The following is a 57238-nucleotide window of genomic DNA, read 5'->3' on the forward strand; positions in this document are numbered from 1 at the left end:
AACATCGCCCTGATAGTGGGAGCGCTCCCAGCTCCCGTGCTCTCCTCCACCACCCCCGAGCACGGAAGGAACCCTCCGTGACCCGATCCCGTCGTCGGCTGGTCGCGCTCGCCGCGGCCACCACCCTGGCGCTCGCCGCCACCGCCGGCCCGGCCTCCGCCGAGGTGCCGCCGGACGCCCCCGAACAACTGCGCAACGGCGACTTCAGCGCCGGCGTGTCCCCCTGGTTCTCCTACGGCACCGGCGACCTGGCGGTCACCGACGGCCGGCTCTGCACCACCGTCGCCGCCGGCACGGCCAACCCCTGGGACGCCGGCATCGGCCAGGACGCGGTGCCGCTGATCTCCGGCGCCGAGTACGAGCTGTCCTTCGACGTCTCCGCGACCCCCGGCGCGGCCGTCAAGGCGGTGCTCCAGCTGGGCAGCGCCCCCTACACCACGTACGCCAGCGTCGACGCCACCGCCACCGGCACCGCGCGGCACGTCACCACCACCTTCACCTCCCCCGCCGACAACGTCGGCGCCCAGCTCATCTTCCAGATCGGCGGCAGCGCGCAGGCGCAGACGTTCTGCCTCGACAACGTGTCGCTGCGCGGCGGCGAGGCGGCCCCGCCGTACGAGCCGGACACCGGGCCGCGGGTCCGGGTGAACCAGGTCGGCTACCTGCCCGGCGGGCCGAAGCACGCCACCGTGGTCACCGAGGCCGCCGGGGCGCTGCCCTGGCAGCTGAAGTCGGCCGCCGGTGCGGTGGTCGCCAGCGGCGAGACCACGCCGCGTGGCACCGACGCCGCCTCGGCGCAGAACGTGCAGACCGTCGACTTCTCGGCGTACCGCACGCCGGGCACCGGCTACACGCTCACCGTCGACGGCGAGACCAGCCACCCGTTCGACATCTCCGGCACGCTCTACGACCGGCTGCGCGCCGACTCGCTCCAGTTCTTCTACGCCCAGCGCAGCGGCATCGCGATCGACGGCGACCTGATCGGCGCCGAGTACGCCCGCCCCGCCGGCCACCTCGACGTCGCGCCCAACCAGGGCGACACCGACGTGCCCTGCCAGCCCGGCGTCTGCGACTACACGCTGGACGTGCGCGGCGGCTGGTACGACGCCGGCGACCACGGCAAGTACGTGGTCAACGGCGGCATCGCCACCTACCAGCTGCTCAACGCGTTCGAGCGGACCAAGACCGCGGAGACCGCCGACGGCGGCGCGGCCCTCGGTGACGCCACGCTGCGGGTGCCCGAGCGCGGCAACGCCGTGCCCGACGTGCTCGACGAGGCCCGCTGGGAGCTGGACTTCCTGCTGCGCATGCAGGTGCCGACGGGTGAGCCGCTGGCCGGGATGGTGCACCACAAGATCCACGACAAGAACTGGACCGGCCTGCCGCTGGCCCCGCAGGACGACCCGCAGCCGCGCGAGCTGCACCCGCCGTCCACCGCCGCCACGCTCAACCTGGCCGCCGTGGCCGCGCAGTGCGCGCGGCTGTTCGCCCCGTACGACGCCGCCTACGCGGCCCGCTGCGCCACGGCCGCGAAGACCGCGTACGCGGCGGCGAAGGCGCACCCGGCGATCTACGCGTCGGCCAGCGACGGCACCGGCGGCGGCGCGTACGACGACACGAACGTCACCGACGAGTTCTACTGGGCTGCGGTCGAGCTGTGGCTGAGCACCGGCGACAAGGCGTACCTGGCCGACGTCACCGCCTCGCCGCTGCACACCGCCGACGTCTTCACCCCGAACGGCGCGTTCGGCTGGCAGAGCGTGGCCGCCCTGGGCCGGCTCGACCTGGCCACCGTGCCGAACACGCTGCCGGCCGCCGAGAAGACCCGGATCCGCGCCTCGGTGACCGCCGCCGCGGACCGCTACCTGGCCGCGCTCGACGACCAGGCGTACGGGCTGCCGATGCCCGGCACCGCCGACGCGTACGTCTGGGGCAGCAACAGCAACGTGGTGAACAACGCGATCGTGCTGGCCACCGCGTTCGACCTGAGCCGGGACGCGAAGTACCGGGACGGCGCGGTGCAGAGCGCCGACTACCTGTTCGGCCGCAACGCGCTGAACATGTCCTACGTGACCGGTTGGGGTGAGCAGAACGCGCACAACCAGCACAGCCGGATCTTCGCCCACCAGCTGAACCCGGACCTGCCGAACCCGCCGGCCGGCTCGCTCGCCGGCGGCCCGAACGCCGCCCTCCAGGACCCGTACGCGGCGAACCTGCTCGCCGGGTGCGCGCCCATGTTCTGCTACGTCGACGACATCAACTCGTACGCGACCAACGAGGTGGCGATCAACTGGAACTCGGCGCTGGCCTGGCTCGCGTCGTTCCTGGCGGACCAGGGTGACGCCTCGGCCGTGCCGGCGCCCACCTGCGCGGTCACCTACACCACCCACGGCAGTTGGCCGTCCGGCTTCACCACCCAGGTGACGGTGCGCAACACCGGCACGACGGCGGTGAACGGGTGGACGCTGCGGTGGGCCTTCACCGGCGGCCAGAAGGTCAACCACGCCTGGTCGGCGGAGGTCGCCCAGACCGGCGCCACGGTCACCGCGAAGAACCTGTCGTGGAACAGGAAGCTCGCGCCCGGGGCGTCCACCACGTTCGGCCTGAACGGCACGGGTTCCGCGACCCCCAACCCCGACCCCACGCTGGTCACCCTGAACGGGAAGGCCTGCACCGTCTCCTGACCGACGCTCGTGCGGTGGTGGGGCCGGCCCGGCGTCACCACCGCACGGTCGGCGAACCGCCGGGTACGGTCCCGACATGGCGTATCTGCTCCTGGCGCTGGCGATCACGGCCGAGGTGGTCGGCACCAGCCTGCTGAAGGCGAGCGACGGGTTCACCCGACTCTGGCCCACGGTCGGCCTGGTGGCCTGCTACCTGGCCGCGTTCGGGCTGCTCGCCCTCGTGGTCCGGGACGTCCCGGTCGGCGTGGCGTACGCGATCTGGTCCGGACTGGGCACCGCCGCGATCATGGCGGTCGGGGCGGCGTTCCTGGGCGAGCCGCTCAGCGTGACGAAGGTGGTGGGGGCCGGTCTGGTCATCGCCGGCGTGGTGGTGCTCAACCTCGGCGGCGCGCACTAGGTGCGGGCCGGGTTCAACCTCCGGCCGCGCGCAGCAGCCGGAGCTGGCCGATCTCGGCGGCGTTCTTCATCAGCTCGACGTTGACCCAGGCCACCAGGTGCGCCACCGTGAGTCCGGCGTCGCCCGGCCAGGGGTACGCGGACGGGCGGGCCAGGTCGACCTCGGTGAGGCCGTCGAGGATGTCCGCCCACTCCGCCCGCAGCCCGCCCAGCCAGGAGACCGTCTCCGCGCCGGGCCCCGGCCACCGCACGTCCGCGCGCTCCCGCGGCGGTCGCTGCCGCAGGTGATCGGCCGCCACCGACCACCACCAGCCGATGTGCCAGGTGAGCCAGGCGATGGTCGGGACGGGCACCGGATCCGGCTCGGTGTCGGCCCAGTCCGGACGCCAGCCACCGGCCGGGTCGGCCCGCATCGTCCAGCACAGCGGACCCGGCTCCCAGAGGAAGTCCGCCGGGTCGAGCCGGTCGAGGTGGTATTCGACAAGCGCCCAGGTCAGGTCGAACTGCCAGCGCGGCAGGGCCGGATCGGTGGGGACGGACACCGGGCGATGGTGGCGCGGCCGGGGGCACCGGTCGACCGGTTAACCGGCCGGGAACTCGGGGTGGGCGGCGGCCCGCCGGACCATGTCGTCCCACTGGCGGGCGACCGCCGCCAGGTCGGTCCGTCGGCTCCGCTCGAACTCCGCCAGCTCGGGCGCGACGGCGCGCAGCGCGGCCTGCCAGGCCGGCCGGCGACACTCGGCGTCCGGCCCGCTCCTGCGCCACCGGCGCCGACCGGTAAGCGCGCCGGCGAGCAGTCGTCGTCCCACCCGATCAGGAAACCGTGTCGCGCGTGGGTCCCGCCACCCCGCTCCGGACGGTGGCGGCCACCGGGTCAGCCGACCGTTCGGCGCATCGCGACGCGGTCGACCGGATCGAGCCCGAGCGCCGCCTCGGCGAGCAGCAGCGCGACCAGCCCCGGCGTCAGTGCGGAGGCGTCCAGCTCGCGGAATCCGCAGCGCGCGTAGTACGGCCCGTTCCACGGCACCGACCGGAACGTGGTCAGCGTCAACGCTGGCAGCCGCTCCGCCGCCGCCCGCCGCGCCACGTCGTCGAGCAGGCCGCGGCCGATCCCGCGCCGGGCGTAGGCCGGGTCGACGCTGAGCTGCTGCACGTGCGCCGCGCCGTCGACGAGGTCGACCAGCGCGAACGCGACCGGGCGGTCCGCTGCGTCGACCGCGACCCGCAGCCGGCCGGCGCGTTGCCCCGCGGCGAGCGCGTCCAGCGGCAGCGGCGGCATGTCGGCCACCCGGGTCATGCCGATCTCCCGGAACGGTGCGCCCGAGGCCACCTCGATCCGTTGCACCTCGGCCAGCTCGTCGGCCCGGGCGGTCCTGCTCACGTCCACGGGCCGACCCTGGCAGAGCGGGCCGGCCGAGGCGACCAGATTTCTCCGGACATGCCATCGTGCCGCGCTACGGCCCGAGCGCGACCTGCGCACCGGCACACCACGGACCTCTCCGGAGCCGGCCGGGCAGCGGGCAGCGGGCAGCGGGCAGCGGGCAGCGGGCAGCGGGCAGCGATGATTGTCGTGCGATATACCGCCTGGTCATATTTATGACTCAGCGGTATATCGCACTCCGGGGCATCGTCGTCCTGCCGCGACGCGGCGTCCACCCACTGCCCGCCAACGCCGTCGGTGAACGCCATAGGTGCTACCACGGCCCGGCACACACCCACCGCGCTCCACCCACCGCCCGCCAACGCCGTCGGTGGAACGCCATGGGTGCACCACCGCCCGGGACACACCCATGGCGTTCCACCCACCGCCCCGCAACGCCGTGGGTGGAACGCCATGGGTGCGTCGCGGCTTGGAGACACCGGGCGTTCCGACGGCGGCCGACGACCACGCGCACGGTGTGACCGACCTCGCCTCGGGCGGGACTCCGACGCCGCGTCTTCGTGTCTAGCGTCGGGCCCATGACCCGCAGTCGACGCCATCCGGCCACCGAATCCTGCGCGGCAGCGCCCCTCGGGCACTGATGGGACGCGTCTCGCCACTCCCCCCGCCCGGGCCGTTGCGCACTCTCGCGCTCGCCACGCTGGCCAACACGGTCGGCACCGGGCTGTGGCTGGCCGGCGGGGCGCTCTACCTGACCCGGGACGTGGGGCTCTCCCCGACGTCGGTGGGTGCGGGGCTGACCGTCGCCGGGCTGGTCGGCCTGACCGCCAGCGTGCCGCTGGGCGGCCTGGCGGACCGCTGGGACCCGCGTACGCTGCGGGCCGCGCTCCAGGTCTGCCAGGCGTTCGCCGCGGCCGCGTACCTGCTGGTCGACTCGCTTGCGATGTTCCTGGTGGTGGCGGTGCCGGAGGCGCTGCTGTCCGCCGGGAACCTGGCGGTGCGGGCGGCGCTCGTCGCCGCCGTCGGCGGCCCGACCGGACGGGTGCACGCCTTCGCCACGCTGCGCGCGGTGGCCAACCTGGGCACCACCGCCGGCACCGCGCTGGCCGGGATCGCGCTGGCCGTGGACACGCACCGGGCGTACCAGGTCCTGGTGGTCGGCAACGTCGCCACCTATCTGCTCTCGGCGGCGCTGCTGCTGCGGGTGCCACGGCAGGCGGCACGTGCCGGCGGCGCGCGGCGGGCGGCCGGGTCGATCCGGCGCGGCGGGCCGTTGCGGGACGGCCGCTTCCTCGCGGTGAGCGGCACGTCGGCGGTGCTCGGTACACACCTGACCGTGCTCACGCTGGTCGTGCCGCTGTGGACGGTCGGCCAGGCCGGCGCGCCGCCCCCGGTGGTGTCGGCGGTGCTGCTCGTCAACACGGTGCTAACCGTGCTGCTGGCGGTGCGGCTCAGCGGCGGCGCGGAGACCGCCGCGCCGGCCGCGCGCAAGCTGCGCCGGGCCGGGCTGGTGCTGGCCTCGGCCACCCCGCTCTACGCGGCGACCGCCGGCCTGCCGGTGCTGCCGGCGGTCGGGGTGCTGCTGGTGGCCACCGCCGTGTGGACGGTGGGCGACCTGTGGCACGCCTCGGCCGGCGCCGGGCTCGCCTACGACCTGGCCCCGCCGCACGCGATCGGCGCCTACCAGGGCGCGGACGGGCTGGTCGCCGGGCTGGCCCAGGCACTCGGCCGGGGCCTGCTCACGCTGCTCGTGCTGGGCGGCGGGGCGGTGGGCTGGCTGGTGCTCGGCGCGCTGTTCGCGGCCGTCGGGCTGACCGCCCCGGCGCTGGCCCGGCGCGCGGTGGCGAGCCGGCCGGCGCCCACCGGGGAGCCGGCCGCCGCCGGGCAGCCGGTCGCACCCGTGCAGCAGCATGGCGGGATGACCGACCAGCGGAACATCACCATCCGTCCCGGCGGGCCGGACGACGCCCCCACCGTGCTGCGCCTGCTCGACAGCGCCACCGCATGGCTGGTGGAGCGGGGCCGCACCGACCAGTGGGGCACCACGCCGGCCTCGGCCGACCCCCGCCGGATCGACCAGGCCGCCGCGTGGGCCGGTGCGGGCGGCCTGCACCTCGCCGAGATCGACGGGACGGTCGTGGGCGCGCTGGTGGTCGGCGCGGCGACGGAGTACGTGCCGCCGCCCACCGAGCCGGAGCTGTACGTGAACCTGCTGGTCACCGACCGGGCGTACGCCGGTCGCGGGGTCGGGGCGCGGCTGCTGGCGCACGCGGCGGAGCTGGCCCGCGACCGCGGCGTCGGCCTGCTGCGGGTGGACTGCTTCCGGAGCCCGGACCGGGCACTGGTGCGCTTCTACGAGGGATGCGGCTTCACCGCCACCGACCCGTTCACCGTCGAGCGGCCGGGGCGGGCGCCGTGGCCCGGGCAGGTGCTGGCCCGCCGGGTCGGCTGAGTCAGCCGATCTCCTCGTCGACGAAGCACCAGCGCCACGACTCGCCCGGCTGCACCGACCGCATCACCGGGTGCCCGCTGCTCTCGAAGTGCTTCGTGGCGTGCTGGTAGGGCGACGAGTCGCAGCAACCCACGTGCCCGCAACTCAGGCAGGCCCGCAGGTGCACCCAGTCGTCGTTGCCGATGGCGACGCAGTCGGGGCACTCGCTGGTGGTGCTCGGCTCGGCCCCGCCCGGCTCGGCCAGGTGCTGGCAGCTCATTCGTCGACCTCCTGTCGCAGCAGGGACTCTTCCAGATCCAGATCACGATAGGCGCGGGTGAGCACCTCCTCCGGGATCCGGCCGGAGTCGCGGGCGGCGCGGAACACCTCCCGCTCGGCGTCGATCATCTCCTGTCGCAGCCGCGCGTACGCCTGGGAGGGGGTCTCCCGCTCGGTGCCGCCGAGCCGTTCCCAGGCCACGTTGGCGCGGGACGTGGTCAGCCCGCGCAGGCGTTCCACCACGGCCTCCGGCGCGCCCCCGGCCAGCGCGTCCAGCCGTTCCCGGGCCGCCCGGCTGGCCTGCTGCTGCACCCCGGCGGCGGACAGCGCGTCCTGCACCGGATCGTCCGGCGGCAGCCGCAGCCGCCGGGCCAGCCACGGCAGCGTGGCACCCTGGCCGACCAGGGTGACCACGATCACCGCGAACGCCAGCCAGATCAACAGCGCCCGCGGATAGGGCCGGTCGTCGGCGAGGGTGAGCGGCAGGCCCAGCGCGGCGGCCAGCGTCACCACGCCGCGCATGCCGGCCCAGCCGATGACGATCGGGAACTGCACCGGGGGCGCCGGGTCGCGCCGCCGTACCCGGGGCACCAGCCGGGCCAGGTAGGTGGCCGGGAAGACCCAGACGAACCGGGCCAGGAACACGGCCGCCAGCACCGCGACGGTGATCGCCGCCAGCGAGCCGACCGGCTCGTCGAGGTCGCGCAGCACCTCGGGCAGTTGCAGGCCGACCAGCAGGAACACCAGCCCCTCCAGCAGGAACTGGATCAGCCGCCAGAACGCGGTCACCTGGAGCCGCGAGGCGGCCGACATGAGCAGCGGCAGCTTGTGCCCGATGCCCAGGCCGGTGACCACCACCGCGACCACGCCGGAGGCGTGGATCTCCTCGGCGGCGAACACCACCGCGAACGGGATGATCAGCGACAACGCGTTGTCCAGGACCGGGTCGGTGATGCGCTTGTGCAGGTAGCCGAAGACGACCACGCCGAGCAGCCCGACGAGGACGCCGCCGCCGGTGGCGACCACCACCTCCCGGGCCACGTAGCCGAAGCTGACCCCGCCGGCACTCACGGTGGCGGCGACGATCGCCACCCGCAGCAGCACCAGCGCGGTGGCGTCGTTGACCAGGCTCTCGCCCTCCAGGATGGTGACGACCCGCCGGGGCAGGCCGACCCGCCGGGCCACCGCGGTGGCGGCGACCGCGTCGGGCGGCGCCACCACCGCGCCGAGCGCCAGGCAGATCGCGTACGGCAGGTCGGGCAGGAACAGGTGCACCACGGTGCCCACCACGAACGCGGTGAAGATCACCAGCCCGACGGCGAGCAGCAGGATCGGCCGCAGGTTGAGCCGGAACGCCGGCACCGACGTGTTCACCGCCGCCACGTAGAGCAGCGGCGGCAGGATGCCGACCAGCACCAGGTCGGGGTCCAGCCGCACGTGCGGGACGAACGGCAGGAAGGACAGCGCGAGGCCGAGCACGACCAGCAGGATCGGTGCGAGCAGCCCGAGTCGCCGGGCCAGCGCCGCGCCGAAGGTCGCGATCGCCAGGAAGACCACGACCTCGAACAGAGCTTCCATGGGGTCAGAGCCTAGGCGTCCGGCGGCCGGACCGTGATCACGCGCCCCCGCGCACCTTCGGCAGCACCTCCGCGCCGAACGCGTCGACGAACGCCCGCTGCTCCTGCCCGACGTGGTGCAGCGCGATCTGGTCGAAGCCCAGCGCCACGTACTCCTCCAGCCAGCCGACGTGCCGGCCCAGGTCGGCGGAGACGTTGACGGTCTCGGTGACCTTCGCCATCGGCACGTCGGCGCTGACGGTGTCGAAGTGCTCGGCGGTCTCCAGGTCCCAGCAGACCGGCGGGGCGAAGACGTTGCTGCGCCACTGCTCGTACGCGATCGCCTCGGCCTCGGCCTGCTCGGGCGCCCAGCTGACGTGCACCTGCAGGTGCAGCGGTCCGCGCCCGCCGGCGTCCCGGTAGGCGTCGATCATCTGGCGCAGGTGGTCCACCGGCGCGTTGACGGTGATCAGGCCGTCGGCCCACTCGGCGCACCAGCGGGCGGTGGCGACGCTGACCGCGGCGCCGACCAGCGCGGGCGGCTCCTCGGGCCGGGTCCACAGCTTCGCCCGGTCCACCGTGACCAGCCCGTCGTGGCTGACCTCCTCGCCGGCCAGCAACGCCCGGATCACGTCGACGCACTCGCGCAGCCGCGCGCTGCGCAGCTCCTTGCGCGGCCACACGTCGCCGGTGATGTGCTCGTTGCTGGCCTCACCGGTGCCCAGCGCGGCCCAGAAGCGGCCCGGGTACATGGCGCCGAGCGTGCCGATGGCCTGCGCGATGATGGCCGGGTGGTAGCGCTGGCCCGGCGCGTTGACCACGCCGAACGACAGGTTCGTGGCCTGCAGCGCGGCGCCGAGCCAGGACCAGGCGAAGCCGGACTGGCCCTGCCGCTCGCTCCAGGGCGAGAAGTGGTCGGAGCACATCGCGGCGTCGAAGCCGGCGCGCTCGGCGTGGATCACCGCCTCCAGCAGCTTCGCCGGGTGGATCTGCTCGTGGGATGCGTGAAAGCCGAACGCCGTCATGGGCAGCACTCCTACCCATGACGGCGTCCGGCCAACCGTGGCTACTCGGCGTGCGCGCCGGCGCCCGCACCGGCCTCCCCCTCGCCGATCCAGACCGTCTTGGTGTTGCAGAACTCCCGCATGCCCAGGGCGGACAGCTCGCGGCCGTAGCCGGAGTTCTTCACGCCGCCGAACGGCAGCTCCGGATAGGACGTGGTCATGCCGTTGATGAAGACGTTGCCCGCGTCCAGGTCCTCGGCGAAACGTTCCTGTTCGGCCGGGTCGGTGGTCCAGGCGTTGGAGCCGAGGCCGAAGCTGGTGCCGTTGGCCACCTCGATCGCCTCGTCGTACGAGCCGACCCGGTAGAGGCCGGCCACCGGCCCGAACACCTCCTCGCCCCACATCCGCATCTCCGGGCGCAGGTCGGTGACCACGGTCGGCGGGTAGAACCAGCCGTCCCCGGCGGGCTTCTCGCCGCCGCACAGCACGGTGGCGCCCTGGTCGACGGCGTCGGTCACCTGCGCGTGCACCTCGTCCCGGCCGCGCTCGCTGGCCAGCGGGCCGACGTCGGTGTCGTCGTCCATCGGGTCGCCGACCCGTAGCGCCGCCATCCGGGCGGCGAACTTCTCGGCGAACGCGTCGAAGACGTCGGTGTGCACGATGAACCGCTTGGCGGCGATGCAGGACTGGCCGTTGTTCTGGCAGCGGGCGGTGGTGGCGACCTCGGCCGCCTTGTCCAGGTCGGCCGAGGGCATCACCACGAACGGGTCGCTGCCGCCCAGCTCCAGCACGGTCTTCTTGATCTCCCGGCCGGCGATCTGGGCGATGGACCGGCCGGCCGGCTCGCTGCCGGTCAGCGTGGCGGCGCGCACCCGCGGGTCGCTGAGGATCCGGTCCACCGCGTCGGAGCCGACCAGCAGGGTGGTGAAGGCGCCCTCGGGGAACCCGGCCCGCCGGAACACGTCCTCCAGGTAGAGCGCGGTCTGCGGCACGTTGGAGGCGTGCTTGAGCAGGCCGGTGTTGCCGGCCATCAGGGCCGGCGCGGCGAAGCGCATCACCTGCCAGAGCGGGAAGTTCCACGGCATCACCGCGAGCACCGGGCCGATCGGCTGGTAGCGGACGTACGCCCGCTTCGCCTTGACCGCGGCGGCGTCGGCCGGCTCGTCGGCGAGCATCTTCGGCGCGTTCTCGGCGTAGAAGCGGCAGGCGGTGGCGCACTTGGTCACCTCCGCCTTCGCGGCGGCGTACGTCTTGCCCATCTCGGTGGTCATCAGCCGGGCGGTCTCGTCCCGCTCGGCGTCGAGCAGGTCGGCGGCGGCCAGCAGCCACCGGGCGCGCTGCGCGATCGTGGTGTCCCGCAACTGCCGGTACGCGAGGTGGGCGCGCTCGATGGCGGCGTCGATCTGTTCGTCCGACATCGCGTCGTACGTCTTGAGCACCTGTCCGGTGGCGGGATTGGTGGTGGCGATGGGCATCTCGTACTCCTGTCACTCGAACAGTGAGTGCCGCACGCCCGGCTCCTCCCGGCGGCGGGCGGCGCGGCGGCGCTGGATCACGACCAGGTCGACCACGGCCACCACGGCGAGGAGCGCGCAGACGACGCCCAGCCAGGCCACGTCGGCGGCGAACGCGAGCACCGCGAAGACGGCCATCACCACCAGACCGAACAGGGCCAGCACCAGGCGCAGGTTGAGCGCGCTGTTCGCGTGGCCGACCGTGCCACGGGCGCGGCGGGGCTGTGATCGGGTCATTCCTCCCGGCTACCCCGGCACGGCCGGGGTTAACCGGTGGGGCGCGTGGTGGCGCTTCCGGGCCGGTGATCCGGGACACGCGGCGGGTACGCGGTGGATGGCGCCACCGGGCGGGTGCGTTACATCGGTCTGCCGGTACCGACGGAGATCCCGCGGCGGTGGAGAGGATGGGCATGACCACGACGCAGGCCGTACCCGTGACCGTCGCGGTCTCCCGGCGCGCCGACCCGGCGCGGACCGGTGAGATGGTGGCGTGGATGCGGGCCGGCACGGCGCTCGCGGAGAGTTTCCCCGGTTTCCTCGGCGCCGGCTTCGTCCGCAGCGCGCCCGGTTCCGCCGAGTGGCACGTGATGTACCGCTTCGCCGACGCCGACACGCTGCGCGGCTGGGAGGACTCGCCGCAGCGGCACTGGTGGCTGAGTTCGGCCCAGGGCATCGTCGAGCACACCCGGGTGGAACGCCGTACCGGCATCGAGGGCTGGTTCGACCCGCCGGTGGACCACGTGGTGGAGACGTTCGGCGAGGCCGAGCCCGTCGTGCCGGCCGCGCCGCCGCGCTGGAAGCAGGCGGTCACCATCTGGCTGGCGTTCTTCCCGCTCAGTCTCACCGCCACGCTGCTGACCGCGCGGTTCCTCGCCGACGTGCCGCTGGCCGGGCGGACGCTGCTGATGACGCTGGTGCTGACCCCGTTGATGACGTACCTGGTGCTGCCGCGCATCACCCGGGCGCTGCACTGGTGGCTGCACGGCCTGCCCACGCCGTGGCGCCGGTGACTTCACGATCGGGTCGCACCACACCGATGTGAACGACGGTCGTCGATGGCAGAAAGGCGACAGAGCTCCCGGACGGACGGTCGAGGCGCATAGGGTCGACGGGCCCGTTGCTGCCGCCGGACGGGGGACCTGAATGCCTCGACGTTGGATCGCCGCGCTGGCCTGCCTCGCGGCGCTGGTCGCGCTGGCCTGCGACGGCTCCGGCTCGGCCTCGCCCCGCCCGACCGACACGCCCCGCCCCGGCGACCCCCGGGTGCTGACCGCGCTCGGCGACTCGATCAGCACCGGCTTCGGTTCCTGCCTGGTGCTGGTGAGCTGCGAACGCAACTCCTGGTCGACCGGGGACAGCCTGCGGGTGGAGAGCGTCTACCGGCGGCTGCGGGCGGACGCGCCGGCGCTGCGGGCGTACAACCGGGCGGTGCCCGGCGCCCGCGCGGCCGGGCTGGCCGACCAGGCCCGGGCCGCGGTACGCGACAAGGCCGACCTGGTCACCGTGCTGATCGGGGCGAACGACGCCTGCCGGGACGACGTCGACGCGATGACGCCGACCGCCACCTTCCGGAACCAGGTCGACACCGCGCTGGCCGTGCTGCGCAAGGGCCGGCCGAAGGCGCGGGTGCTGGTGGTCAGCATCCCGGACCTGCACCGGCTCTGGCAGCTCGGGCACACCGAGCCCCGCGCGGTGCGGGCCTGGTCCCGGGGCGTCTGCCCGGCGCTGCTGGCCGACGCCACGTCGACCGCGCCCGCCGCGGTCGCCCGCCGGGCCCGGGTCCGGGAGCGCCTCGAAGCGTACGACGCGCAGCTGCGCGCCGCCTGCCGGGCCTACGGTTCGCGCTGCCGCTGGGACGGCGGCGCGGTCCACCGGCACCGGTTCGACCTGGACCAGGTCAACGCGCTGGACTGGTTCCACCCCAACGCCGCCGGGCAGGGCCGGCTGGCGGAGGTGGCCTGGAACGCCTCCCGCTGGAACGACTGAGCGGCCCGCCGGGCGGGCCGACCGTCGGTCAGGGTTGGCGTGGGCCGGGCAGGTGGCGGGGCCCGGCGTCGCGGTAGAGCGACCGGGCCCGGTCGGCGAGTTCCCTGGTGGCCGAGGAGTTGGCCCAGGTGCCGAGCACGATGGCGGCGCCCGGGACGACCTTGGCGAACATCCGCTTGGCGGCGCGCACCCCGGCCATCCGGGCCAGCCGCACCCCGAGCTGGAGCATCACCCGGCCCAGCGCCCGGTCGCCGGCCGAGCCGAACAACGCGCCGGCGCGCTCCCGGCCGGCGGCCACGCCGAGCGCCAGCCGGGCGGTCTCGGCGACCTTGTGCACCCGCTGGAGCACCAGCAGGTCCGTCGCCCGGTCGGTGTGCGTCGGGTCGGCGCCGTAGGCGGCGGCCACGTGCAGCACCAGCCGGGCCTGGGTCCAGGCCAGCACGCCGACGTCGATGACGGCGCCGGGCAGCCCGGCGGCGCCGGAGACCGCGCCGGAGAGCCGGGCGTGGTTGACGAACCGGCGGACCGCCTGGTCGGCCAGGTGCTCGGCCGGCACGTCCGGCCGCAGCGCCCGCTCCCGGGCGGCCCACTGCGCGGCCTCCGGGCCGAGCCGGCGCACCGCCTCCAGGGCCAGGTGCTCCGGCGCGTACTGCGGGTCCTCGCGCATCCGGTCCCAGAGCGGGGCCGGGGGCGCCTCGGGCGCGTCCACCGGTGGGACCGGGGCGGGGTCGTGCTGCCCGTCGACGGGGGCGGGGTCGGTCACGGGGGGCTCCGAGGCTCGTCGGGCGGGGGCGGGCGGGTCAGCGCCGGCGGTTCGACGACAGCCGGGTGGCGATCTGCCGCAGCCGGGCCTGGTTCTCCGGCTTGGCCATCTCACGCCGGCCGCGGTCGACCAGCTGCTGGCCGCGCGGCGACCGCAGGAAGGCGGTGATCCGTTGCATCAGCGACATGACGTCCTCCTGTCCGCGGTCCCCATCATGTGTACCTGGAACCGGCAAGTCCCTGATACCCGGACCGGCCGTCCGGCAACCGTCCACACCGGTCAGCCCAGGATCTCCGCCACCACCTCGCCGGCCCGCCACTCGTGCTGCGCGTACGCGTCGGGGAACGCGGAGATCTGGACCGCCTGGGCGGCGACCGAGAGCGGCATGTCCTGCCAGCCCGGGATCTCCTCCAGGGCGGAGAGGAACGCCTTGGTCGCGTACTCGGGGTCCATCAGCTCGGCGACGGTGCCCCAGCCGCTGCTCGGCCGCTGCTGGAACAGCCCGACCGAGTCGTGGTCCCAGCCGATGGCCTGGTGCGGGTACTCCTGCGACTCGGGCAGCACACCGCTGGCGTAGTTCAGCAGGGTGCTCTCCTGCATGGCGGTGGCCACCGCGATGACCAGCGCCCGGCGCGGCACGCCCATCTCCCGGCCGGCCCGCACGATCTGCGTGGCGTTGTCCATCTGGGCGCGGGTCAGGCCGGCGACCGGGACGATCCGCCGCGGCTTCGGCTTCGGCTTGGCCTTCGGCTTCGCCTTGGCCGTGACGGTCGGGGAGGGGGTGGCGCTCGGGGTGGTCGGCACGGTGCTCGGGCGGGCCATGCCGCGCGAGGCGGCGTCCACCGCCGCCCGCTCGGCGGCCTCGGCGGTGGGGGCCGGGGACGCGGCGCGCTCGGGGGCGCCGAAGCCCACCTGGCTGACGCCGACCAGGCCGAGGCAGCAGACCGCGCCGGTGGCGACCGCGAGCCTGGTCCGGCCGGGCCGGGGGCCATGGGGGTGCGCAGGGCCCGGAAACGGGTACGCCAGCTGCCGGTGGCCTCCGGCGGACAAGCGGTTGTCGAATCGGTCGAGGGGGTATCGTCCGAACGGTCAGCCGGGCGGCCGGGGCCGTTCGGGTCGTCGAGGGTGCCGTCGTCACGCATCCGACGAGGCTAGGCAGGGCAAACCGGGATCACCCAGGCCCAACGGGTGGCCCTCGCCACACTTTGGTCCGGACCTGCCCGACATTGCCCCACACCACCCCCCGGGCAGGGTCAGAACCGGCGAACCGGACCAACCTCCGGTCCGCCGAGCGCCCGGGCGGCGCGGGCAGGAACTTCGCAGCCGCCCACCTCCCGGCCGATGATCCACTAACTCGTCCGTTCGGACGATACGGCGGTGGCCCGGCCGATCCGGGGCGTGGCCGAATTGTGATCACCAACCGGGCAGCGGACCGGTCCGTAACGGAATGGACCACACCCCCCGGTACGTTGGCCGAACCGGGGGCGCCGTGCGCGCGGCGCTTCCGTACGCGTCGACAGGGAGGACCCCACCGGTGCTCGACCCACACGAGCTCTACGAACTCACCGACGAGCTGCCCGACCTCGGCCAGCCGGTGCTGATCCAGGCGCTCACCGGCTTCGTCGACGCCGGCAGCGCCTCCCGGCTGGCCCGGGAGCAGCTGCTCACCTCGCTGGACACCCGGGTGATCGCCCGCTTCGACGTCGACCAGCTCTTCGACTACCGCTCCCGCCGGCCCGTGATGACCTTCGTCGAGGACCACTGGGCCGACTACGACGCCCCGGCGCTGGAGCTGCACCTGCTGCACGACGACGACGAGACGCCGTTCCTCCTGCTCACCGGCCCCGAGCCGGACCTGCAGTGGGAGCGCTTCGTGGCCGCCGTCGCCGGCCTGTCGGCCCGCCTCGACGTCCGGCTCACGGTCGGGCTCAACTCGATCCCGATGGCGGTACCGCACACCCGGCCCAGCGGCGTCACCGCGCACGCCACCCGGCCGGAGCTGATCTCCGGACACGAGCCGTGGTTGCAGAAGGTGCAGGTGCCGGCCAGCGTCGGGCACCTGCTGGAATACCGCCTCGGTGAGCAGGGCCTCGACGCCCTCGGCTTCGCCGCACACGTGCCGCACTACGTCGCCCAGACCGAGTACCCGGCCGCCGCCGAGGCGCTGCTCGCCGCCGTGTCCCGGGGCACCGGCCTGCTGCTGCCCCGCGACGGCCTGCGGACCGCCGCCGAGGTGGTCCGGGTGGAGATCGACCGCCAGGTCGCCCAGACCGAGGAGGCCGCCACGCTGGTCCAGGCCCTCGAGGAGCAGTACGACACGTTCGCCCGGGGCCGCGGCGAGAAGAGCCTGCTCGCCGCGGAAACCGGGCCGCTGCCCACGGCCGACGAGCTGGGCGCCGAGCTGGAACGCTTCCTCGCCGAGCAGACCCACCCGGGCGACACCCCGGAGCGCTGACCCGGCGGGACGGGCGGGGATGCGGCAGGCTGGGGACATGCGCCTGGCGACCTGGAACGTCAACTCGGTGAAGGCCCGCCTGCCCCGGCTGCTCAACTGGCTGGCCACCACGAAGCCCGACGTCGTCTGCCTCCAGGAGACGAAGTGCCCGGACGGGGCGTTCCCCGTCGCCGAGGTGGGCGAGCTGGGCTACGAGGTGGCCAGCCACAGCGACGGCCGGTGGAACGGGGTGGCCGTGCTGTCCCGGGTCGGGCTGGCCGACGTGGCGGTCGGGTTCCCCGGCGAGCCCGGGTTCCCCGAGCCGGAGGCCCGAGCCATCTCCGCCACCTGCGACGGCCTGCGGGTCTGGTCGGTGTACGTGCCCAACGGCCGCGCGCCGGACGACCCGCACTACGCGTACAAGCTGGCCTGGTTCGCCGCGCTGCGCGACGCCCTGGAGGCGGAGGTGGCCGCCGCTCTCCCACTCACCGTCTGCGGCGACTTCAACGTCGCCCCGACCGACGCCGACGTGTGGGACCCGGCCCTGTTCGCCACCTCCACCCACGTCACGCCGGCCGAGCGGGCCGCCCTGGCGGCGCTGCGCGACCTGGGCCTGGAGGACGTGGTGCCGACCCCGATGAAGGGCCCGCACCCGTTCACCTACTGGGACTACCGGGCCGGGATGTTCCACCAGAACAAGGGCATGCGGATCGACCTGGTGTACGCGACCGCGCCGTTCGCCCGCACGGTCCGCTCGGCGTACGTGGACCGGGAGGCCCGCAAGGGCAAGGGCCCCTCCGACCACGCCCCGATCGTGGTCGACGCCGACCTGGTGCCCGCGGTCGAGGCGTTCTGACCGGCGGGCCGCTCGCTAGGGTGGACGCATGGCAGTCGTGAAGATCAACGCGATCGACGTCCCGCCGGGCGCCGGCGCGGAGCTGGAGAAGCGGTTCGCGGCCCGGGCGGGCGCGGTGGAGAACTCCCCCGGTTTCCTGGGCTTCGAGCTGCTGCGCCCCGTGGCCGGGGAAAGCCGCTACTTCGTCTACACGAGGTGGGAGACGGAGGAGGACTACCAGGCCTGGGCCCAGGGACCGGCGCGGGCCGCGCACGCCGCCCCCGAGGGCGCCGAGCCCCGCAAGCCGGTCGCCACCGGCGCCACCCTCCTGGAGTTCGAGGTCGTTCACCAGGTCCCCCCGACCCACTGACTCACCCAGCTACGACAACCGCTCCGGCTCCGGTGATCCACATGGGGCTGCGCCGACGGTTCGACTCCGTAGCGATATACCGCCTGGTCATAAATATGACTCGGCGGTATATCGCGCTCGGTCACACCGTCGTCCCGCCGGGAAACCCGCTGCGGGTGGCGAGGCGGTCAGGGGACGCGGGAGGCGAAGACGATCACGTTGTCCTCGTAGCCGGTGCGGCCGCCGACCCACTCCCCGCCGCAGGTGATCAGGCGCAGCTCCGACGGGCCGGAGTCGCCGTAGACGCGGGCGGCCGGCAGGTTCGCCTTGTCGAAGTACTCGACGCTGTCGACCTTGAAGGTCACCACCGTGCGGTCCGACCGGGTCACCTGGATCCGGGCGCCCGGCTTCAGGCTGTGCAGCCGGTAGAACACGGCCGGACCGCTCTTGGTGTCGACGTGACCGACGATGATCGCCCGGCCCGGCTCGCCCGGGACCGCGCCCCGGTCGTACCAGCCGGTCTGGTTGTGCTCGGTCAGCGGCGGCACGTCCACCGAACCGTCCCGCGCCTGGCCGACCGGGGTGACCGGCGCGGTGACCTTGATGGCCGGCACGGCCAGGCGGACCGGCAGGCTGGCCGGTTTCCGGACCGGCGCCGGCGCGGGCGGCGGCGGTTGGCTCGAACCGGCCGACGCGTCGGTCCAGTCGAACGGCCCGGCGGTCCGGCCGAGACCGGCGCCGGTGGCGAACACGCCGACCAGCACCAGCACCACGGCCAGCGGCTTCGACCAGGGACCGCGACCCCGGTCCCGCCCCTGCGGCGGGGCCGGCGCACCGGAGACCGGCGGGCCGGAGACCGGCGGGCCGGAGACCGGCGCACCGGAGACCGGCGGGCCGGAGGGCCGGCCGTGTCCGGGCGGCGGGTCGGCCGGCGGTGGGGTCCAGGGACGCGGCCCGGCGAGCGGCGCGGGCCCCGGTCGGGCTTTCGCCGGTGGCGGATTCCACGGCTGCGACCCGTCGGCGGGCCGGTTCCACGGCGGTGAAGCGGCCGGCGGGGGACTCCACGGCCGCGCAGGGGCCGCCGGACCGGCACCGGCGGCGCCCGGGCCACCGGCGGGCTGGCCGGGACCGGCCGCGGACGGACCGGGGCCGGAACGGGGGCCGGTGGCGGGCGGCGCGGCGGCCGGCGGCAGGGCGAACAGCGCCCAGCCGGACAGCCGGGAGCGGCCGGGCGGCGGGACGGTGTGCTCGTCCATCGGACTCAGCGCCCGGCGGCGCCGCGGGACTGCCGGCGGGACGCGGCCACGCCGAGCCCGGCGCCGACCATGGTCACGGCCAGCCCGATCGGCACCAGCAGGCCGCCGAGGCCGGGGCCGGCGGTGCCGCCGAAACCGGTCGCCGGGCCGCGGCTGGGGACGTGGCTGGGCTGGTGCGTGGGCCGGTGGGTGGGCTCGGCCCGCTTGACCACCTGGAGCATGGTGGACGCCGTCTCCCCGCCCGGGCACTCCAGCTTGACCCGGTAGTTGCCGGGCCGGGTGCGCTCGTTGACCATCGGCGAGGCGGTGAGCAGGCCGCGTTGCGGCTGCACCTGGATCCGGCCGAAGGCGTCCGAGACCACGATCGCGGGCACCGAGTTGTCGCGGCAGCTCGCCCGGATGCCGACCAGGTAGCCCGGCTGGACGGTGCCGGGTGTCACCTCGACGAAGATCACGTCGGCCGGGGGCGGCTGTCCCGGCACCGGCTCGGCGGCGCGCGGCGCGGCCTGGGCGGGCGCCGCGCCGACCAGCGGGGCGGCGCACGCGGCGACCGCGACAAGCAGCGCCGCACGTCCCCTGACTGACCCCATGAACCCTCCCGGCGTACGGGATGAATCTTCTCACCCCCGGCCGCACATCACATCCGATCCGGGCCGCCGGTCGCGTAGGCTCGGGTCGCTGTGACCACCACCGACACCGCCACCGCCCGCATCCGGACCTTCCACCCGCGTCGCGGGCGGATGAGCGACCGGCAGCGCGACGCGCTGACCCGGCTCTGGCCCGCGTACGGCCTCCAGATCGCCGCCCTCGACGGGCCGTGCGATCCGACGACGCTGTTCGGGCGGCGGGCGCCGCTGGTGCTGGAGATCGGCTCCGGCATGGGCGACGCCACCGCCGCGATGGCGGCGGCCGACCGGGACCGACACTATCTGGCGGTCGAGGTCCACACGCCGGGAATCGCCAACCTGCTGGAGCTGGTCGAGCGGCACGGCCTGGACAACGTGCGGGTGGCCGAGGGCGACGCGTTGGACCTGGTCCGGGCCATGCCGCAGGGGTGTCTGGACGCGGTGCACGTCTATTTCCCGGACCCGTGGCCGAAGACCCGCCACCACAAGCGGCGGATCATCGCGCCGGCGCACGTGGCGTTGCTGCGGTCCCGGCTGGCGCCGGGCGGCACGCTGCACTGCGCCACCGACTGGGCCGAGTACGCCGAGTCGATGCGCGCGACGCTGACCGCCGACCCGGAGCTGGTGGACGTGCACGGCCACTTCGCGCCGCGTCCGGCGCACCGGCCGGTGACGAAGTTCGAGCGGCGCGCGCTGACCGCCGGCCGGGAGGTCTTCGACCTGATCCACCGGCGGCGCTGAACTCGTCGCACTGAGCCCGGTTGGCGCGGCGCGGTGTGATCCAGGCACGATGGGAGCCGCCATGACTCTCACCGCCGCGCTGCCGAAGACCGCCGACCCCGACACCCTCTACGACGCGTTCGCCTCCTGGGCGTCCGAGCGCGGCCTCGACCTCTATCCGCACCAGGAGGAGGCGGTCATCGAGATCGTCTCCGGCGCGAACGTGATCATGAATACGCCGACCGGCTCGGGCAAGAGCCTGGTGGCGATCGCGGCCCACTTCGCGGCCCTCGCAGACGACCGGACGACCTTCTACACCGCGCCGATCAAGGCGCTGGTCTCGGAGAAGTTCTTCGCGCTCTGCGAGGTGTTCGGCGCGGAGAACGTCGGCATGCTCACCGGCGACGCCAGCGTGAACGCCGACGCCCCGATCATCTGCTGCACCGCGGAGATCCTGGCCAACCTGGCGCTGCGCGAGGGTCGCCGGGCCGACGTCGGCCAGGTGATCATGGACGAGTTCCACTTCTACGCCGAGCCGGACCGGGGCTGGGCCTGGCAGGTGCCGCTGATCGAGCTGCCACAGGCCCAGTTCGTGCTGATGTCCGCCACGCTCGGCGACACCACCCGCTTCGTCGACGACCTGACCCGGCGCACCGGCCGGCCGACCGCCGTCGTCCGCTCGGCCGAGCGGCCGGTCCCGCTCCTGTTCTCGTACGCGACCACGCCGCTGCACGAGACCCTCGAGGAGCTGCTGGAGACCAAGCAGGCCCCGGTGTACGTGGTGCACTTCACCCAGGCCGCCGCGCTGGAACGCGCGCAGGCGCTGATGAGCGTGAACGTCTGCACCCGCGCCGAGAAGGACATGATCGCCCAGGCGATCGGCAACTTCCGGTTCACCTCGGGCTTCGGCAAGACGCTGTCCCGGCTGGTCCGCCACGGCATCGGCGTGCACCATGCCGGCATGCTCCCGAAGTACCGCCGCCTGGTGGAGACGCTCGCCCAGGCCGGCCTGCTCAAGGTCATCTGCGGCACGGACACGCTCGGCGTCGGCATCAACGTGCCGATCCGTACGGTGCTCTTCACCGGCCTGTCGAAGTACGACGGGGTGCGGACGCGCCTGCTCAAGGCCCGCGAGTTCCACCAGATCGCCGGTCGGGCCGGGCGGGCCGGGTTCGACACGCTGGGCCGGGTGGTGGTGCAGGCGCCCGAGCACGTGATCGAGAACGAGAAGGCGCTCGCCAAGGCCGGCGACGACCCGAAGAAGCGCCGCAAGGTGGTGAAGAAGAAGCCGCCGGAGGGCTCGATCGGCTGGGGCGAGCCGACGTTCCAGCGCCTGGTCGAGGCCGAGCCGGAGCCGCTGACGTCCAGCTTCCAGGTCAGCCACTCGATGCTGCTCAACGTGATCGGCCGCCCCGGCGACGCGTTCGCCTCGATGCGGCACCTGCTCACCGACAACCACGAGGACCCGGCCGCCCAGCGCCGGCACATCCGCCGCGCCATCGCCATCTACCGGGCGCTGCGGGCCGGCGGCGTGGTCGAGGAGCTGCCCGAGCCGGACGAGACCGGCCGGCGGGTGCGGCTCACCGTCGACCTCCAGCTCGACTTCGCGCTCAACCAGCCGCTGTCGCCGCTCGCGCTGGCCACCGTCGAGCTGCTCGACCGGGAGTCCCCGTCGTACGCGCTGGACGTGCTCAGCGTGATCGAGGCGATCCTCGACGACCCGCGGCAGATCCTCTCCGCGCAGCAGTTCAAGGCCCGTGGCGAGGCGGTCGCCGCGATGAAGGCCGAGGGCATCGAGTACGAGGCCCGCCTCGAACTGCTCGACGAGGTGACCTGGCCCAAGCCCCTGGCCGAGCTGCTGGAGGCCGCGTACGAGATGTACCGGCAGGGCCACCCCTGGGTCGCCGACCACCAGCTCTCCCCCAAGTCCGTGGTCCGGGACATGTACGAGCGGGCCATGACGTTCCCCGAGTACGTCCAGTTCTACGGCCTGTCCCGGTCCGAGGGCCTCGTCCTGCGCTACCTCGCCGACGCGTACAAGACGCTGCGGCAGACCGTGCCGGAGGACGCCAAGACCGAGGAGCTGGTCGACCTCATCGAGTGGCTGGGTGAGCTGGTGCGCCAGGTCGACTCCAGCCTGATCGACGAGTGGGAGCGGCTGCGCAACCCGTCCGACGTGGCCGAGGTGGCCGCCTCGCTGGACGACCGGCCGCCGGCGGTCACCCGCAACGCCCGGGCGTTCCGGGTGCTGGTGCGCAACGCGATGTTCCGTCGCGTCGAGCTGGCCGCGCTGCGCCGCTGGGACCTGCTCGGCGAGCTGGACGCGGGCGACGGCTGGAACGCCGACGCCTGGGCCGACGCGCTGGAGCCGTACTTCGAGACGTACGACGGGATCGGGGTGGGGCCGGACGCCCGCGGGCCGGCGCTGCTCATGATCGAGCAGGGCCGCGAGCGGTGGACCGTGCGGCAGATCCTGGACGACCCGGACGGCGACCACGACTGGGGCATCAGCGCCGAGATCGACCTCGCCGCCTCGGACGAGACCGGTGCGGCGGTGGTCCGGATCACCGACGTCGGGCAACTGTAGAACTCCGCGAAAAAGGGCCGCCCGGGATGTCCGGGCGGCCCTTTTCGTACCCTGGGCGATGTCAGCCCCGTCGATTAGAATGTATGTACTAATCGAGCTGTTGACCTGGGAGGATGCTCGTGACCGCGCCCACCTCCGCCGCCCCTGTCACCCCCTACGCCACCCTCCTCGGGTTCACCCGCTACGTGGACCGCACCGGCCCCACCAAGGCCACCTTCGTCGGCGGCCTGCGTCGCCAGCGAGCGAGCCGGCACGGGTTCAATCCGCACGGCCAGTTCGTCAAGGCACTCAAGGCCGACGTCGCGTTCCACACCGGCGGCACCCACCTCGCCCAGGTGGCCGACCTGGTCAAGCCGCGCTGGCGCCCGCTCTACGAGGCGCTCACGCCCGGCGCGACCCGCTGGCTGCACTCGCTCGGCGAGCCGGCCGGCGTCGACCTGGCCCAGACCCGCGACGCCCTGGCCATGCTGGGCGACCTACCCGTCAAGATCAACCCCCAGTTCGGCGTACGCTTCGCCGGCGGCCGGGCCGAGGCGGTCCGGCTGCACTTCGACGAGGCGCCGCCGAGTGAGGAGGCGACGCTGGCCACGCTGCACCTGATGGCCCGGCACATGGACGCGGTGCTGCCGCACGCCGAGCCGGTGCTGGTCGACGTGCGTCGTGGCGAGGCGCACCGGATGCCCACCGACGTCAAGCCCGAGCAGATCGAGCAGTGGCTGGCCGGCGAGGCCGCCGCGTTCCGGGCCATCTGGTCCACCGCCGCCTGATCGACGGTCCCCGACGGGGCGGCCACCCCTCCGAGTGGCCGCCCCGTTGCTCCCCTTTCGGGAATATCTGGGGCATTCGCGAGGCAGGGTCGCGAAGCTCGGCTCATGACACTGCCCGATCGTCTTCCGCGGCGGCTGCCGGCTCCGCCGGTGCGCCGCGCGCCGCGGGGCCCCGCGCAGGATCTGCCGTCGCGACCATCGGCCACGCGCGGCCGTCTCATCCTGCTCGGGCCGGCGTTCGTGGCCGCGGTCGCCTACGTCGACCCGGGCAACTTCGCCACCAACTCCACCGCCGGCGCCCGCTACGGCTACCTGCTGGTGTGGGTCGTCGTGGCGGCGAACCTGGCCGCCATGCTGGTGCAGACGCTCACCGCCAAGCTCGGCCTGGCCACCGGGCGCAGCCTGCCCGAGCTGTGCCGGGACCACCTGCCCCGGCCGCTCAACCGGGCCATGTGGGCCCAGGCTGAGCTGGTCGCCATGGCCACCGACCTGGCCGAGGTGATCGGCGGCGCGGTGGCGCTGCACCTGCTCTTCGGCATCCCGCTGCTGCCCGGCGGCGTGATCGTCGGCACCGCCGCGTTCGCCGTACTGGCGCTGCGGTCCCGGGGCTTCCGCACGTTCGAGATCGCCATCGCGGTGCTGCTCGGCGTGATCGTGCTGGCGTTCGCGGTCAACCTGGTCACCGCCGGGCCGGACCTGTCCGCCACCGCCGGCGGGCTGCTGCCCCGGACGGCGGGCACCGACAGCATGCTGCTCGCCGCCGGCATCCTCGGCGCGACCGTGATGCCGCACGTGATCTACGTGCACTCGGCGCTGACCCCGAACCGCATCCCCACCAGCGGCGAGGCGGAACGGCGGACGGTGGCGCGGGGCCTGCGCATCGACGTGCTGGTCGCGCTCGGTATCGCCGGCGGGGTCAACCTGGCCATGCTGCTGGTCGCGGCCACCAGCTTCCACGGCAGCGGCATTCCCGGCACCGACACGCTGGAGGGCGTGCACGCCGGGCTGGCCGGCACGCTCGGTGCCACCGCGGCGGTCGGCTTCGCCGTGGCCCTGCTGCTGTCCGGCCTCGCCTCGACCAGCGTCGGGACGTACGCCGGGGAGGTGATCATGCAGGGTTTCCTGCGCCGCCGGATCCCGCTGCTGGTGCGCCGGACGGTGACGCTGCTGCCCGCGCTGGCCGTGCTCGCGATCGGCGTCGACCCGACCCGGGCGCTGGTGCTGTCCCAGGTGGTGCTGAGCTTCGGCATCCCGTTCGCGCTGATTCCGGTGGTGGCCTTCACCCGCCGCCGCGACCTGATGGGCAGCCTGGTCAACCGCCCGGCCACCACGGCCGTCGCGGTGCTGATCACCGCGCTCGTGGTGGCGCTCAACGCGTTCCTGCTCTGGCAGCTGGTCGCCTGAACGCGACCGCGCCCGCCCGGGACGGATCCCGGGCGGGCGCGGTGGTGGTGCGAGGTCCTCAGGCGGCCAGGTACTTCTCCAGGTCGTCCAGGATCTTGTTGGCGGCGCCGACGCCGATGCCGGTCATCCACACCTCGTCGGAGACCACGTGCGCCTTGCCCGCCTTGACCGCGGACAGGCCCTGCCAGAGGCTGCCGGTGGTGACCTTGGCCTGCTCGGCGGCGGCCTTCTCGCCGTACGCGGTCACGAACACCACGTCGCCGTCGACCTCGTTCACCCGCTCGGCGCTGACCAGGTCGAAGCGCCGGTCCTCCTTGCCCTCCAGCAGCTGACGCTGCGGACGGCCGAGGCCGGTGTCGCCGACCACGATGCCGGAGAACGAGTCCGGGCCGTACACCCGGATGTTGCCCGGGATGAAGCGCACGATGGAGATCTTCCGCGACGGGGCGTCGCCGAGCGTCGCGCCGAAGTCCTTCGCCCGCTTCTCGTACGTGGCCAGCAGGTCCTTTGCCTGCTGCTCCCGGCCGAGGGCCTGGCCGTCGAGGAGGAAGTTCTCCTTCCAGGTGATGCCCACCTTCTCGGTGAACACGGTCGGGGCGATGGCGGACAGCTCGTCGTAGAACTTCTCCTGGCGGAACTTGCTGCCGAGGATCAGGTCCGGCTTGAGCGCGTTGATCGCCTCCAGGTCGGGCTCGGTGAGCACCCCGACCTCCTTGATGCCGGCGAGCTTGTCCGCGCCGAAGTAGGTGGGCCAGCTCTTCGCCTCACCGGCGGTGGCCGCGCCGACCGGGGTGACGCCCAGGGACAGCGCGGTGTCGATCTTGTCGGTGTCGAGCACCACCACGCGCTTGGGCTCGGCGGGCACCTTGGTGGTGCCCATGGCGTGGGTGATCTCCCGGGTCTCCCCGGAGCCGGTGCCGGCGACGGGGTCGCTCTCCCCGCAGGCGGTGAGGCCCACCCCGAGGGCGAGGGCGGCGGTGAGTGCGGCGGCGAGACGACGCATCAGGTTCCTTTCCGTGGTGCGGGTGCGGGCCGGCGCGCTCAGGCGTCGCCGACGGGGGCGCCGGCCGCGGCCGGCGTGCCGGCCGGAGCGGCCGAGGTCTGGGTGAGGGCGGGCACCACCAGCGGGGCGCCGGTGACCGGGCAGGGCACGACCACGCAGTCGAGCCCGAAGACGTCGCGGACCAGGTCGGCGGTGAGGATCTCGCGCGGCGGGCCGGCGGCCACCACCGCGCCGTCGCGCATGGCGACCAGGTGGTCCGCGTACCGGGCGGCCTGGTTGAGGTCGTGCAGCACGGCCACCACGGTCCGGCCCCGCTCGGCGCGCAGCCGGTGCAGCAGGTCCAGCACCTCCACCTGGTGGGCCAGGTCGAGGAAGGTGGTCGGCTCGTCCAGCAGCAGCGCGTCGGTGTCCTGGGCCAGGGCCATCGCGATCCAGACCCGCTGGCGCTGGCCACCGGAGAGCGTGTCCACCGGGCGGTCCGCGAGCCCGGTCACGTCGGCCAGGCGCATCGCCTCGTCGACGGCCCGGCCGTCCTCGGTCGACCACTGCCGCCACCACCGCTGGTACGGCTGCCGGCCGCGCCCGACCAGGTCGGCCACGGTGATCCCTTCGGGCACCAGCGGGCTCTGCGGCAGCACGCCGAGCCGCCGGGCCACGTCCCGGGTGGGCAGGTCGCGGATCGCCGCTCCGTCGAGCAGCACCGCGCCGCGGCGCGGCGTGAGCAGCCGGGCCATGGTGCGCAGCAGGGTCGACTTGCCGCAGGCGTTCGGCCCGACGATCACCGTGAACGCGTCGGCCGGCAGGTCGAGCTCCAGCCCGTCCAGCACGGTCCGACCCTCGTAGCCGACGACCAGGTCGCGGGTGGACAGCAGCGCGGTCACGACCGCCTCCCTCGGGTGCGCAGCAGCACGAAGATCAGGTACGGTCCGCCGATGGCCGCGGTCAGCACGCCGGCCGGCAGTTGGGTGGGCGCGAACAGCCGGCGCCCGGCCAGGTCGGCGAGGACCAGCAGCAACGCGCCCAGCAGGGCGGCGCACAGCAGCGGCGGCCGTTCCGCGCGGACCAGCCGGCGGGCCACCTGCGGGGCGACCAGCGCCACGAAGTCCACGGCGCCGACCTGCGCGGTGACGGCGGCGGCGGCCAGCACGCCGGTGCCGGCCAGCCCGATCCGGCGGGCCACCGGGCGCAGCCCGATCCCCCGCGCGGTGTCGTCGTCCAGGGCCGAGCTGCGCAGCGCCCAGCCGGCCCAGAGCAGCACCGGCAGCAGCACCAGGAGAGTGCCGGCGATCCAGCCGGCCTCGGTCCAGCCCTTGCCGGCCAGCGTGCCGATCAGCCAGAGCTGGGCGCGCAGGCCGTCGATCGGGTCGGCGGTGAGCATCACCACCTCGGTGAGCGCCCGGAACGCGAACGCCACCGCCACGCCGGCCAGCACGAACCGCTGCGCGGCCAGGCCGTGCCGGGCGCCGAGCGCGAACACCAGGACCGCCGCGGCCAGCCCGCCGACCAGCGCCGCCGGGGCCACCAGGACCGCCGCCGCCCCGCCGGTCAGCGCCACGGTGGCGGCCAGCCCGGCGCCCTGGGTGACGCCGATGACGTCGGGGCTGGCCAGCGGGTTGCGGGCCACGCTCTGGATCAGGGTGCCGGCCACGCCGAACGCCGCGCCGGCCAGGGCCGCGAGCACCGCGCGGGGCAGTCGCAGGTCGCGCACCACGAGGTCGTACGGGGTGCCCGCACCGGACAGCGACCGGACCACGTCGCCCGGCGCCACGTACGGCGTCCCCAGCGACAGACTCAGCACCACCGCGCCGCCGAGCAGCACGAGAAGCACCCCCGCCACCACCACCGGCCGCCACCGGAACGGCACCGCCACCGCCCCCACCCGCAGCAGCCCGCGCCCCGCCGGCGCCGGCGCCGGCGCCGCGCGATCTTGCACTTGCGGCCCGCGATACGCGGCTTTCGTCCGATCTGCCGGGGCAGCAACCGCAAGATCGCGGAGAGGGGGGCGGGGGTGGGGGGCGGTCATGCGGTCACGACCTTGGCGCGGCGGACCAGGATCGCCAGCAGGGGGGCGCCCAGGAGAGCGGTGATGATGCCGGCGGGGATCTCGCCGGGCGGAGAGACCAGGCGGCCGGTCACGTCGGCGGCCAGCACCAGGGCGGGACCGAGCAGCGCGGCGACCAGCAGCGTCCACCGGTGGTCGGCGCCGACCAGCGCCCGGGCCAGGTGCGGCACGGCCAGCCCGACGAACGCGATCGGGCCGGCGGCGGCCACCGCGGCGCCGGTGAGCAGCACACCGCCCCCGCCGGCGGCCAGCCGGACCAGGGCGACCCGGTGCCCCAGCCCGCGGGCGACGTCGTCGCCGAGGGCGAGCGCGTCCAGCCCACGGGCGGCCAGCGCGGCGAGCAGCACCCCGGCCAGCACGAACGGGAGCACCTGCCCGGCCACGCCCACGTCCCGCCCGGTGAGCCCGCCGACCACCCAGAAGCGGTACTCCTCGAACGTGCGGGCGTCGATGCTGAGCAGCGCGTACACGACCGCGCCGAGACCGGCGTCGAGCGCGGCGCCGACCAGCGCGAGGGTGACCGGGCTGGCGCCCTCACGGGTGCGGTTGGCGACGGCGAAGACGAGGAGCCCGGCGAGCAGCGCGCCGGCGATGCCGAACCAGACGTAGCCGGTGAGCGTGCTCACGCCGAACACGGCGATGGCCAGCACCACCCCGAAGGAGGCCCCGGCGCTGACGCCGAGGATGCGCGGCTCGGCGAGCGGGTTGCGGGTGACCGCCTGGAACAGCACGCCGGCCAGCGCCAGGGCCAGGCCGACGACCAGGCCCAACGCGGTACGCGGCAGCCGCAGCTCGCGGACCACCGTGGTCGCGTCGCCGTCGTCCGGGGCCACCAGCGCGTGCCACACCTGGTCCACCGGGAGGTGGCGGCTGCCGAGCGCCAGGCTGGCCAGCAGGGCGACGAGGAGCAGGAGCGCCGCCGCCAGGGTGACCGCGACGCGGCGGGGGGCGCCGCGGCGGGCGGGGGCGTCGGCCCGCGCGGGCCGGACGGCGACGGTGGTCACGGGGTGTTCGCCTCTCGGATTAGGTACGCCTTACCTTAACTGACCTGGTAAGGCAGACCTAACCGGGACGTGTCGATGGGCTTGCGCCTCCACCGGGGGGAGGCGCGAGGCTGGGCGGCATGGACGATGGCGAGCGCTACTCGATCGGCGACCTGGCCCGGCGGACCGGGGTGCCGGTGAAGACCATCCGGTTCTGGTCCGACCGGGGCGTCGTGCCGCCCACCGACCGCGGGCCGACCGGCCACCGCCGCTACGGCCCGGAGGCGGTGACCCGGCTCGACCTGGTGCGGACGTTGCGGGAGCTGGGCGTGGACCTGCCCACCGTGCGCCGGGTGGTGGCCCGGGAGATCACCCTGCCCGAGGTCGCCTCGGCGCACGCAGACGCGTTGACCGCCCAGATCCGCCTGCTGCGGTCACGCCGCGCGGTGTTGACCGTGATCGCCCGGCGGGGGGCCACCCCGGACCGGGCCGACCTGCTGCACCGGCTGGCCGGCCTGGCCGCGCGCGAGCGGCGACGGCTGGTCGACGACCTGCTCGACGCCACGTTCGGCGACCTGACCGACCCGGGGTTCGCGGGGATCCGCCGGTCGCTCACCCCGGAGCTGCCCGACGACCCGGACGACGGCCAGATCGAGGCGTGGGTGGAGTTGGCCGAGCTGACGCTGACCCCCTCCTTCCGGGCCGGGCTGCGGCGGCTGGCCGAGCAGCACGCGGCCGACCGGGCCGGCGCGGAGGGCGTACGCCGGGACGTGGTCGCGGTGGTCCGGGAGGAGGTGGCCCCGGCGCTGGCCGCCGGGGTCGACCCGGCCTCGCCCGACGCCGACCCGGTCCTCTCCCGGGCGACGGCCCGGTACGCGCGGCTCTGCGGCCGCCCGGACGACCCCGACCTGCGCCGACGGATGCTGACGCGGTTGGAGACCGCGCACGACCCGCGCCGGGAGCGCTATCTGGAGCTGCTCTCCGTGGTCAACGGCTGGCCGCCGGCCGAGAGCCTTGCGCCGGTGCTGGACTGGTCGATCCGGGCGCTGCGCGCCCGGCAGCCCCTACCCTGAGGGCATGCGATTCGACAGGCACACCGTGGTGCTCCTGGTCCGCCCGGACGACGCGCCCGACCTGCCGCAGGACGCCCTCGACCGGATCCAGGACGCGCACCTGGCGCACCAGGCCGGGCTGGTGGAGCAGGGCGCGGTCCTGGCGGCCGGGCCGTTCCTCGACGGCGACGACGAGCGGATCCGCGGCTTCGTGGTGCTGTCGGTGGATCCGGACACGGCCCGGCACCTCTACGCCAACGACCCGGCGGTCAGCGCCGGGCGTCTGGTCGCGCGGGTGACGAGCTGGATGGTGCCGGAGGGCCAGGTCCGCTTCGAGCAGGTGCCGGTGCCCCGGTCGATGCTGGAGGCCGCGGCCGGCGACTGACCGGTCAGTCCTCGGCGGACTGGCGGACGCCGGGCACCACCGGCATCGGCCACACCCCGGTGCGCGGCACGGCGGCCGGCACCTCGACCTGCTGGTCGGCCCAGACGTACGTCTCGGGCAGCAGGTCGGCGATCGGGACGGCGCGCAGCCCGTCCGGCGGCCCCACGATCACCCGGATCGACGGGAAGTAGTCGAGCAGCACCTGCCGGCAGCGCCCGCACGGCGCGATGACACCGCGCCCCCGGTCCCCCACCGCGACGATCGCCTCCAGCTCACCGGCCCCCTGGGTCGCGGCGGCGCCCAGCGCCACCACCTCGGCGCACGGGCCGCCGGTGAAGTGGTAGACGTTCACGCCGCTGAACACGCGGCCGTCGGTGCTGCGCACGGCGGCGGCGACGCTGTGGTTGTCGCTGCGGCAGCGGAGCTTCGCGACGGCGGTGGCGGCCTGCACGAGCGCCCGGTCGGTGTCCCGCATGATCATCCCCGCCCCTCGTCGGCTGCGTCGGCGGCAACCCTATCCGGAGGCGACCGCTCGACCCGGGATGGCGCGCCCACCGCCGGTAACCCGGGGGCGGTACGCCGCGCGGCTGCCTATCCTTGGCGACGTCATGCAGAATCCAGCCGTACCCGCCGTCCCCGAGACCGCTCGCGACCTGCACCGTCGCCTCACCCCCCTGATGTTCCGCGACCAGCGCCGGCTCCAGCGGCGGCTCGACGGCGTACGGCGGCTGCGCGACCCGCAGCGGCGGGAGGCGGCGCTGGCCGAGATCGCGACCGAGGTCACCCGGGCCGAGGCGCGGCTCCAGGCGCGCCGTGCGGCCGTGCCGACGATCACCTATCCGCCGCAGCTGCCGGTCAGCGAGCGCAGGGACGACATCGCCGCCGCGATCCGCGACCACCAGGTGGTGATCGTGGCCGGCGAGACCGGCTCCGGCAAGACCACCCAGCTGCCCAAGATCTGTCTTGAGCTGGGGCGCGGGGTCACCGGGCTGATCGGGCACACCCAGCCCCGGCGGCTGGCGGCCCGCACCGTCGCCGACCGGATCGCCGACGAACTCGGCACCGAGCTGGGCGACGTGGTCGGCTACAAGGTGCGCTTCACCGACCAGGTGGGCGACAACAGCCTGGTCAAGCTGATGACCGACGGCATCCTGCTGGCCGAGTTGCAGACCGACCGGATGCTGCGGCAGTACGACACGCTGATCATCGACGAGGCGCACGAGCGCAGCCTCAACATCGACTTCATCCTCGGGTATCTCAGGCAGCTCCTGCCCCGCCGGCCCGACCTCAAGGTGGTCATCACCTCGGCCACGATCGAGACCGACCGGTTCGCGAAGCACTTCGCCGACGCCGACGGCAATCCGGCGCCCGTGGTCGAGGTGTCCGGGCGCACCTACCCCGTGGAGGTCCGCTACCGGCCGCTGGTCGAGGTCACCGAGGCCGACGAGGAGGACGAGGCCGACGAGGAGAACGTCCGGGACCAGATCCAGGCCATCGGCGACGCGGTCGAGGAACTCGCCGCCGAGGGGCCCGGCGACATCCTGGTGTTCCTCAGCGGTGAGCGGGAGATCCGCGACACCGCCGACGCGCTGGGCAAGCTGGTCCAGAAGAAGCGGTCGCTGCTCGGCACCGAGATCCTGCCGCTGTACGCCCGGCTGTCCACCGCCGAGCAGCACCGGGTCTTCGCCGCGCACTCCAACCGCCGGGTGGTGCTGGCCACGAACGTCGCGGAGACCTCGCTGACCGTGCCCGGCATCAAGTACGTGGTCGACCCCGGCACGGCCCGGATCTCCCGCTACTCCAGCCGGCTCAAGGTGCAGCGGCTGCCGATCGAACCGGTCTCGCAGGCCAGTGCCAACCAGCGTAAGGGCCGCTGCGGGCGTACCTCGGACGGCATCTGCATCCGCCTCTACGACGAGCAGGACTTCGCCTCCCGCCCCGAGTTCACCGACCCGGAGATCCTGCGCACCAACCTGGCCTCGGTCATCCTCCAGATGACGTCGATCGGGCTCGGCGACGTCGCCGCCTTCCCGTTCATCGACCCGCCGGACCGGCGCAACGTCACCGACGGCGTCAACCTGCTGCACGAGCTGGGCGCGCTCGACCCGGCCGAGACCGACCCGGCGAAGCGGCTCACCGCGCTGGGGCGGCGGCTGGCCCAGCTCCCGGTCGACCCCCGGCTGGCCCGGATGGTGCTCGAAGGGGAGCGCAACGGCTGCGCCACCGAGGTGGTGGTGATCGCCGCCGCGCTGTCCATCCAGGACCCACGCGAGCGCCCGGCCGACAAGCAGGCCCAGGCCGACCAGGCGCACGCCCGGTTCGCCGACAAGGAGTCCGACTTCGTCGCGTACCTGAACCTGTGGCGCCACCTGCGGGAGAAGCAGCGGGAGCTGTCGTCCAGCGCGTTCCGCCGGATGTGCAAGGCCGAATACCTCAACTACCTTCGGGTACGCGAGTGGCAGGACATCGTCAGCCAGCTGCGTCAGGTCCTGCGTACCTCGGACAAGGGTGAGGGCCGGCGCGGCGCCGGCGCCGACCTGCCGGAGGAGATCGACACCCCGAAGGTGCACCAGTCGCTGCTGCCCGGCCTGCTGTCGCACCTCGGCCTCAAGGACGCCCAGAAGCACGAGTACCTCGGCGCGCGGGGCGCGAAGTTCGCCATCTTCCCCGGGTCGGCGCTGTTCAAGAAGCCGCCGCGCTGGGTGATGGCCGCCGAGCTGGTGGAGACGTCCCGGCTGTGGGGGCGGGTGGCCGGGCGGGTCGAGCCGGAGTGGGTCGAGCCCCTCGCACAGCACCTGGTCAAGCGGAGCTACAGCGAGCCGCACTGGGAGAAGAAGCAGGCCGCGGTGATGGCCTACGAGAAGGTCACGCTGTACGGCATCCCGCTCGTCACCTCCCGCAAGGTGAACTTCGGGCGGATCGACCCGGTGCTGAGCCGGGAGCTGTTCATCCGGCACGCCCTGGTCGAGGGCGACTGGCAGACCCACCACCAGTTCTGGCGGGACAACCAGAAGCTCCTCACCGAGATCGAGGAGCTGGAGAACCGGGCCCGGCGCCGCGACATCCTGGTCGACGACGAGACCATCTTCGCCTTCTACGACCAGCGGATCCCCGCCGACGTGGTCTCCGGCCGGCACTTCGACACCTGGTGGAAGAAGACCCGCCGGGAGCAGCCGGACCTGCTCACGTTCACCCGCGAACTGCTCGTCAACGACGGTCGGGGCGGCGTGGACGAGGAGGACTACCCGGACGAGTGGCGGGCCGACGGCGTCACGCTGCCACTGACGTACACGTTCGACCCGACCGCGCCCACCGACGGCGTCACCGTGGACATCCCCCTGCCGCTGCTCAACCAGGTGCCGGCGGAGAGCTTCGACTGGCAGGTGCCGGGGCTGCGCGAGGAACTGGTCATCGCGCTGATCCGGTCGCTGCCCAAGCCGGTGCGGCGCAACTTCGTGCCGGTGCCCGACTACGCCCGCGCCGCGCTCGCCGCGATCACCCCGGGCGAGGAGCCGCTGCTGGCCGCGCTGACCCGGCAGCTGCGCCGGATGACCGGGGTGACCGTCCCGCCGGACGCGTGGGACCTGAGCCGGCTGCCGCCACACCTGCGGGTCACCTTCCGGGTGCTCGGCGACGACGACAAACCGGTCGCCGAGGGCAAGGACCTGCCGGCGCTGCAACGCGAACTGCGGCCCAAGGTACGCCAGGTGGTCGCCGCCGCCGCGCCGGACGTGGCCCGCAGCGGGCTGACCGAGTGGTCGATCGGCGCGCTGCCGCGCACCGTCGAGCAGGTCCGCGCCGGCTTCGCGGTGACCGCGTACCCGGCGCTGGTGGACGAAGGCGCGACCGTCGGGGTGAGGGTCTTCGACTCGCCCGGCGAGCAGGAGGCCGCGCACTGGGCGGGCACCCGGCGACTGCTGCGGCTGACGCTGCCGTCCCCGGCGAAGTTCCTCCAGGGCCGGCTGAGCAACGAGGCGAAACTGGCGCTGTCCCGCAACCCGCACGGCGGGGTGCCGGCGCTGATCGAGGACGCCACCGGCGCCGCCATCGACAAGCTCATGGCGGACGCGGGCGGCCCCGCCTGGGACGCCGACGGCTTCGCCGCCCTGCGCGAGCGGGTCCGCGCCGACCTGGTCGACACCGTGGTCGAGGTGATGAACCGGGTCCGGCAGGTGCTCGCCGCCGCGTACGCGGTCGAGCAGCGGCTCGGGGCGACGCGCAACCTGGCCGTGGTGGCCGCGCTGGCCGACATCCGCCAGCAGCTCGGCGGCCTGGTGCACGCCGGCTTCGTCACCGAGGCCGGCTACGCGCGCCTGCCCGACCTGCTGCGCTACCTGACCGCGATCGAGCGCCGGATGGAGCGGCTGCCGGGCAACCCACAGCGGGACAAGTCCCAGCAGGACCGGATCGCCGTGGTGCAGAAGGAGTACCAGGACATGCTCGCGGCGCTGCCCCCGGCCCGACGCGGCTCGACGGCCGCGCGGCAGATCCGCTGGATGATCGAGGAGCTGCGGGTGAACGTCTTCGCCCAGGCCCTCGGCACCCCCTATCCCGTCTCGGAACAGCGCATCTACCGCGCCATGGACGACGCCGAAGGCCGCTGAGCCGGCGCGGCGGCCCGGTCAGCGGCGGATCACCGTGCCGAAGCCGAGCCAACGCCCGGCGTACGGCCCCTCGACGAGGCGGACGTGTTCGCGGCCGTTGAGCACGGAGCGGCCGTCGATGGCCACCTGGTCATCGACCCGGTAGGTGGTGGGCACCGACTTCATCAGCCCGGCGGCGTCGATCGAGTACGCCGCCGGGGCGTCGACAGCTATCGTGCCGGGCCGGTGCAGTTTGTAGCCGAAGCCGGCACAGATGCCGACCTGGTACCGGTAGGGCGAGTACTCCTGCACGTAGTAGCCGGCCAGGGTGCCGGCGGTGATCGCGTACCAGATCCCGGTCTGGCGCATGATCTTCACCCGGTCGCCGGACGGCGCGGCGCTGGCCCGGGCCAGCGTCATCTTCGTCCGCGCGGTCACCGTGCCCGCGCTGTTGAACTTGTACGCCGTGTGCGTGCCGGAGGAGAAGCGGACGGTGCCCTTCACCCCGTAGGGCGGGTAGTCGGTGTACCAGAGGTCGGCGAGCTGGGCCAGGAACGTGTCGCCGGTGATGGCGTACTGCTGGAGGAACTGGAACATGTGGGTGGAGTGGTACTGCCCGGCGTCGATGCCGTGGGTCAGGCAGTAGCGGCTGCGCCAGTGCCGAACCCGGATCTTCTCCCACACGTCGCGGTAGGTGGTGATCGCGCCCTGCAGCATCAGCTTGGCGTCGGCGTTGCGGGTCAGCACCCAGTAGTCGTAGAGGCCGTACGCGGAGAACATGTGCCCGTTGTAGGTGCGGTCGCCGCGGACCGCCTTCGGGTGGGGGTACTCCTCCAGCCACAGCAGACCGTCCACCACGTACACACCCCAGGGCTGACCAGCCACCGGAGGCAGCAGGTACGAGGCGAACGTGGCGTCCGCGGCGCCCTTCCACCTCGTCTCGCCGGTGCGCTGGTAGAGCCGGGTGAACAGGCTCAGCGCCTGCCCCTGCGCCATCATGGAGTACCACGGTGCCGGGTAGAGGTCGGAGCCTCCGTGCAGCCGGTGGTCGAACGGGTACGGGTAGAACCAGGCCCCGCTGCGCAGCCGGCGGCGGTCGACCAGTCGCTGCGCCTGCAGTCGCGCCCGGTCCAGGTACGCCTGGTTTCCGGTGATCCGGTGGGCCTCCATCAGGTGCAGCCCGTACTGCGCCTGCGCGACCGGGTGGTCGTAGAGCCGGCCGCCGAGGCGCACCATGCGCACCCCGGTGGAGTCGTGCACGCCGGGATCGACGAGCGGGACCGGCGAGGTCATGTGATACGGCTCGATACCGATCGGCAGTTCCCGGATCTCGAAGTCGTCGTACCGGAACTGGAACGGCACCGACGCGGTGCCGGCGTACCGGCGGGTCGGTCCACCGAGCCGGCCGGCGCCCGGGGTGGACGGATCGCGAGGCGCCAGCCGGGCCAGGTCGCGGGGCGGCACGGCGGACAGTTCGGGCAACGGTTCGCCGTGGACGGGCGGGCCGATCTCGTAGGCGGGGTCGATGACGCCGGGATCCGCTGCGCCGAGCCACAGCGGCGTCGGCGCGGCCCCCCGGGCCGGAGCGCCGACGAGCAGCGGCGCGGTGGCCGCCGCAAGGGAGCCGGCAACCAGGGCGCGGCGGGTCAACGGTGGGGCGTGGACCGTCAAGGGCGACGGATCATGGTGGCGCATGCGAACCTCCCGTGTCCTTCACATGCTGGGCACCTGCCTCCCCATGCTGGGCCGGACGACCCGGACAGGCAAGGACCCTTCGGTCGGAAATGGGTCAGCGTCGCTCCGGCCGGGAGGACGGGTCACCTCAGGAGGTCACCCGGGCGACGAAGGCGGTGAGGTGCGCCACGGTGCGGGCGATCTTCTCCTCCAGCGTGAGCGACTCGGGCAGTCGGGCTCCCGGCCCGGCGTCCTTGCGGCCCCGCAGGTAGAGCGAGCAGGCGAGGTCGTCGCAGAGGTAGATGCCCACGGAGTTGCCCTGCTGCCCGGCCTTGCCCGCCTTGCGCGCGACCATCAGGCTGACGCCGCCGACCGGGTTGGTCAGGCACACCGAGCACATGGTGCGGCGTTGCCGCCCGGGCCCGGGGCTCGGGCGGCGCAGGGCGAGGGCGACCGGGCGGCCGTCCGGGACGGCGACGAGGTAGGCGCGGTCGAGGGCCTGCGGATCTCGCCAGCCGAGGAAGTCGAGGTCGTCCCAGGGGCGGGTGCCGAGGTCGCGCGGGACGTGCAGTCGCTTCGCCTCGCCCTTGGTGCAGTTCACGAAGGCGGCACGGATCTCGGGTTCGGTCAACGGGGTCATACAACCGAGGGTAATTTTCCTAAAGGTATTAGGCAAAGGCATAATGAGCCGTGGTGAGAGGAGACTCATGGCCCGTGCGGGACTCAATCGAGGGCGACTGATCCAGGCCGGGGCGGAGCTGGCCGACGAGGTCGGCTTCGACCAGGTGACCGTCTCGGCGCTGGCCAGACGGTTCGGCGTCACGGTCGCCAGCCTCTACTCGCACGTGCGCAACTCCCACGACCTGCGGGTCGGGATCGCGCTGCTCGCGCTGGGTGAACTCGCCGACGAGGCCGCCGACGCGCTCGCCGGACGGGCCGGCAAGGAGGCACTGACCGCCTTCGCGAACGTCTACCGCGACTACGCCCACCGACATCCGGGCCGCTGGACCGCGGCCCAGCTCCGGCTCGATCCGCAGACCGCCGCCGGCAGCGCCGGCTTCCGGCACTCGGCGATGATGCGGGCGATCCTGCGCGGCTACCACCTGCCCGAGCCGGACCAGACACACGCCGTCCGCCTGCTCGGCAGCGTCTTTCAGGGTTTCGTCGGCCTGGAGATGGGGGGCGGCTTCGACCACAGCGCCCCCGCTCCGCCGGAGAGCTGGGAGCGGGTGCTGGACGCCGTCGACGCCCTGCTGCGCACCTGGCCCACGACGGACGCCACCTAGGCCAGCGGCTCCACGCCGGGCGGGAGTTCGTCGGTGGCCGTGGCGTCGTGGACGTACTCCAGCAGGATGCGACGCAGCTCGCGACCGGCGTGGGTGGGCACCACGTCGCGGCGGCGGGCCACCGCGATGGTCCGGCGGACGCCGGGTGGGACGAGCCGGGTCACCCGGATGCCGGGCCGGCGGGCCACCACGATGCCGGGGACCAGCGCGACGCCGAGGCCGGCCTCGACGAAGCTGAGCACGGCGTCCATCTCCCCGCCGTCCACCGAGAGGGTGGGCTCGAAGCCGGCCGCCCGGCACGCCTGGAGCGTGGCGTCGCGCAGGTCGTAGCCCTCGCGGAACATCACCAGGGGCTGGTCGCGCAGGTCGGTGATGCGCAGCTGGCCGGCGGGCGAGGCGCCCGGCAGCGGGTCCACCGAGGCGACCACCAGGCTCTCCCGCAGGATCGGGTCGGCGCGCAGCCCCGGGTCGGTGCCGGCGGCCGGCATGATGATCAACGCCAGGTCGAGGTCGCCGCGGAGCAGGTCGCGGACCAGGTCCTGGGAGCCGCCCTCCTCGACCCGCAGGTCGACGGTGGGGTGGGCGTCGCGGAAACGGCGCAGCACCGGGGGCGCCAGCGAGGTGGCCAGGCTGGGCGTGGCGCCCAGGCGGACCCGCCCCCGGCGCAAGCCCACCAGTTCCTGCACCTCGCGGGTCGCCGTGTCGACGTCGGCGAGGATCCGCTTGGCCAGCGGCAGCAGTACGTCCCCGGCCGCGGTGAGCGTGATGTTGCCCCTTACCCGCTCGAAGAGCGGGGCCCCCAGGTCGGTCTCCAGTGCGTGAATTTGCTTACTCAACGAGGGCTGGGTGATGCCGACCAGATCGGCCGCTTGGGTGAAATGTCGTACTTCTGCGACCGCTACGAAGTACCGGAGCTGATGGAGCTGCATCTACATAGCCTACGGCTATCAAGACTGCGATTTCGATGCATTGGACGCCTGATCGAAGTGCTCCTAGCGTCGGTCGTGTGGTAATCACGAAAACTCGGTCGCCCATCCGCTCGAACGTGGGCCTCAAGGCCGTCATGGCGGTGACGGGCATCATCCTGGTGCTGTTCCTGATCCTGCACATGCTCGGCAACCTGAAGATCTTCACGGGCGAGACCTCGTTCGACCACTACGCGCACTGGCTCCGGGACATCGGCACGCCGCTGCTGCCCACCACCTGGTTCCTGTGGATCCAGCGCACGGTCCTCACGGTGGCGGTGCTGGCGCACATCGGGGCGGCCACCGTGCTCGCGATGCGGGCCCGCGCCGCCCGGCCGGTGGCGTACGCGCACCGCCGCAAGATCCACGTGAACTACGCGGCCCGCACGATGCGCTGGGGTGGTGTGATCATCCTGCTCTTCGTGATCTACCACATCCTGGACCTGACCACCGGTCACCTGAACCCGCAGGGCGACTCGTCCAACCCGTACGGCAACGTGGTCGCCGACTTCGCCCCCGGCCGCTGGTACGTCACGCTCTTCTACACGCTCGCCGTCGTGACGCTCGGCTTCCACCTGCGCCACGGCGCCTTCAGCGCGTTCCGCAGCCTCGGCCAGCAGACGCCGAGGGGCGAGCGCCGGGCCCGCGCCGCCGCGCTCGTCTTCGCGGTGCTCCTCTGCGCCGGCTACCTGGTGGTCCCGTTCGCCGTACTCACCGGATTGGTGGACTGACATGGATCTGTACACCGAGGGCGACCCGATCGCCGACACCCGCGCCCCGGACGGCCCGATCGAGACCCGGTGGGACCGCCACCGGTTCGAGATGAAGCTGGTCAACCCGGCCAACCGCCGGAAGCTGACCGTGATCGTGGTCGGCACCGGCCTGGCCGGCGGCTCCGCCGCGGCGACCCTGGCCGAGCAGGGTTACCACGTCAGGTCCTACTGCTACCAGGACAGCCCGCGCCGGGCCCACTCGATCGCCGCGCAGGGCGGCATCAACGCCGCCAAGAACTACCGCAACGACGGCGACTCGGTGCACCGGCTCTTCTACGACACGGTCAAGGGCGGCGACTTCCGCTCCCGCGAGTCGAACGTGCACCGGCTGGCCGAGGTCTCGGTCAACATCATCGACCAGTGCGTCGCCCAGGGCGTCCCGTTCGCCCGCGAGTACGGCGGCCTGCTCGACACCCGCTCGTTCGGCGGCGCGCAGGTGCAGCGCACCTTCTACGCCCGGGGCCAGACGGGCCAGCAGCTGCTGCTCGGCGCGTACCAGGCGCTGGAGCGGCAGATCGGCCTGGGCAACGTGGAGATGAACTCCCGCCACGAGATGCTCGAGCTGGTCGTCGTCGAGGGCCGGGCCCGCGGCATCGTGGTCCGCGACCTGGTCACCGGCGAGATCAGCACCGAGATGGCGGACGCGGTCGTGCTCGCCTCCGGCGGTTACGGCAACGTCTTCTACCTCTCCACCAACGCCAAGGGCTGCAACGTCACCGCCTCCTGGCGGGCGCACCGCAAGGGCGCGTACTTCGCCAACCCCTGCTACACCCAGATCCACCCGACCTGCATCCCGGTCTCCGGCGACCACCAGTCGAAGCTGACCCTGATGAGCGAGTCGCTGCGCAACGACGGCCGGGTGTGGGTGCCCAAGGCCAAGGGCGACGACCGCAGCCCGCGGGACATCCCGGAGGACGAGCGGGACTACTACCTGGAGCGGATCTACCCCTCCTTCGGCAACCTGGTCCCCCGCGACATCGCCTCCCGCGCCGCGAAGAACGTCTGCGACGAGGGACGCGGCGTCGGCCCGACCGGGCTCGGCGTCTACCTGGACTTCGCCGACGCCATCGACCGGCTCGGCCGCAAGGCCATCGAGGCCAAGTACGGCAACCTGTTCGAGATGTACGAGCGGATCACCGGCGAGGACCCGTACCAGGTGCCGATGCGGATCTACCCCGCCGTGCACTACACGATGGGTGGCCTCTGGGTCGACTACGACCTCCAGTCGAGCATCCCGGGCCTGTTCGTGATCGGCGAGGCCAACTTCTCCGACCACGGCGCGAACCGGCTCGGCGCCTCGGCGCTGATGCAGGGCCTGGCCGACGGCTACTTCGTGCTGCCGAACACGCTGGCCAACTACCTGGCCGCGAACCCGGTCGAGAAGATCGACGCCAGCCACCCCGAGGCGGTCGCGGCGCGCACCGAGGTCGAGGAGCGGCTGAGCCGGCTGCTCGCGGTCAACGGCGACCGCACGGTGGACTCGTTCCACCGGGAGCTGGGTCAGATCATGTGGGAGCACTGCGGCATGGAGCGCTCCGAGGCCGGGCTGCGCAAGGCGATCGACGAGATCCGCGCGCTGCGCGAGCAGTTCTGGCAGCGGGTACGCGTGCCGGGCGACGGCGAGGGGCTCAACCAGTCGCTGGAGAAGGCCGGCCGGGTGGCCGACTTCTTCGAGCTGGCCGAGCTCATGTGCATCGACGCGCTGCACCGCGAGGAGTCGTGCGGCGGGCACTTCCGGGCCGAGTACCAGACCCCGGACGGCGAGGCGCAGCGCGACGACGACCGGTTCGCGTACGTGGCGGCCTGGGAGTACACCGGCACCGGTGAGCCCGTGCTGCACAAGGAAGACCTGACCTTCGAATACGTCCACCCCACGCAGCGGAGCTACAAGTGAACCTGACCCTGCGCATCTGGCGCCAGACGGGCCCCGAGGACAAGGGTCGGATGGTGAGCTACCCGGTGCAGGACGTGTCCCCCGACATGTCCTTCCTGGAGATGCTCGACGTGCTCAACGAGCGGCTGATCCTCGACGGCGAGGAGCCGGTCGCGTTCGACCACGACTGCCGCGAGGGCATCTGCGGCGCGTGCAGCCTCATGATCAACGGTGAGGCGCACGGCCCGCAGCGCGGCACCACCGCCTGTCAGCTGCACATGCGGCAGTTCTCCGACGGCGACACGATCGACATCGAGCCCTGGCGGGCCCGGGCCTTCCCGGTCGTCAAGGACCTGGTGGTGAACCGCAACGCCTTCGACAAGATCATCGCTGCCGGCGGCTACGTGACCGCGCCGACCGGCAGCGCCCCGGAGGCGCACTCCACCCCGGTGGCCAAGGCCAACGCGGACGCCGCCTTCGAGTCGGCCGCCTGCATCGGCTGCGGCGCCTGCGTGGCGGCCTGCCCGAACGGCTCCGGCATGCTCTTCACCGCCGCCAAGATCACCCAGCTCTCGCTGCTGCCGCAGGGCCAGCCCGAGCGCTACACCCGGGTGATCGGCATGGTGGACGCGCACGACGAGGCCGGCTTCGGCGGCTGCACCAACATCGGCGAGTGCGCCGCGGCCTGCCCGAAGGGCATCCCGCTGAACACCATCGGCCGGCTCAACCGGGACTTCCTCAAGGCGACCACGAAGCGCGCCGGCACCCCCGGCTCCTGACCCGACCTTCCACCCGACCGCCGCGCTCCGCACCGAGGGGCGCGGCGGTCGGCGTTTTCCGGGGTCCCCCGCGGTCCCTCTTCGGCTGCCTTTCGAGCTGAGTCGTTTCTGATATCGCCCACCGACAGGTCTACCCGGCGAGCCTCGACCCGGCGGGCGAGACGGGGCGAGCGAGACGGGCGGGCGAGACGGGGCCGGTGCGCGACACGGGCGGGCGAGACGGGGTGGGGCGGGCGACACCGACCGGGCGGGCGACACGGGCCGCACTCGCCGCGGCGGGGCGGCCCGCTCCGACGCGCTCGACACCTGGCCGCCCCGGCCGGAAACCACGGCCACCTCGACGCGCCCGACGCGCGAGTCGGTCGGCGCGCCGGCGGTGAGTCGTTTCTGACATCAGCTCGAAAGGCAGCGCCGACCCATGCCCCCGGCGCCGCGTGGCACGCCACACCCGGCCCCTTCCGACGGCGCCCGGTTCAAGTCACTCCTCTCGGGTAGCAGTCCCATGGACGGCACCGGAGAGGGGACATTCAGGCATGAAGGCACTGACCTGGCACGGCAAGCGGGACGTTCGCGTGGAGGACGTTCCGGATCCCCGGATCGAGGAGCCGACCGACGCGATCGTCCGGATCACCTCGACCGCCATCTGCGGCTCCGACCTGCACCTGTACGAGGTGCTCGGACCGTACCTGAAGCCCGGCGACGTGCTCGGACACGAGCCGATGGGCATCGTCGAGGAGGTCGGCCCGGGCGTGACCCGGCTCAAGAAGGGCGACCGGGTGGTCGTCCCGTTCAACATCTCCTGCGGCTCGTGCTGGATGTGCGAGCGGCAGCTCTACGCGCAGTGCGAGACCACCCAGGTGACCAGCCAGGGCAAGGGCGCCTCGCTGTTCGGCTACACGTCGCTCTACGGCTCGGTCCCGGGCGGCCAGGCCGAGTACCTGCGCGTGCCGCAGGCCCAGTTCGGTCCGATCAAGATCCCGGACACCGGGGCCGACGAGCGGTGGCTCTACCTGTCCGACATCCTGCCCACCGCCTGGCAGGCGGTGAAGTACGCGGACACCCCGCCCGGCGGCACCCTGGCCGTGTTCGGTCTCGGCCCGGTCGGGCAGTTCAGCGCCCGGATCGGCCGCCACCTCGGCGCCGGCCGGGTGATCGGCCTGGACCTGGTGCCGGAGCGGCTGGAGATGGCCCGCCGCCACGGCATCGAGGTGCTCGACGTCAGCCAGCTCGACGACGTGCCCGGCGCGCTCATCGACCTGGTCGACGGGCGCGGTCCCGACGCGGTGATCGACGCGGTCGGCATGGAGGCGCACGGCGCGCCGCTGGGCAAGGTCGCCCAGACCGCCGCCGGACTGCTGCCGGACAAGCTGGCCCAGGCCATGACCGACAAGGCCGGCGTGGACCGGCTCGTGGTGCTGCACGCCGCGCTCAAGGCGGTCCGGCGCGGCGGCACCGTCTCGATCTCCGGGGTGTACGGCGGCGAGCAGGACCCGATGCCGCTGATGGAGATGTTCGACCGGGGCATCCAGCTGCGCATGGGGCAGTGCCACGTGCGGCGCTGGGTCGACGAGATCATCCCGCTGTTGGAGGGCGACGACGACCCGCTGGGCGTCGAGGACCTGCGGACCCACCGGCTGCCGCTGGCCCAGGCGCCGCAGGCGTACGAGATGTTCCAGAAGAAGGAGGACGGCTGCGTCAAGGTCGTGCTCGCACCGTGACCCGTACCGTGGTCGTCACCGGCGCGACCAGCGGGATCGGCCGGGCGGCGGCCCGGGAGCTCGCGGGCCGCGGGGACCGTCTGGTCCTCGCGGCCCGCTCCCCCGAGACCCTGGAACAGGTACGCCGGGAGTGCGCCGACGCGGGCGCGGCGGACGTCCGGATCGCGCCGACCGACGTGACCGCCCCGGGCGCGCTCGACGCCCTGGCCGCCACCGCGGTCGCCGAGTTCGGCCGGATCGACGTCTGGGTGCACACCGCCGCCGTGATGGCGTACGGGCGCTTCGAGGAGATCCCGGCGGAGGTCTTCGACCAGGTGGTCCGGACCGACCTGCTGGCCGCCGCCGGGGTCGCGCGGGTGGCGTTGCGGCACTTCCGGGCGACCGGGGGCGGCACGCTGATCCTCACCGGGTCGGTGCTGGGACACATCACGGCGCCCTACATGAGCGGGTACGTGACCAGCAAGTGGGGGCTGCACGGCCTGGCCCGGGCGTTGCAGCAGGAGTCGCGGGACCTGGACGGGGTGCACGTCTGCCTGGTCACGCCGGGCAGCGTCGACACGCCCGTCTACCAACAGGCGGCGAACTACCTCGGCCGGATCGGCCGGCCCCCGCTGCCGATCACCACTCCGGAACGGGTGGCCCGGGCCATCGCGCACTGCGCCGACAAGCCCCGCCGGGAGATCTCGGTGGGCCGGGTCAACCTGGTCATGCGGTTCGGCTTCACCGCGCTGCCGGCCGTGTACGACGTGCTGGTCGGGCCGCTGATGCGGATCGGCGGGCTCACCGGACGCCCGGTGCCGCCGACGGACGGGGTGGTGTTCGCGCCGAACCCGGCCGGTGAGGCGGTCCGGGGCGGCTGGCTGCCCGACGTGTCGCGAGTGGTGCGGTCCGTCGGCGACGCCACCGCCGCTGTCGGCTCCGCCGTCCGTCGGCGGCTGCGCTGAGCCGCGCCGGGTCGGTCGTCCGCACGGACCGGCGCGGGGGTGGATACCGTGTACTGCGGGACACGGCGGAGGGGACGACCATGCGCACACCAGCGGAGCGGGCACCGGAGCGGGCGAGCGGCGGGCGGGCCTGGCGGATCGCCGGGCTGGCGGCCGTCGCCGGCCTGGCCTGGGCAGCGCGGGACATCCCGGCCCAGCTCGGTGGCCGGCTCAGCGGCGCGCGGGCGGAGCGGGCGGCCCGGTCGCCGCGGTTCCGCGACGGCACGTTCCACAACCCGGCCGGCACCAGCGCCACCATGGTCGCCGACCCGGGCCGCAACCTGGTCCGGGAGCTGATCTTCGGCAAGCAGAAGCGGCGGCCCGGCAGCGCCGTGCCGCTGCTGCGCCCGGCCGATCCGGCGCCGGGCGACCCGGCCCGCGAACTGAACGCGATCTGGTACGGGCACGCGTCCACGCTGGTGGAGATCGAGGGGCACCGCGTGCTGCTCGACCCGGTCTGGAGCGACAGGTGCTCGCCGTCGGCGCTGGTCGGCCCGCGGCGCATCCACGAACCGCCGGTCCGGCTGGACGAACTGCCCCCGCTGGACGCCGTGCTGATCTCGCACGACCACTACGACCACCTCGACATGGACACGGTGCGCGGGCTGCTCGCCCACCAGTCCGCGCCCTTCCTGGTGCCGCTCGGCGTCGGCGCCCACCTGGACCGGTGGGGCGTGCCGGAGGAGCGCATCGTCGAGCTGGACTGGTCGGAGAGCCACCGGGTCGGCGGGCTCACCGTCACCGCCACCGCCGCGCAGCACTTCTCCGGACGCGGGCTGCGCCGCGACGGCACGCTCTGGAGTTCCTGGGTGGTGGCCGGCGCGCACCGGAAGGTCTTCTACACCGGTGACTCCGGCTACTTCGACGGCTACGCCGCGATCGGCGCCGAGCACGGCCCGTTCGACCTCACGCTCATGCAGATCGGCGCGTACGACCGGGCCTGGCCGAACATCCACATGTTCCCCGAAGAGGCGGTCGCCGCCCACCTCGACGTCCGCGGTGAGCTGCTGGTGCCGGTGCACTGGGGCACCTTCAACCTGGCCCTGCACGACTGGTCGGAGCCGGTGGACCGGCTGTGGGCCGAGGCGAAGGCCCGGGACGTCCGGCTGGCCGTGCCGCGCCCGGGCGAGCGGCTGGTGGTCGACGAGCCTCCGACGGTGGACGGCTGGTGGCAGGCGATCGCCTGACGAAAGTACGGCCACCACACCGGGTTTCGGCGGCGAGACCGCGCCGATTCTGGTAAACCGGGAGTCGGAGCTGTCCCCCTCCGGTCGACAACGCGACCGACGGATCCACCGTCACGCCCGGCACCGCCCCGCCGGCTCGTCGTCTCCCGCGAGGAGCAGCATGCTCAACGGCCGCCTGGTCACCGTCCGACCGACCCGTAGCCAGGATCTGGACTTCCTCACCGATCTGGCCAACCACCGACACGTCCGGCAGCACGTCGTGGGCTGGAGCTGGCCCGTCGCCCCGGACGGACAACTGGAGTGGCTGCGCCAGTCGCAGGCCAGCCCGGGTACGCAACGGATGACGGTCGCCGATCCCGTGACCGACGAGCCCTGGGGCCTCACCGGGCTGTGGGAGATCGACTGGCACAACCGCTCGGCACTGACCGCGGTCAAGTTGATGCCGGGGCTCGCGCCGCGAGGCAGCGGCAGTGACGCGATCATGCTCACCATGGCGTGGAGCTTCCACGAGGTGGGGCTGCGTCGGCTGCACAGCTCGATCCTGCCCTTCAACGCCGCGAGTCTCGGGGCCTACGTGCGCAAGTGCGGCTGGCAGGTGGAGGGGCGCGACCGCCAGGCGGTGTTCCGCGGTGGTCAGTGGCACGATCTGCTGCGCATCGGTGTCCTGCGGGGCGACTTCGACGCTCACCCCGACGCGGCGGAGTACGTCGAGCGGGTGTGCGGCCCTCGGATCCCGGCCCAGCCCGACTACAGCACGAACGCGTCCGTCCACAGCGCGCCGGAGCGGCCGGACAGGGCGTCCAGCATCGCCACCGCCTGACCGTCGGTGAGCTGCGCGACGAAGTCGACGATCGCCCGCCCCCGGGCCCGGCCGATCCGGTCCGGGGTGCGCGGGTGCAGCTCCGCTTCGGCCAGTTCGACCAGGTCGTGCAGGCGGCGGGGCAACCGGGACTCCTCCTCCGGGTCGAGCAGCCACTCCCAGAGCGCCTCCACCAGCGTGCCCAGCAGCCGTGCCTGGCCCCGCTGGTGCAGGGCCAGGTCGGGGCGGGCCAGCACGAACCGGTGGTGGACGAACTTGAGCACCTGCACCTCATGCCACTGCGCCTGGTCGAGCCGCACGTAGCCGGAGCGGAGGCCCGGCTCCGGGGTGACCGTGATGGCGTCGACGAAGCGGGTGGACCAACGGGCGGAGAACCGCGCGACGTACTGCTCCGCCTCGATCGAGCCGTCGAAGGGCAGCGCCAGCAGCCCCTCCACCAGTTCCTCCCGGACGTGCTCGACCGCGGCGGCGAACGCGTCGTCGTCGGCGATCCAGGCGTCCTTGCGGTGCAGTTGGCGGCGCAGTCGTTCGATCGCCGCCCCCGGTCGCCGGCCGGCGGCCTCCAGCGCCGAGGCGGTGATCGAACGCAGGTGCCCGTACTCGCGCTGCCAGGCCATCAGCTCGGCGGCCACCGCCCCCTGCTGGAGCACCCCCACGCGATAGAAGTCCTCCACGTCGTGGATGGCGTACGCGATGTCGTCGGCGGTGTCCATGACGGACGCCTCCGGGGTCTGCTGCCAGTCCGGGATGCGTCCGGCGAACGGCTCCCGGGCCTGCCGCAGGTCGTCCAGCTCGGTGCGGTACGCCCCGAACTTGACCGACCCGCTCTCCGGGTCGTCCGGCGGCGGCGCCGCGCCCCGGGGCGCCGGGTCGAGGTGCCGCGGATGCGGGTCGGGGTGGTCCAGCCGGGTCCACGGGTACTTCAGCATCGCCGCGCGGACCGCGGCGGTCAGGTCGAGCCCGGTGGTCGCCGCGCCGCGGATCTCGGTGCTGGTGACGATCCGGTACGACTGGGCGTTGCCCTCGAAGCCGTCGGCGAGCCCGAGCCGCTGCCGGGCCAGCCCGTCCAGGACCCGCTCCCCCAGGTGCCCGAAGGGCGGGTGCCCGAGGTCGTGGGCGAGCGCGGCGGCCTCCACCACGTCCGGGTCGCAGCCGCCGAGCTTCTCCAGCAGGTCCCGGTGGGCCGGGTCGGCGGTCAGCCGCTCGGCGATCGCGCGGGCCACCTGCGCCACCTTCAGGCTGTGGGTGAGCCGGTTGTGCACCAGCAGCCCGGACCCACCCGGGCTGATCACCTGGGTGACGCCGTTGAGCCGGGCGAAGAACGGCGAGCCGACGATCCGGTCCCGGTCGGCCCGGAACGGGCCGGCGGCCAGGTCGCCGAGCGCCCGGGCGCTGCCCCCGAAGAGCCGCCGGGCCCGCGGATCCGCAGGTACCTCCATGATCGCCACGCTAGCGCAGTCGCCGGCGGTCGGAGCGAGGTGCGCAGGGAGCCGCTCCCGCAGCGGACGCGAGGGCGAGTCGCTGCCACTGGCGACGCTGCTCAGCCTTCGTCTCGAAACGGGCGACGACTGGCGGTAACCCGCGGCGGCGGCCGCTCGAACCGCTGCCGGGGTACGCCACCGCCCGCCGGCCGCTTGACCCGCCGCCACCAAAACATCTGCACGACCAGGGTGAGCAGTCCGGCCAGTACGATCGCGGCCAGGTTGATCACCAACTGAAGGGCCGAGCCGGCCGCTTCGTGCCATACCCCGTACGCCGACGCGACGGCGACGTTGGCGGCTGCGGGAACGGTGGTCACCGAGATCAGCACGCCGACCAGGGAGCCGGACTTCTTCGAGGTCAGCGAGAGCATGCCGGCGATCCCGGCCAGTATGCCCACCACCCAGGACAGTGCGTCCGGACGCCAGATGAAGTCGGTCAGTGGCCGGTCGGCCAGCAGCATGTCCCGGCTGACCAGACCGGCCGCGGTCAGGCCCCACGTACTCACCACGGTCATGGCCATCGCGACCAGAAAGCCGACCGCGAGCGCCTTGACGGAATGGCCGATGATCTCCGGCCGCCGACGCAGCAGCGCCACGCAGAGCGCGGCGAGCGGCCCGAACTCGGGACCGACCACCATCGCGCCGACGATCAGGATCGGCTGGTCCAGCAGCACCCCGATCCCGGCGATCATGGTGGCCACGGTGATCAGCGCCAGGAAGGTGCTGCTGAGCGCCGTCTGCTCGCCCGTCTTCGCGGCGACCTCGTCCCAAACCAGGGCGTCCTCACCGTGGCCGGGAACCTCCTCTGCGGCCCTTTCCGCGGCGGCCGAGAGGGTCAGCTCCACGTCGTCCGCGGCGATCCCTCCGTGCGCCTCGACCCCCATCTCTTGGAGCCGACGCAGGACACTGTCGGCGCTCTCCCGGACCACGTCGCACGTGATGTAGTCGCCGGCCGGTTGGCGCGCGGCGCCGGGCAGCACCACGAGGTGGGTGACGCCGGGGTCCGCGGCCAGCAGGTCGGCGACGTCGGACGAGTGGTCCGCTGGTGCGATCACCCGGATGTGCAGCACAACCATGCTCCCTCAGGTCGCGACGGACCTCAGCACTCTAGTGTCGTGCGCCTCGCCGGACGTACCCGGATCCTGCCGTCCCGCGGATGTCGGGGCCCTCTCGCACCTGGGTTCGTGTGTCTAGAGGCGCTCCACCGTCGGACCGGAGCACCGGTTGCGGGCGTCGAACACGTAGCGGGCGCGGCGGGAGACCATCCCGTAGTCGAAGACGTCGTGGTCGGTCGTGACGATCACCGCGTCGGCCGCGTCCACCTCCTGCTCGGTCAGGGGCACGACCAGGACACCGCCCGGGATCTGGTGCGGCTCGGCGTGCGGCTCGGCGACCCGGACGTCCGCGCCGAGGTCGCACAGCCGCCGGGCGACGTCCACCGCCGGCGAGTCCCGCATGTCGCCGGTGTTCTTCTTGTACGCGAGGCCGAGCATGAGCAGGCGGGCGCCGTTGACGGCCCGGCCGGTGCGGTTCAACCCGGCCATGACCCGCTGCGCCACGTGCTCGGGCATCTCGTGGTTGACGTCGTTCGCCAGTTCGATGAACCGGAACTGGCGGCCCAGCCGCCGCTTCACCTGCCAGGACAGGTAGCAGGGGTCGATCGGCAGACAGTGCCCCCCGACGCCGGGACCCGGCCGGAACGGCATGAACCCGAACGGCTTCGTCTCGGCGGCGTCAATCGCCTGCCAGACGTCGATGCCCAGGTGGTGCGAGAGCATCGTGAGTTCGTTGATCAGGCCGAGGTTCACCTGACGGAAGGTGTTCTCGATCAGCTTCGTCAGCTCAGCGACCCGGGTGGAGGAGACCGGCACCGTCCGCTCCACGAGCCGGCGGTAGAACCCGTCCACCCGCTCCAGCGAGGGCGCGTCCACGCCGGAGACCACCTTGGGGGTGTTCTCCAGCCGCCAGGTCGGATTGCCGGGGTCGATGCGCTCGGGGCTGTACCCGAGGTGGAAGTCGCCCGGCGCGTGCAGCCCACTGGCCGACTCCAGGAGCGGACACAGCAGTTCCTCGGTCGTGCCCGGGTAGGTGGTCGATTCCAGCACCACCGTGGCGCCGGGCCGCACATACGGGCCGATGCCTCGCCCAGCCTGCTCCACGTAGCTGAGATCCGGCGTGCCGTCGCGCAGCGGGGTGGGCACCGTGATCACGCAGACGTCGAAGTCGCGGGCGTCGGCGTACTCGGTGCTCGGCAGGTAGCGACCACTCCCGAGCGCCCGACCGAGCCGGTCGGCCGGGATGTCCTCCACGAACGACTCGCCGGAGGCGAGCCGCTTGATCCGGTCGGCATCGACGTCCAGCCCGACCACGTCGAAGCCGGCCTCCACGGCCCGCATGGCCAGCGGAAGACCGACGTACCCCTGGCCGATGACGACTACCTTCTCCGCGCTCACCCGGGCTCCAGACACGTAGGAAATCACCTGATTGGAGGCTAGAGGGGTTTCTGAGGCCGGAAGTCCGTTTTCGGGATATCGGTCCGACCGGACGCCGAAGCGGGAGCGCCGCGGTGCGGGGCTTCCGACCCGAGCGGGCAGAATGCACGACGGAACCCACCCGAGAAGGCGGATCAGATCGTGACCCAGTCTGTGCACCAGCGGATCGCCGAGGAACTCGGCGTCGCCGAACGTCAGGTGCGCGCGGCCGTCGAGCTGCTCGACGGCGGCGCCACCGTGCCGTTCATCGCCCGCTACCGCAAGGAGGCCACCGGCCTGCTCGACGACGCGCAGCTGCGCACGCTGGAGGAGCGGCTGCGCTACCTGCGCGAGCTGGACGAGCGGCGCGCCGCCGTGCTGGAGTCGATCCGGAGCCAGGGCAAGCTCGACGAGGCGCTGGAGGCGCAGATCCTCGCCGCCGACTCGAAGTCCCGCCTGGAGGACATCTACCTGCCCTACAAGCCGAAGCGGCGGACCCGGGCGCAGATCGCCCGCGAGGCCGGGCTGGAGCCGCTCGCGGACACGCTCCTCGCCGACCCGACGCAGGACCCGAGGACGGTCGCCGCCGGGTTCGCCGACCCGGACAAGGGCGTCGCGGACGCCGCCGCCGCGCTGGACGGTGCCCGGGCCATCCTGATCGAGCGCTTCGCCGAGGACGCCGACCTGATCGGCACGCTGCGCGAGCAGATGTGGTCGCGGGGCCGGCTGGTCTCGCGGGTACGCGAGGGCCAGGAGACGGCCGGCGCGAAGTTCGCCGACTACTTCGACTTCGCCGAGCCGTACCCGAAGCTGCCCTCGCACCGGATCCTCGCCATGCTCCGGGGCGAGAAGGAGGGCGTGCTGGAGCTGACCATGGACCCGGAGGCCGAGGGCGACGCCGACGCGGCCACCGGGCCCAGCCGCTACGAGGCCGCCGTCGCCGGCCGGTTCGGCGTGAGCGACCAGGGGCGGCCCGCCGACCGCTGGCTGGCCGACACGGTGCGCTGGGCCTGGCGTACCCGGATCCTCATCCACCTCGGCGCGGACCTGCGGATGCGGCTGTGGCAGGCGGCCGAGGAGGAGGCGGTCCGCGTCTTCGCCACCAACCTGCGCGACCTGCTGCTGGCCGCGCCCGCCGGCGCCCGCCCCACCATGGGCCTCGATCCGGGCCTGCGCACCGGCGTGAAGGTGGCCGTGGTCGACGCCACCGGCAAGGTGGTCGCCACCGACACGATCTACCCGCACGAGCCGCGCCGGCAGTGGGACGCCTCCCTGCACACGCTCGCCACGCTGGCCGCCGCGCACGGCGTCGAGCTGGTGGCGATCGGCAACGGTACGGCCAGCCGGGAGACCGACAAGCTGGCCGGTGACCTGATCAAGCAGCACCCCGAGCTGAAGCTGACCAAGGTGGTGGTCTCGGAGGCCGGCGCGTCGGTCTACTCGGCCTCCGCGTACGCCTCGCAGGAGCTGCCCGGTCTCGACGTGTCGCTGCGCGGCGCGGTCTCCATCGCCCGCCGCCTCCAGGACCCGCTCGCCGAGCTGGTGAAGATCGACCCGCGCTCGATCGGGGTCGGGCAGTACCAGCACGACCTGTCCGAGGTGAAGCTGTCCCGCTCCCTCGACGCGGTGGTGGAGGACTGCGTCAACGCGGTCGGCGTGGACGTCAACACCGCCTCCGCGCCGCTGCTCACCCGGGTCTCCGGCATCGGCGCCGGGCTGGCCGAGAACATCGTGCTGCACCGCGACGCCAACGGGCCGTTCCGCACCCGGGCCGAGCTGAAGAAGGTGGCCCGGCTCGGGCCGAAGGCGTTCGAGCAGTGCGCCGGCTTCCTGCGCATCCCCGGCGGGGACGACCCGCTCGACTCCTCCAGCGTGCACCCGGAGGCGTACCCGGTGGTCCGCCGGATCCTCGCCTCCACCGGGCAGGACCTGCGCGCGCTGATCGGCAGGTCGGCCATCCTGCGCGGCCTGCGGGCGACCGACTTCGTCGACGACACGTTCGGTCTGCCCACCGTCACCGACATCCTGGCCGAGCTGGAGAAGCCCGGCCGCGACCCGCGCCCGGAGTTCCGCACGGCCACGTTCGTCGAGGGCGTCGAGAAGATCGGCGACCTGACCCCGGGCATGGTGCTGGAGGGCGTGGTGACGAACGTGGCCGCGTTCGGCGCGTTCGTCGACGTCGGCGTGCACCAGGACGGCCTGGTGCACGTCTCGGCCATGTCGCACACCTTCGTCAAGGACCCGCGCGACGTGGTGAAGTCCGGCGACGTGGTCAAGGTCCGGGTGCTCGACGTGGACGTGCCGCGCAAGCGGATCTCGCTGACGCTGCGGCTGGAGGACGAGGCCGCCGGCGGTCGGACATCCGGCGACGGAGGCCGGCCGGAGCGCGGCACGGCGCGGGACGGCCAGCGGGGCGGCGGGCCCGGTTCCGGCCGCCGGCGTGCCGAGCAGGTCGGTCGCGGCGCAGCCGACGGGCGTCGCGAGCACGGCGGCGGAGCCGGTGGGCAACGTGGCGACCAGAGTGGTCGCGGCGCGGCCGGAGGGCAACGCGGGAGCCGGGGCACGGGAGGCGGATCGCCGCAGCGAACCGGCCGGAGCGGCCCGGCGCCGGTGAACGACGCGATGGCCGAGGCGCTGCGCCGGGCCGGGCTGGCCTGACCGTCGCCGCCCGGGTCCGATCGAGGTCGGACCCGGGCGGGCTACGACCACACCGTGGAAGCCGCCCCGCACCGCAGCGACGGGCCGGGCGGTGCGCGTACCGTCGCGGCATGGGTGACCACGACGGCCTGGACTGGCGGGAACAGCGCCGGCGGGCGGTGTCGGCGCACGCGGCGGCGGCCGACGCCCGGCGCGCCGCGGAGCAGGCCGAGGCCGGCGAGCTGGTCGCGGCCTTCGTCGCCGAGGCGACCCGACGCGGTCTGCGTCCGGTCCGGCTGACCGCCACCGGGTACGACGGGCGCGGCCGCTACCGGACGCGGCTCACCGGCTGGTACCTCGACCGGGCCCGCACCCGGGCGGTCGGCACCGACGGATACTTCTACCTGCTGACCGTCCCCGCCGGGCTGCGGGCACGGATGTTCGGCGCGGAGCCGTCCCGGTCCCCGGCGCCGCTGGTGGTCGGCGAGGGTGGCCGGGACGGCGACTCGATCCCGCTGCGCACCCTGCTCGACCGGCGGCTGGCGGCCGGCGACGATCCCCGGTGACCGTGGGCGGGACGCCGGGGCCGGGGCCGCGATTGCGGGGCGCCCCCGCAACCTCCGCCTGATCTTCGGGGCCGCACGGATCACAACCTTCCGAGCCGGCAAGCGTTAGCCATACCGCGGCCCGGTTTGCAGGGCCGGCGGCCGACCGACCGTCGAGAACGAGTCGCTCACCCTTCGGTTACTCCTGAAGACAATCAGGGTCATTGGCACCGTATGACGTATATAAAGCATTTTTTCTTGTTATAAACCCCTCGAAGATGCCCACATCGCGACGGGAGACTGCATGAGCGGCCGGGTCCATCTGTCCCCACCCGACGTTGGAGAGCTCGAGGAGTCCTATCTCGTCAATGCGCTGAGGTCCGGCTGGGTCGCGCCGGTGGGACCGGAGGTGACCGCCTTCGAGCGGGAGATGGCGGAGCGCGCCGGAAGCGCCCACGCGGTCGCGGTCAGCTCCGGCACGGCGGCGCTGCATCTCGCACTGCTGGCGCTGGGCGTCGGCACCGGCCACGTGGTCGTCGTGCCCACCATGACCTTCGTGGCCACCGCCAACGCGGTGGTCTACACCGGAGCTGAGCCCGTCTTCGTCGACAGCGAGCCCGGCACCGGCAACCTCGATCCGGAGCTGCTCGGCGACCTGCTCGACACCCTGCAGGCCGAGGGCCGGAGCGTCGGCGCGGTCATGGCGGTCGACCTCTTCGGCGCCTGCGCCGACTACACCCGCCTCACCCAGGTCTGCGACGCCGCGGGTGTGCCGCTGGTGGAGGACGCCGCCGAGTCACTGGGCTCGGCACACCGGGGACGTCCCGCCGGTTCCTTCGGTCACGCCGGCATCTTCTCCTTCAACGGCAACAAGATAATCACCACCTCCGGTGGCGGGATGCTGCTCTCCGACGACGGCGACCTGGTGGACCGGTGCCGGCATCTGGCGACCCAGGCCCGACAGCCGGTCGCGCACTACGAGCACCACGAGGTCGGCTACAACTACCGGCTGAGCAACCTGCTGGCAGCCCTGGGACGGGCCCAACTGGCTCGGCTCGACGAGATGACGTCACGCCGCCGGCAGTTGCGCGAACGCTACGCCAAGCTCTTCGCGGCCGTACCCGGCGTGCGTCTGCTCGGCGAGGGCGACCTCGAGAGCAACTGCTGGCTGACCTGTGTCGTGGTGGATCCCGATCGGTCGAGCTGGGTGGCCGCCGACCTCGCGGCGGAGCTTTCCCGCGCCGACGTCGAGACCCGGCCGCTGTGGAAGCCGATGCACCGGCAACCGGTCTTCGCCGAAACCCGCGCAGCCCTCACCGGGGTGGCGGATCGACTCTTCGCGAACGGCCTCGCGCTGCCGAGCGGCTCGGCCATGGACGACGCGCAGGAGGCACACGTGTTCCGGACCATCGAGCGGTTCCTGGAGCGGCGATGACGATCCAGGTGAGGGCGCTGGACAGCACAGCCGACACCGACAGCACGCTTCCGGACGTCTACTTCACCTCGGGATACGGCCAGGCGGCGGCGGCGGCCGAGGGCGGCGTCTGGCGGTCCCTGCACATCGCGGACGGCGACCTCGTGGTGCCGCACGTGCTCCGGCAGGTCGACCCTGCCCTGTCCGACGCGGTGAGCCCGTACGGCTATTCCGGGCTGCACCTGGCGCCGCACGTACCGGCCGCAGAGCTTCCCCGGCTCTGGGCGGCGGCGGCGGCACACTGGCGGGCCAGTGGCGTCGTCAGCCTTTTCCTGCGCTTCTCGCCGTGGGATCTCGCGGCGGTGGAAGCGGCCAGGGCCGTCGACGACGTGGTGCTGACTCGCCGCGCCGACACGGTCCTGGTCGCTGTCGACGGCGGGCCGACGGCGATCTGGGAGGCCATGGCCGGCCGCTCCCGGACAGCGGTGCGAAAAGCGGAACGTGTCGGCCTCACGGCCACCGTTCGGGCCACCGGACGCGAGGACCTGGCGCCCGGGTCGGCCTTTCGCCGCCTGTACGAGCAGACCATGATCCGGGTCGGCAGCACGCCGGAGTACCTGTTCCCCGAGGCCTACTACCGGCTTCTCGCCGACGGTCTCGGCAAGTCCCTGCTGCTGGCCGAGGTACGGGACGGATCAGGCCGGGTCGTGGCCGCCGCGCTGGTGATGCGGCACCGGGAGCGTGCGCACTACCACCTCGCCGGCTCGGATCCCGCGGCTGCTCGGGACGGTGCGAACAACCTGCTTCTCTGGACGATCCTCCAGTGGGCCGCGGAACACGGGTGCGTGGCGGTCCACCTCGGCGGTGGGGTGAGACCCGACGACGGGCTGTTCCGGTTCAAGTCCTCCTTCGGTGGCGAGCGGGTCCCGTTCTGGACCGGCGCGGTGGTGCTGCTCCAGGCCCGCTACGACGAGTTGCTGGCCCGGCACGCCGCCGCCCACGGCCGACCGACGGACGTGCTGCGGCAGAGCGGCTTCTTTCCCGGCTACCGCTGGAGGGCGAGCTGAGATGGCGGCAACCGATCGCGCCAAGAGGACCTTCGACGTCGTGGTCGCCGGACTGCTGGTGGTGCTGCTGAGCCCGGTGATGGCCGCCGTCGCTGCGGCGATCCTGCTGACGGCGGGCCGGCCCGTGCTGTTCCGGCAGTGGCGACCGGGGCTGCACGGCAGTCTGTTCCTGCTCACGAAGTTTCGGACGATGCGGCCACCCCGCCCCGGACAGGACGTCTGGGCCACCGACGAACTGCGGGTCACAGCGCTGGGCCGGTTCCTCCGGCGGACCAGCCTCGACGAGTTGCCCGAGCTGCTGCACGTGTTGTCCGGGACGATGAGCCTGGTCGGCCCGCGACCGCTCCTGACGGAGTATCTGCCGCGCTACAGCGCACGGCACGCCCGCCGGCACGAGGTCCGGCCCGGGATCACCGGCCTGGCACAGGTCAGCGGTCGCCGCTCGTTGACCCTCGGGCAACGGCTCGAACTGGACGTCCGGTACGTCGACACCTGGTCGCTGCGGCTGGACCTGACGATCCTCGT

The 57238-nt window shown here is 73.4% G+C and carries 52 protein-coding genes (1 of these 52 cut by a window edge); 28 read left to right on the forward strand and 24 right to left on the reverse strand.

Features of this window, described 5'->3' with window-relative positions:
* Positions 1–77: 77 nt before the first annotated feature.
* Complete coding sequence (locus tag CO540_RS08740) at positions 78–2684, forward strand: glycoside hydrolase family 9 protein (protein ID WP_099161632.1); 2607 nt, start codon at positions 78–80, stop codon at positions 2682–2684.
* A gap of 76 nt (positions 2685–2760) precedes the next feature.
* On the forward strand, positions 2761–3081 hold the full coding sequence (locus CO540_RS08745; protein WP_091578394.1) for a multidrug efflux SMR transporter: 321 nt from the start codon (positions 2761–2763) through the stop codon (positions 3079–3081).
* Positions 3082–3094: 13 nt separating this feature from the next.
* Here the strand turns inward: CO540_RS08745 and CO540_RS08750 are convergent, their stop codons facing one another.
* The 3 genes from CO540_RS08750 to CO540_RS08760 all read right to left on the reverse strand — a co-directional run bounded on the left by CO540_RS08750 (position 3095) and on the right by CO540_RS08760 (position 4467).
* Positions 3095–3622: a DinB family protein gene (locus CO540_RS08750; protein ID WP_099161633.1), complete on the reverse strand. Its 528-nt coding sequence runs from the start codon at positions 3620–3622 to the stop codon at positions 3095–3097.
* Positions 3623–3661: 39 nt separating this feature from the next.
* Entirely contained in the window at positions 3662–3889 is a 228-nt protein-coding gene (locus tag CO540_RS08755) for a hypothetical protein (protein WP_099161634.1), read from the reverse strand.
* Positions 3890–3954: 65 nt separating this feature from the next.
* A complete protein-coding gene (locus CO540_RS08760) occupies positions 3955–4467 on the reverse strand; it encodes a GNAT family N-acetyltransferase (protein WP_099161635.1) in 513 nt (170 codons plus the stop codon).
* A 670-nt stretch (positions 4468–5137) separates the two neighbouring features.
* Between CO540_RS08760 and CO540_RS31185 the strand changes: the two genes are divergently transcribed.
* The gene (locus CO540_RS31185; protein ID WP_305777695.1) at positions 5138–6913 is read left to right on the forward strand and encodes an MFS transporter; all 1776 of its coding nucleotides are present in this window, start codon (positions 5138–5140) and stop codon (positions 6911–6913) included.
* Position 6914: 1 nt separating this feature from the next.
* Here the strand turns inward: CO540_RS31185 and CO540_RS08780 are convergent, their stop codons facing one another.
* From CO540_RS08780 to CO540_RS08800, 5 genes are read right to left on the reverse strand one after another with little or no spacing between them, the layout of a single operon-like run.
* Positions 6915–7172, reverse strand: coding sequence for a UBP-type zinc finger domain-containing protein (locus CO540_RS08780; RefSeq protein ID WP_099161637.1), 258 nt, complete (start codon positions 7170–7172; stop codon positions 6915–6917).
* Entirely contained in the window at positions 7169–8749 is a 1581-nt protein-coding gene (locus CO540_RS08785) for a Na+/H+ antiporter (protein ID WP_099161638.1), read from the reverse strand. Before CO540_RS08785 ends, CO540_RS08780 begins: the two co-directional genes overlap by 4 nt.
* A 37-nt stretch (positions 8750–8786) precedes the next feature.
* Complete coding sequence (locus tag CO540_RS08790) at positions 8787–9752, reverse strand: TIGR03885 family FMN-dependent LLM class oxidoreductase (RefSeq protein WP_099161639.1); 966 nt, start codon at positions 9750–9752, stop codon at positions 8787–8789.
* 41 nt (positions 9753–9793) lie between these two features.
* The gene (locus CO540_RS08795; protein WP_099161640.1) at positions 9794–11206 is read right to left on the reverse strand and encodes an NADP-dependent succinic semialdehyde dehydrogenase; all 1413 of its coding nucleotides are present in this window, start codon (positions 11204–11206) and stop codon (positions 9794–9796) included.
* A 12-nt stretch (positions 11207–11218) separates the two neighbouring features.
* On the reverse strand, positions 11219–11482 hold the full coding sequence (locus CO540_RS08800; protein ID WP_091578415.1) for a DUF6343 family protein: 264 nt from the start codon (positions 11480–11482) through the stop codon (positions 11219–11221).
* A gap of 173 nt (positions 11483–11655) precedes the next feature.
* Here CO540_RS08800 and CO540_RS08805 point away from each other — a divergent pair, with 173 nt between their 5' ends.
* Both CO540_RS08805 and CO540_RS08810 read left to right on the forward strand, forming a co-directional pair.
* Complete coding sequence (locus CO540_RS08805; RefSeq protein WP_091578417.1) at positions 11656–12255, forward strand: antibiotic biosynthesis monooxygenase; 600 nt, start codon at positions 11656–11658, stop codon at positions 12253–12255.
* Between the two features lie 133 nt (positions 12256–12388).
* The gene (locus CO540_RS08810) at positions 12389–13231 is read left to right on the forward strand and encodes a GDSL-type esterase/lipase family protein (RefSeq protein WP_099161641.1); all 843 of its coding nucleotides are present in this window, start codon (positions 12389–12391) and stop codon (positions 13229–13231) included.
* 28 nt (positions 13232–13259) lie between these two features.
* On the opposite strand, the gene CO540_RS08815 is transcribed toward CO540_RS08810, so the two are convergent.
* The 3 genes from CO540_RS08815 to CO540_RS08820 all read right to left on the reverse strand — a co-directional run bounded on the left by CO540_RS08815 (position 13260) and on the right by CO540_RS08820 (position 15044).
* Positions 13260–13994, reverse strand: a complete 735-nt coding sequence (locus CO540_RS08815; protein ID WP_099161642.1) for an EcsC family protein — start codon at positions 13992–13994, stop codon at positions 13260–13262.
* 37 nt (positions 13995–14031) lie between these two features.
* Entirely contained in the window at positions 14032–14181 is a 150-nt protein-coding gene (locus CO540_RS30330) for a hypothetical protein (RefSeq protein WP_172967812.1), read from the reverse strand.
* 92 nt (positions 14182–14273) lie between these two features.
* Entirely contained in the window at positions 14274–15044 is a 771-nt protein-coding gene (locus CO540_RS08820; protein WP_253866560.1) for a peptidase M23, read from the reverse strand.
* A 484-nt stretch (positions 15045–15528) separates the two neighbouring features.
* Between CO540_RS08820 and CO540_RS08825 the strand changes: the two genes are divergently transcribed.
* The 3 genes from CO540_RS08825 to CO540_RS08835 are packed head-to-tail and all read left to right on the forward strand — an operon-like array spanning position 15529 to position 17633.
* Positions 15529–16449, forward strand: coding sequence for a proteasome assembly chaperone family protein (locus CO540_RS08825; RefSeq protein WP_099161643.1), 921 nt, complete (start codon positions 15529–15531; stop codon positions 16447–16449).
* A gap of 37 nt (positions 16450–16486) precedes the next feature.
* Entirely contained in the window at positions 16487–17284 is a 798-nt protein-coding gene (locus CO540_RS08830; RefSeq protein ID WP_099161644.1) for an exodeoxyribonuclease III, read from the forward strand.
* 28 nt (positions 17285–17312) lie between these two features.
* Positions 17313–17633, forward strand: a complete 321-nt coding sequence (locus tag CO540_RS08835) for an antibiotic biosynthesis monooxygenase (RefSeq protein WP_099161645.1) — start codon at positions 17313–17315, stop codon at positions 17631–17633.
* Positions 17634–17800: 167 nt separating this feature from the next.
* Here CO540_RS08835 and CO540_RS30865 read toward each other — a convergent pair whose 3' ends face one another.
* Together CO540_RS30865 and CO540_RS08845 are read right to left on the reverse strand one after the other, a co-directional pair.
* The gene (locus tag CO540_RS30865) at positions 17801–18391 is read right to left on the reverse strand and encodes a class F sortase (protein ID WP_371682295.1); all 591 of its coding nucleotides are present in this window, start codon (positions 18389–18391) and stop codon (positions 17801–17803) included.
* A gap of 482 nt (positions 18392–18873) precedes the next feature.
* A complete protein-coding gene (locus CO540_RS08845) occupies positions 18874–19458 on the reverse strand; it encodes a hypothetical protein (protein WP_099161647.1) in 585 nt (194 codons plus the stop codon).
* A 90-nt stretch (positions 19459–19548) separates the two neighbouring features.
* On the opposite strand from CO540_RS08845, the gene trmB reads away from it, so the two are divergent.
* From trmB to CO540_RS08865, 4 genes are all read left to right on the forward strand, one after another.
* Positions 19549–20235: a tRNA (guanosine(46)-N7)-methyltransferase TrmB gene (gene trmB, locus CO540_RS08850; protein WP_099161648.1), complete on the forward strand. Its 687-nt coding sequence runs from the start codon at positions 19549–19551 to the stop codon at positions 20233–20235.
* 61 nt (positions 20236–20296) lie between these two features.
* Positions 20297–22801 carry an RNA helicase gene (locus CO540_RS08855; protein ID WP_099161649.1) on the forward strand — a complete coding sequence of 835 codons (2505 nt, stop codon included), beginning with the start codon at positions 20297–20299 and terminating at the stop codon, positions 22799–22801.
* A gap of 119 nt (positions 22802–22920) precedes the next feature.
* Positions 22921–23568: a hypothetical protein gene (locus CO540_RS08860; RefSeq protein WP_099164670.1), complete on the forward strand. Its 648-nt coding sequence runs from the start codon at positions 22921–22923 to the stop codon at positions 23566–23568.
* Between the two features lie 105 nt (positions 23569–23673).
* Entirely contained in the window at positions 23674–24972 is a 1299-nt protein-coding gene (locus CO540_RS08865) for an Nramp family divalent metal transporter (RefSeq protein WP_099161650.1), read from the forward strand.
* A 58-nt stretch (positions 24973–25030) separates the two neighbouring features.
* Here CO540_RS08865 and CO540_RS08870 read toward each other — a convergent pair whose 3' ends face one another.
* The 4 genes from CO540_RS08870 to CO540_RS08885 form a co-directional block, all read right to left on the reverse strand.
* Entirely contained in the window at positions 25031–25975 is a 945-nt protein-coding gene (locus tag CO540_RS08870) for an ABC transporter substrate-binding protein (RefSeq protein ID WP_099161651.1), read from the reverse strand.
* A gap of 38 nt (positions 25976–26013) precedes the next feature.
* Positions 26014–26856: an ABC transporter ATP-binding protein gene (locus CO540_RS08875; RefSeq protein ID WP_099161652.1), complete on the reverse strand. Its 843-nt coding sequence runs from the start codon at positions 26854–26856 to the stop codon at positions 26014–26016.
* Positions 26853–27908, reverse strand: a complete 1056-nt coding sequence (locus tag CO540_RS08880) for an iron chelate uptake ABC transporter family permease subunit (protein WP_253866562.1) — start codon at positions 27906–27908, stop codon at positions 26853–26855. Before CO540_RS08880 ends, CO540_RS08875 begins: the two co-directional genes overlap by 4 nt.
* An 86-nt stretch (positions 27909–27994) precedes the next feature.
* Entirely contained in the window at positions 27995–29041 is a 1047-nt protein-coding gene (locus CO540_RS08885; RefSeq protein WP_091578453.1) for an iron ABC transporter permease, read from the reverse strand.
* Between the two features lie 119 nt (positions 29042–29160).
* Here CO540_RS08885 and CO540_RS08890 point away from each other — a divergent pair, with 119 nt between their 5' ends.
* Together CO540_RS08890 and CO540_RS08895 are read left to right on the forward strand one after the other, a co-directional pair.
* Positions 29161–30093, forward strand: coding sequence for a MerR family transcriptional regulator (locus CO540_RS08890; protein WP_099161653.1), 933 nt, complete (start codon positions 29161–29163; stop codon positions 30091–30093).
* Between the two features lie 4 nt (positions 30094–30097).
* Complete coding sequence (locus tag CO540_RS08895; RefSeq protein WP_099161654.1) at positions 30098–30457, forward strand: YciI family protein; 360 nt, start codon at positions 30098–30100, stop codon at positions 30455–30457.
* Between the two features lie 4 nt (positions 30458–30461).
* Here CO540_RS08895 and CO540_RS08900 read toward each other — a convergent pair whose 3' ends face one another.
* The gene (locus CO540_RS08900; RefSeq protein ID WP_091578461.1) at positions 30462–30938 is read right to left on the reverse strand and encodes a cytidine deaminase; all 477 of its coding nucleotides are present in this window, start codon (positions 30936–30938) and stop codon (positions 30462–30464) included.
* Positions 30939–31065: 127 nt separating this feature from the next.
* On the opposite strand from CO540_RS08900, the gene hrpA reads away from it, so the two are divergent.
* Positions 31066–35061, forward strand: a complete 3996-nt coding sequence (gene hrpA, locus CO540_RS08905; protein WP_099161655.1) for an ATP-dependent RNA helicase HrpA — start codon at positions 31066–31068, stop codon at positions 35059–35061.
* 18 nt (positions 35062–35079) lie between these two features.
* On the opposite strand, the gene CO540_RS08910 is transcribed toward hrpA, so the two are convergent.
* Both CO540_RS08910 and CO540_RS08915 read right to left on the reverse strand, forming a co-directional pair.
* Positions 35080–36711 (reverse strand): D-glucuronyl C5-epimerase family protein, encoded by a 1632-nt coding sequence (locus tag CO540_RS08910; RefSeq protein WP_157779085.1) that lies wholly within the window; start codon positions 36709–36711, stop codon positions 35080–35082.
* A 151-nt stretch (positions 36712–36862) separates the two neighbouring features.
* Positions 36863–37354, reverse strand: coding sequence for an FBP domain-containing protein (locus CO540_RS08915; protein WP_099161657.1), 492 nt, complete (start codon positions 37352–37354; stop codon positions 36863–36865).
* Positions 37355–37421: 67 nt separating this feature from the next.
* Between CO540_RS08915 and CO540_RS08920 the strand changes: the two genes are divergently transcribed.
* Positions 37422–38000 (forward strand): TetR/AcrR family transcriptional regulator, encoded by a 579-nt coding sequence (locus tag CO540_RS08920; protein WP_099161658.1) that lies wholly within the window; start codon positions 37422–37424, stop codon positions 37998–38000.
* On the opposite strand, the gene CO540_RS08925 is transcribed toward CO540_RS08920, so the two are convergent.
* The gene (locus CO540_RS08925) at positions 37997–38929 is read right to left on the reverse strand and encodes a LysR family transcriptional regulator (RefSeq protein ID WP_099161659.1); all 933 of its coding nucleotides are present in this window, start codon (positions 38927–38929) and stop codon (positions 37997–37999) included. The genes CO540_RS08920 and CO540_RS08925 overlap by 4 nt on opposite strands.
* A 35-nt stretch (positions 38930–38964) precedes the next feature.
* Here CO540_RS08925 and CO540_RS08930 point away from each other — a divergent pair, with 35 nt between their 5' ends.
* The 7 genes from CO540_RS08930 to CO540_RS08960 all read left to right on the forward strand — a co-directional run bounded on the left by CO540_RS08930 (position 38965) and on the right by CO540_RS08960 (position 47098).
* Positions 38965–39696 carry a succinate dehydrogenase cytochrome b subunit gene (locus CO540_RS08930; RefSeq protein ID WP_172967813.1) on the forward strand — a complete coding sequence of 244 codons (732 nt, stop codon included), beginning with the start codon at positions 38965–38967 and terminating at the stop codon, positions 39694–39696.
* Position 39697: 1 nt separating this feature from the next.
* A complete protein-coding gene (locus CO540_RS08935; protein ID WP_099161660.1) occupies positions 39698–41632 on the forward strand; it encodes a fumarate reductase/succinate dehydrogenase flavoprotein subunit in 1935 nt (644 codons plus the stop codon).
* Positions 41629–42390 (forward strand): succinate dehydrogenase/fumarate reductase iron-sulfur subunit, encoded by a 762-nt coding sequence (locus tag CO540_RS08940; protein ID WP_091578479.1) that lies wholly within the window; start codon positions 41629–41631, stop codon positions 42388–42390. The genes CO540_RS08935 and CO540_RS08940 overlap by 4 nt, the downstream gene beginning before the upstream one ends.
* Positions 42391–42923: 533 nt before the next feature.
* Positions 42924–44108, forward strand: a complete 1185-nt coding sequence (locus tag CO540_RS08945) for a zinc-dependent alcohol dehydrogenase (RefSeq protein WP_098745466.1) — start codon at positions 42924–42926, stop codon at positions 44106–44108.
* Positions 44105–45052, forward strand: coding sequence for an SDR family oxidoreductase (locus CO540_RS08950; RefSeq protein ID WP_099161661.1), 948 nt, complete (start codon positions 44105–44107; stop codon positions 45050–45052). Before CO540_RS08945 ends, CO540_RS08950 begins: the two co-directional genes overlap by 4 nt.
* Positions 45053–45132: 80 nt before the next feature.
* Positions 45133–46278, forward strand: coding sequence for an MBL fold metallo-hydrolase (locus CO540_RS08955; RefSeq protein ID WP_099161662.1), 1146 nt, complete (start codon positions 45133–45135; stop codon positions 46276–46278).
* A 160-nt stretch (positions 46279–46438) separates the two neighbouring features.
* Complete coding sequence (locus tag CO540_RS08960; RefSeq protein WP_099161663.1) at positions 46439–47098, forward strand: GNAT family N-acetyltransferase; 660 nt, start codon at positions 46439–46441, stop codon at positions 47096–47098.
* Here the strand turns inward: CO540_RS08960 and CO540_RS08965 are convergent.
* The 3 genes from CO540_RS08965 to CO540_RS08975 all read right to left on the reverse strand — a co-directional run bounded on the left by CO540_RS08965 (position 47026) and on the right by CO540_RS08975 (position 51032).
* Entirely contained in the window at positions 47026–48537 is a 1512-nt protein-coding gene (locus tag CO540_RS08965; RefSeq protein WP_099164673.1) for a deoxyguanosinetriphosphate triphosphohydrolase family protein, read from the reverse strand. The genes CO540_RS08960 and CO540_RS08965 overlap by 73 nt on opposite strands.
* Before the next feature lie 101 nt (positions 48538–48638).
* Positions 48639–49649, reverse strand: a complete 1011-nt coding sequence (locus tag CO540_RS08970) for a DUF389 domain-containing protein (protein ID WP_099161664.1) — start codon at positions 49647–49649, stop codon at positions 48639–48641.
* A 120-nt stretch (positions 49650–49769) separates the two neighbouring features.
* Positions 49770–51032 carry a nucleotide sugar dehydrogenase gene (locus CO540_RS08975; protein WP_099161665.1) on the reverse strand — a complete coding sequence of 421 codons (1263 nt, stop codon included), beginning with the start codon at positions 51030–51032 and terminating at the stop codon, positions 49770–49772.
* 180 nt (positions 51033–51212) lie between these two features.
* Here CO540_RS08975 and CO540_RS08980 point away from each other — a divergent pair, with 180 nt between their 5' ends.
* From CO540_RS08980 to CO540_RS09000, 5 genes are all read left to right on the forward strand, one after another.
* Positions 51213–53708 carry a Tex family protein gene (locus CO540_RS08980; RefSeq protein WP_099161666.1) on the forward strand — a complete coding sequence of 832 codons (2496 nt, stop codon included), beginning with the start codon at positions 51213–51215 and terminating at the stop codon, positions 53706–53708.
* A gap of 110 nt (positions 53709–53818) precedes the next feature.
* Positions 53819–54253 (forward strand): hypothetical protein, encoded by a 435-nt coding sequence (locus CO540_RS08985; protein WP_099161667.1) that lies wholly within the window; start codon positions 53819–53821, stop codon positions 54251–54253.
* A gap of 283 nt (positions 54254–54536) precedes the next feature.
* Positions 54537–55667, forward strand: coding sequence for a DegT/DnrJ/EryC1/StrS aminotransferase family protein (locus CO540_RS08990; RefSeq protein WP_099161668.1), 1131 nt, complete (start codon positions 54537–54539; stop codon positions 55665–55667).
* Complete coding sequence (locus CO540_RS08995; protein ID WP_099161669.1) at positions 55664–56713, forward strand: GNAT family N-acetyltransferase; 1050 nt, start codon at positions 55664–55666, stop codon at positions 56711–56713. Before CO540_RS08990 ends, CO540_RS08995 begins: the two co-directional genes overlap by 4 nt.
* Position 56714: 1 nt before the next feature.
* Positions 56715–57238 carry the 5' portion of a sugar transferase gene (locus tag CO540_RS09000; protein ID WP_099161670.1) on the forward strand. It continues 103 nt past the right edge of the window, so 524 of the gene's 627 nt are visible here — the first part of the coding sequence; it begins with the start codon at positions 56715–56717; its stop codon lies off the right edge, out of view.

The organism is Micromonospora sp. WMMA2032 (assembly GCF_002688545.1).
GTDB lineage: Bacteria > Actinomycetota > Actinomycetes > Mycobacteriales > Micromonosporaceae > Micromonospora > Micromonospora sediminicola.

What these genes read in the sequence shown, in the direction of transcription:
- CO540_RS08790 (WP_099161639.1), bottom strand. Translation starts at nt 9,752, where the DNA reads ATGACGGCGTTCGGCTTTCACGCATCCCACGAGCAGATCCACCCGGCG.
- CO540_RS08930 (WP_172967813.1), top strand. Translation starts at nt 38,965, where the DNA reads ATGCATTGGACGCCTGATCGAAGTGCTCCTAGCGTCGGTCGTGTGGTA.
- CO540_RS08925 (WP_099161659.1), bottom strand. Translation starts at nt 38,929, where the DNA reads ATGCAGCTCCATCAGCTCCGGTACTTCGTAGCGGTCGCAGAAGTACGA.
- CO540_RS08805 (WP_091578417.1), top strand. Translation starts at nt 11,656, where the DNA reads ATGACCACGACGCAGGCCGTACCCGTGACCGTCGCGGTCTCCCGGCGC.
- CO540_RS08955 (WP_099161662.1), top strand. Translation starts at nt 45,133, where the DNA reads ATGCGCACACCAGCGGAGCGGGCACCGGAGCGGGCGAGCGGCGGGCGG.
- CO540_RS30330 (WP_172967812.1), bottom strand. Translation starts at nt 14,181, where the DNA reads ATGTCGCTGATGCAACGGATCACCGCCTTCCTGCGGTCGCCGCGCGGC.
- CO540_RS08870 (WP_099161651.1), bottom strand. Translation starts at nt 25,975, where the DNA reads ATGCGTCGTCTCGCCGCCGCACTCACCGCCGCCCTCGCCCTCGGGGTG.
- CO540_RS08865 (WP_099161650.1), top strand. Translation starts at nt 23,674, where the DNA reads ATGACACTGCCCGATCGTCTTCCGCGGCGGCTGCCGGCTCCGCCGGTG.
- CO540_RS08915 (WP_099161657.1), bottom strand. Translation starts at nt 37,354, where the DNA reads ATGACCCCGTTGACCGAACCCGAGATCCGTGCCGCCTTCGTGAACTGC.
- CO540_RS08780 (WP_099161637.1), bottom strand. Translation starts at nt 7,172, where the DNA reads ATGAGCTGCCAGCACCTGGCCGAGCCGGGCGGGGCCGAGCCGAGCACC.
- CO540_RS08800 (WP_091578415.1), bottom strand. Translation starts at nt 11,482, where the DNA reads ATGACCCGATCACAGCCCCGCCGCGCCCGTGGCACGGTCGGCCACGCG.
- CO540_RS08795 (WP_099161640.1), bottom strand. Translation starts at nt 11,206, where the DNA reads ATGCCCATCGCCACCACCAATCCCGCCACCGGACAGGTGCTCAAGACG.
- CO540_RS08995 (WP_099161669.1), top strand. Translation starts at nt 55,664, where the DNA reads ATGACGATCCAGGTGAGGGCGCTGGACAGCACAGCCGACACCGACAGC.
- CO540_RS08855 (WP_099161649.1), top strand. Translation starts at nt 20,297, where the DNA reads ATGACTCTCACCGCCGCGCTGCCGAAGACCGCCGACCCCGACACCCTC.
- CO540_RS08960 (WP_099161663.1), top strand. Translation starts at nt 46,439, where the DNA reads ATGCTCAACGGCCGCCTGGTCACCGTCCGACCGACCCGTAGCCAGGAT.
- CO540_RS08900 (WP_091578461.1), bottom strand. Translation starts at nt 30,938, where the DNA reads ATGATCATGCGGGACACCGACCGGGCGCTCGTGCAGGCCGCCACCGCC.
- CO540_RS08895 (WP_099161654.1), top strand. Translation starts at nt 30,098, where the DNA reads ATGCGATTCGACAGGCACACCGTGGTGCTCCTGGTCCGCCCGGACGAC.
- CO540_RS08830 (WP_099161644.1), top strand. Translation starts at nt 16,487, where the DNA reads ATGCGCCTGGCGACCTGGAACGTCAACTCGGTGAAGGCCCGCCTGCCC.
- CO540_RS08985 (WP_099161667.1), top strand. Translation starts at nt 53,819, where the DNA reads ATGGGTGACCACGACGGCCTGGACTGGCGGGAACAGCGCCGGCGGGCG.
- CO540_RS08935 (WP_099161660.1), top strand. Translation starts at nt 39,698, where the DNA reads ATGGATCTGTACACCGAGGGCGACCCGATCGCCGACACCCGCGCCCCG.
- hrpA (WP_099161655.1), top strand. Translation starts at nt 31,066, where the DNA reads ATGCAGAATCCAGCCGTACCCGCCGTCCCCGAGACCGCTCGCGACCTG.
- CO540_RS08945 (WP_098745466.1), top strand. Translation starts at nt 42,924, where the DNA reads ATGAAGGCACTGACCTGGCACGGCAAGCGGGACGTTCGCGTGGAGGAC.
- CO540_RS08745 (WP_091578394.1), top strand. Translation starts at nt 2,761, where the DNA reads ATGGCGTATCTGCTCCTGGCGCTGGCGATCACGGCCGAGGTGGTCGGC.
- CO540_RS08810 (WP_099161641.1), top strand. Translation starts at nt 12,389, where the DNA reads ATGCCTCGACGTTGGATCGCCGCGCTGGCCTGCCTCGCGGCGCTGGTC.
- CO540_RS08920 (WP_099161658.1), top strand. Translation starts at nt 37,422, where the DNA reads ATGGCCCGTGCGGGACTCAATCGAGGGCGACTGATCCAGGCCGGGGCG.
- CO540_RS08890 (WP_099161653.1), top strand. Translation starts at nt 29,161, where the DNA reads ATGGACGATGGCGAGCGCTACTCGATCGGCGACCTGGCCCGGCGGACC.
- CO540_RS08835 (WP_099161645.1), top strand. Translation starts at nt 17,313, where the DNA reads ATGGCAGTCGTGAAGATCAACGCGATCGACGTCCCGCCGGGCGCCGGC.
- CO540_RS08845 (WP_099161647.1), bottom strand. Translation starts at nt 19,458, where the DNA reads ATGGGGTCAGTCAGGGGACGTGCGGCGCTGCTTGTCGCGGTCGCCGCG.
- CO540_RS08785 (WP_099161638.1), bottom strand. Translation starts at nt 8,749, where the DNA reads ATGGAAGCTCTGTTCGAGGTCGTGGTCTTCCTGGCGATCGCGACCTTC.
- CO540_RS08990 (WP_099161668.1), top strand. Translation starts at nt 54,537, where the DNA reads ATGAGCGGCCGGGTCCATCTGTCCCCACCCGACGTTGGAGAGCTCGAG.
- CO540_RS08965 (WP_099164673.1), bottom strand. Translation starts at nt 48,537, where the DNA reads ATGGAGGTACCTGCGGATCCGCGGGCCCGGCGGCTCTTCGGGGGCAGC.